Here is a 57,671-nt window from a genome sequence, read left to right as displayed (position 1 = left end):
ATCGGCGGCATTTATCCGACCTGACGGACGGAGCTGTCCGCGAATGACCGCTGCCTGTGGCGCATTCATGGACAGTCGGGCCGCGCGACGCTTGCCATTCCGTCATGGCCCGGGGTGTCCGCATAGGCGCTGACTTAGGCGACCGGACGCGGCGCACCGCTCCGTCGTCATGGCGGCCGCAGGGCCGCCATCCACGCCTTGCGGTGCTGGTATCGGCAAAAGGCGCGGATGGTGGGCCTTCGCCCACCATGACGTTGAGGCAATGGCCGTGCCGCTGGCCGCCTAAGTTGGCGCCGATGCGGCATGTCCGGGTCATGACGAAGAGTCAACGGCCAGCCCTGATTTAACGCCAATGGGGCCTGCGCCGGCCATGACGCGGAGGGGCCGGCGTGCCCGCTCCGGCGTTCTTCCCAGGCCCAATGGCCGCGCGGGGTGCCCCCCGGGACAGGGCGCCTCGGCGGCGGCACTGGGATACTATGCCGCGCATTTGCGGATTTTGCTGGATTATTTCATGTGTCACGTCATATTTGACCTGCGCTTCAATTATTGAGCAGTTGACAATCTCAGTCGCCGGCCCCACAGGACAGCTTTCCCGACTGGCTTCGGACGACCGGATCTTGGCCCGACACACCATATGACCCATATTCATTGTAAATGTGCAAATTTTCCGGATGATCATCGTCTGGTTGATCGAGCCATGCGTGACCGGCGCTCCGTCCACGGTGCCGGCTCCCGCACGCCGGTCCGAGCCATCCGACGGCATGGCAGCCGCCGGGCCGCGAAAGTTGTTGCATTACCAATCATACCCCCGGATGATCGCTCGCCATGATGTCCTCGATCGGCAGCACGACTGACGCCCTGGCAACGAGGGCCGATGATCCCGCCATCATGGACCTGTATCGCGGCATCGTCGAGACGCTGCCGGCCCATCTGGCGGTGATCGACCGCACAGGGCGCATCATCCTGGTCAACAAGGCTTGGCGCGACTATGCCGCCGGCAACGGCGGACCGGCCGATGCCGCTATCATGGTCGGGGCGAACTACCTGGCGGTCTGCCGCGCCGCCACCGATACCGATATCCATGCCGCCCAGGCGCTGGCCGGGATCGAAACGGTGCTGGCCGGAGACCCGCCGCAGTTCTCCATGGAATATCCCTGCCACAGCCCGCGGGAGCAAAGCTGGTTTCTGATGACTGTCTCGCCGATCGGCCTGGGCAGCGGCACCGGCGCGGTGATCGCGCACGTGAACATCACCCTGGGCAAGGAGGCGGAGCAGGCGCTGCGGGCGAGCGAGATACGCTTCCGCGCCATGTTCGAGAACGCCGCCGTCGGCATCGCCGAAATCGCCCCCGACGGGCGCTGGCTGCGGGTGAACGATCGGCTGAAGCGGATCATCGGCTATCCGGTCGAGGATCTGCTGGCGACGACCTATCGCGGCATCACCCATCCCGACGACGTCGATGCCGACGCGACGCAGATGGAAATCATGCGCAGCGGCGCGGTCGACTCGTTCTGCGTCGAGAAGCGCTTCCTGCGCAAGGACGGATCCGCAGTCTGGGTCAACGTGACCCTGAGCAGCGTGCGCGCGGCCGACGGCACGGTCGCTTATTTCGTGGCGGTGATCGAGGATATCACCGAACGCAAGCAGGCCGAGGAACGGCAGCGGACCCTCCTGCAGGAGCTTGCGCATCGCGGCAAGATCCTGCTTGCGGTCATCCAGTCGATCGCCAGCCGCAGCCTGTCCGGCAACCAGACGCTGGCCGAGGGTCGGGACGCATTCAACGGAAGATTGCAGTCGCTGGCTCAGACCTATGGCGCCCTGACCCACGAGGCGTTCGAAGGCGCGCTGCTCGAGGGGCTGCTGCGGACCGAACTGGCGGCCTTCGGCGGACGGGTGCACATCAGCGGCCCCGGCCTGATGCTGACCGTCAAGGCGGCGCAGACGTTTGCGCTGGTCGTCCATGAACTGGCGACCAATGCGGCGAAATACGGCGCCCTGTCGAATCCCGCCGGCCATCTGACGGTGACATGGCACATCGGCGGACCGCCCGCGGAGCCGCGCCTGGTGTTTGACTGGATCGAGCAGGGCGGCCCCCCGGCCGAGCCGCCGAGACGGCGGGGCTTCGGAACCACGCTGGTCTCGACAGTGGCCGGTGGTGATTTCGGCTGCGAGCCGGAATTGATCTACGGGCCCGACGGGTTCCGCTACCGGTTGGACGCGCCGCTGTCCCGCCTGGGTTCGGTGCAAGTGGAATCGCCCGTCCGCCGCCGGCTGAAAAGCGCCCCGCTGTGCTCGCTGTACGACGCCTGGGCACGGCAGCGCGGCGCCGCGGAATTCCTGCCGCAACTCGGCGACTTCGACTGGAGCCGTTTCGCCGCCACCGGGGCGCTGACCGTCGCCGTGGTCGAAGCCGGCGCCTCGTCCGTGCGTTTTGTCCAGGTCGGGCGGGCGCTGGTCAACGAACTCGGTCGTCCGCTGCACGACAAGGACGTGGGGGCGGAAGACGAGACAGGTCTCGCCGAGGCCTATTGGCGCTGCGCCCGGCAGGGTGAGCCGACGCATGAACTGCTGCGCTTCGACTTTGGCGACGGCGACCCTTTGACGTTCGAGCGGTTGCTGGTGCCGTTTTCAGCGACCGGCAGCCGGAGCGTGACGCACGTGGTTGGCATGGCCGTTTACCAGGGCCATACACGCCCGCCGGTTATGTAACAATATAGCAACGATAAGTCTCGCTGCCGGTTGGCATCAAGCTTCCGGCAAGGCCTGGCGATCCGGGCTCCGCCGATCGGCTTGCGGCTGCCCGTTGGCGTCGACGACCAGGATGCAGCCGGTTTTCGCTTCGGCAGCGTGCGTGCGGATGAATCCGATTTCCAGGCAATACCCGTTGGCGCGGGCATAGTTCTGCACGGTTTGCATGCTGGGGCTCAGCCGCCCGCTTTCCAGGCGCGCGATCGCGGTCTGCGTGGTTGACATGCGCACGGCGACGTGAGCCTGTGTCAGCCCGGATTGCGCTCTCAGCCGGATGAGCGCCTTGGCCAAGCTTGCCACGGTTTGATGCGATTGGCGTGTTTGTGGCATCAATCTTCTTCCCAGGGCTGCTTGACAGAGGCTTTCATAGCAATTACGCTATTTTATGCTATTGGAAACGGTTGCGCAAGGTTGTTGCGAGACGCGGCTTTGATCAATCGGGAAAGGTTCCATGCTGCCGGATTTTGAAACCCTCGATCTTGCCGGGGCTGTCGAGGCTCTGTCCCGGGAAGACATCGATCGCCTGCCATTCGGCGTCATCGGCCTGGACCCCGACGGATTGGTGCGAGTTTACAATAAAACCGAGGCGCAGCAGTCCGGCTACCAGGACCGGCCGTCGCATGGGCGCCTGTTTTTCGTCGATGTCGCGCCGTGCATGAACAACGGCTACTTCAAAGGACGCATCGACAAGGCGCTGAAGGCCGGCACGCTCGACATTTCGTTTTCCTTTGTCGGCGACTTCGACGACCGTGACCGGGAACTGTTTGTCCGTGCCCAGTCCGCCAGCAACGGCGGCTACTGGATCTTTATTCACCGCGAACCCGTCAGGCTTGCCGCATGAGCGCGAAACGTATCCTGCTGGTTGAGGATGAGGCGCTCATCGCGCTTTATACCGAAGAAACACTGATCGACGCCGGCTACCAGGTCGTCGGCCCCGCCAGCCGGCTTGAAGCGGCGCTGAGGCTGGCGGCGGACGAGACGCTGGATGCCGCGGTGCTGGACGTGAACCTGGACGGCGTCGCCGTCTGGCCGGTCGCGGCCCTGTTGCAGGAGCGCGGCATCCCCTTCCTTTTCCTCTCCGGCTTCGGCGGCAGTCTGTCGGCGCCGGCAAACTGCCGCGACGTCCCGTGCGTCAGCAAGCCCTTCAAGGAGGACGTGCTACTTGACACCCTTGCCGGTGTCTGCGGCAGCATGTGCGCCTGACACCAGGCGCCCGAATTTCTGACTGTTTGGCACGGACAGCTCCACCCGTCATGGCGGCCGTAGGGCCGCCATCCACGCCTTGCGGTCCTGATATACAGTTAAAGGCATGGACGCCGGGCCTTCGCCCGGCATGACGATGAGAGACCAGTGCCAACGTGTCAGAATGTCGGGCGCCTGGTATGATATCCGGCCGCGTGTTATCTCTTGATGCAGATCGTGGTCAGGTCGTCGGTCAGCAACGTCTCGGGCTGATCGAGGAACGGCGCGCAGATCCGCTCGACCACGGCCTCCGCGGAGGCTTCATCCATGGCGCCCGGGATCAGTTCGAGAACGGCCGCATCGCCGGCGCGGTGGCCCCGGGCATTCCGGACCTCGGTCAACAGATCACTGTAAAGCAACAGAACGCCACCCGGGCCAAACCGGGCGGCACGGTTTTCGTAGTTTGCATCGGGGGTAACCCCTAGCGGCAAGCCGGAGCTGTCGAGCAACGACCAGCAACAACCGCTGCCGCTGCGTATGATCGGCGCCGGCGAGCCTGCGCAGGCATAGGTGATCGCATCGCGGTCCGGATCGATGACGCCATAAAACATCGTTGCGAAATTGCCGATCGGCAAGAGGGCCACAAGGCGGGCGTTCAATTCGACCAAAAGATGCGCGGGGTCGAGCGAAAGGGATCGCAGCTCGTGCATCAGCGTGTGCAACCGAAACGTGTTCAGTGCCGCGGTAACACCGTGCCCACTGAAATCAACGATATAGACACCAACCTGCCGATCGTCGAGCGCGCTCAGCCCCCACAGGTCGCCCCCGAGTTCGGAACTGCTGGCGCAGCAGCCTGCGATGTCGAGGCCGGCCTGCGCGCCGACCTGCCGCTGCAGAAGCCGGGACGGCAGCAGGGCGCCTTGCATCGAGCGGGCCGCTTTCAGTTCGGCGGTATTTCGTTCCCGCTCCCGTTCGAGCAGCGCCCGCTGGCGCGCTTCGGTGACGTCGACACGGATGCCCACCGTGCCGCCGTCGCTGGTGCGGCGTTCGTTGATCTGGATCCAGCGGCCGTCAACCAGGTGCTCCTCCGTCCGGTCGCCGGTTGCCATCCGGTGGCTGCGCATGCGGGCGGCCACCCACTGTTCAGCGGTCAGCCCGCTGGATTGCAGATCGGTCAGCACCGCCCGCCGCCGCAGCAGATCCTCGAACGGCGCGCCTGGCACGGTCAGTTCGGCCGGCAGCCGATACATGTCGCGAAAGGTGCTGTTGCAGAGGACCAGCCGATCGGCGGCGTCGACCAGAACGAAACCTTCCGGCACGGCCTCGATGCCGTCGGCAAGCCGCGCGGTCGCCTGGCGCGCCTCGTGCTCGGCCTGTTCCGCCCGCAGCAAAGCGGCCTCGAGCGCCGCCTGGCGATCGATCCGCGCGGTCACATCCGTTCCGAATCCGCGATAACCGGCGAATGCGCCGGTCCCGGGATCGAAGAACGGCACGCCGCTCAGTTGCCAGTAGCGCGTCTGCCCGTTGCCGAGCAGCACGCGATGGACCGCGGCGTGGAAGATGTTGCGCTCTCGAATGGTTTGCTGCAATTCCTCCATGCCCGCCGGATCGAAGCCCAGCGCCACCAGGCCGTCCAATCCGCCGCCTTGCAGCGCCTCCCACGGAACGCCGGAGGTGTCGCCAAAGCGCTTCGACACGAACGTCCAACGCAGCTGGGTGTCGGTTTCCCAGATCCAATCGTTTGTCTCGTGTGCCGTGCCCCGCCGCTCAAGGCCGCCGGGCGCCAGTTGCCCGGCCAGCTCGCGGCCGATACTTTCGCCTTTCGATATCATCCATGATCCGCTGTCGTCGGCCGCCCATCCGCCGGTTCGACACTGCGTGCCCGCGGAACCGGGCGCCCCGCCGCCGCCGGGTCTGCGCCACCATCGCCAGGATGGCCCGCGCGACGCCAGGCGATGCCACCAGAATTTCACAGCACGAAGGCCAGCATCACGCCCGTGCCGCTGGCGAAATGACGGACCCGGTCGCACAACGCGTGCAGAATGAACAGGCCCCGGCCGCTGCAGCTTGTCTCGCCGGACGGGCGCTGGTCGTGCGTGGGCTGGAATCCACGGCCGCTGTCGCGGACAGCAATGGTGAGGAAGGTGGCGGTCCAGCCGGCATCCAGCCGGATGCCGCTCAATCCCAGGCAGTCGGAGGCAAGGCGGCTGTCGATCATGTGCCGCATGGCCGCCAGTCCCGCCGGACTGTCGAACGGATCGGAGCCGACGCCCAGGTTGCCATGCAGCACGGCGTTTCCCACCGCCTCATGCAGGGCGATATGGATCTGATCCTTCTGCCCGGGACAAAGCGGAAGCCGTTGCGCCAGCGCAGCGACGAACACCTTGGCGATCGGATACATGAAAGCCGACCTGGCCGTGACCACAAGGCCAAGCGAATGGCCGGCGTTCCGGCGAGGGGCAGGGACCTTTCCGCCTGCCCCGGCTTCCGCGCAGAACACGGCTGGCGGGCGCAATGCTTCCGCCAGCGACAACTCGGACATCCCGTCCCAGCGCGCGCATCCGGCCTGCTCCGCGCGGGCAACCGGCATCTATGCCTCGACCGGGAACAGCGCGTCGAATTTCGTCACCGCAAGGATCCGCTTCACCTGTCCCCGCGGACCGCGCAGCCGGATCGTCGATCCCAGCTTCCGAGCCTCCTCGCGCGCCAGGATCAGCATTCCCAGGCCGGCGGAATCGATGAACGACAGGCCGGATACGTCGAACACGATCGACCGGTCCCGTCCGTCGCCGATCTGCGTCAGGACGCCCTGGAAAATCGGGTGATCGGCGAAGGTGAACTCTCCGGTCATGGCAAAGCAGCCTGAACCGGCGTCATAGTCAAAGCGCATGCCGCGCGTCCTCAAAACAGTTCCATCGAGCCGCCATCGTCGGCCTCCGCCGTGCCGCTGTCCTCGGGCCATTCCACGGGCTCGCCATCCAGGACGTGGGCAACGAAACGTTCCCGCATTTCGCTCATGGTGAAGCGGGACAGCAAATTCTTCACCCACGTAACGTCCGGTTCCCGCGCGGCGGCGAGTTCCGGCGCGGCGGCGCGGGTGCTGCCCATGACGTCCCGGAACGCCTCGCACACCACATTGAGCGTGTCGACGACATGTTCCAGCCGCTGCTTGGTCCGGTCCTGGAACTGGATGCCGGTGATCATGCCGCTGACGTCGGCGGATATGCTGCCGGCCCCGCCCGCGGCCTCGGCGATGACCGACCTGATGTCGTCATTGCGGCGGACCAGGGCGGGCAGCAGCGTGTCGAGCCGTTCCCTGACCATGATGTTCGACGACATGTCGACGGTCGCGACCTGCTTCAGGGTGACATGGCCCCGCTCGATGGAGCCGCAGATCGCCATCAGTTCGTCCCGCATTGACATGGCGACAGAACGGATCGATTTCGAGAGCTGGTTCATTTCGTCGGCCACGACCCGGAACGTCGCGCCGGCCTGACCGGCCCGTTCCGCCTCGATGCGCGCGTTGATCGCCACCATCTGGGTGACGCGATTGATCGTGTCGATCTGCTCCAGGCACGCCTCGACCCGCCGGACGTTGCCGTTCAGCGCGTCCAGGGCGTACACCATGGACATCGATTCCTTCGACAGCAGCAGGATCTTCGCCACCACGTCGTCAAGAGTGTCCTCCAGCAGCCGGGCGATCTCGTCGACCGTGACGACCTTGCCGTCGACGTCGATGCCGACGGCGAGCGAGGTCAGCGTGTCGACCCGGTCCGTCTGCTCCTGCGCCCCGTCGGCAAGCGCGCGGAAGCGCTGGCTGAGCGAATCCGCCTCGGTCTCCACGAAAGCCGAGGTGTGCGCCACTTCCGCGGCCAGGGTATGGATGACCCGTTGCTGCAGCTCGGCCAGGGACATCCATTGCCGCAACAGGTCGACCTGCGGCGCGGACGGCGCCTCCACTGGCGGCGGCGACAATGCCGCGGGCGCTGCCGTCGCCGGCAGCATCGGCTCGGGCGGCGGGGCGTCGTTTTTCTTTCTGAACCAGAACATGTCACACCCGGATCGCGCGCCGCACCGTTGCCTGGCAACAGTGCAGGACATGGGACGGCATCCTTTCGACCGGCATTTCGATTTCGGTCGCGCCGCACTCGAACGCGGCCTTCGGCATGCCGTAGATGACGCAGGACGCCTCCTCCTGGCCGACGGTCGAGGCGCCCGCGCGCCGCATTTCCAGCAAACCCGCGGCGCCGTCGTTGCCCATGCCGGTCAGGATGATGCCCACCGCGTTGGCGCCCGCGGCCCGGGCGACCGAGCGGAACAGCACGTCGACCGAGGGCCGGTGGCCGGAAACCAGCGCCGCATCGGTCAGGCGGCAGACATAGTTTGCGCCGGACCGCGCCAGCTCCAGATGCCGCGCGCCGGGCGCGATATAGACGTGTCCCGGCAGCACCCGCTCGCCGTCCTCGGCCTGGGTGACGGTGACGGCGCACAGGTCGTTCAGGCGGCTGGCGAAACGTTCGGTGAACACCGGCGGCATGTGCTGGGTGATCAGGATGGCGGGCGCGTCGGGCGGGAAGGGGATCAGGAAGCGCTGCAGCGTCTCGACGCCGCCGGTCGACGCGCCCACCGCGATCAGCCGTTCCGAGGAGGCGAACGTGCCGGTGATCCGCACCTGCTGCGTGGGTTGGCCCGACAGCGGCCGGACATGGGCGCGCGCGGCCTGCTTCACCTTGGCAACTATTTCTCCGCTCATGGCGGAAAGCCCGTCCTCAATGCCGATCGTTGGCTTGGCGACGTAATCGACCGCACCCATCTCAAGCGCCCGCAGCGCCACGTCGGCGCCCTTCTGCGTCAGCGACGATACCATCACCACCGGCATCGGGTGCAGCGTCATGATCTTTTCCAGGAACGCCAGGCCGTCCATGCGCGGCATCTCGACGTCCAGGGTGACGACGTCCGGGTTCAGCGTCTTGATCATGTCGCGTGCGACATAGGGATCCGGCGCCGCGCCGACGACCTCGATCGACGGGTCCGAGCCGAGCACGTGACTCAGCATCCGCCGCGCCAGGGCGGAGTCGTCGACAATAAGAACGCGGGTTTGCGGCATCGGATGTCCTCAAAACAATTCGACCGAGCCGGACACCGGTTCGGATACGAGCCTCGACTTGTAGCGGGTTTCCTCGGCGATCAGCGCGCGGTCGGCGGTGCGCTGGAGTTCGAGCAGCATCACTTCGCCAGTTACCGCAAAGTAATGGATACGCCGCGGCAGATAGCCGCGCAAATGCGACGCCGCGATCGGCAATCCCTCGGCGGCCAGGTAGGCTTCGACGAAATCGGCATTGCGGTGGCCGATGTTGGCGCTGCCCGGCAGGACGTTGCCGCCGCCGAACACCTTGATCTCCAGGCGTCGCCGCCGGCCGCCGTGCGCCAGGATGTCGTTGATCAGGCGCTCCATGGCGACGTTGCCATAGCGCAGGCTGGCCGAGGTGGTATTCCACCCGTCCGTCCGGCCTTCCGGCAGCATAAAATGGTTCATTCCGCCGACGCGGACCAGCGGGTCCCGGATGCAGGCCGCAACGCACGACCCGAGGACGGTGACGAGCATCTCGTCCGGGTTCGCCGTGACGTAGTGTTCGCCGGGAAAGATCTTGACCGCAACGGCGTCGAAGTCGGGGTCGCGGTAGGTCCGGGCGCGCTCGGCGGGCAGGGTCTGGAGGCTCACCGGATCCTCCGGTACACGGTTCGCCCGACCAGGTGGAAACGGTCCGTCAGGTTCAGCAGGCTTTCGGAATGACCGACGAACAGCCAGCCGTCGGGCCGCAGGATGCGCGCGAACCGGTCGAGCAGCGTCCGCTGGGTAGGCTTGTCGAAGTAGATGGTCACGTTGCGGCAGAAAATCACGTCGAACGGCCCTTTCATCGGCCAGTCCCCCAGCAGGTTGAGCTGCTTGAAGGTGACCAGCGAACGCGGCAGATCGCGGATGGCGATCTGGCCGTCATCCGCGGACGTCACGTAGTGCCGCTGCAGATCCGACGGGATCGACGGCGTGCGCTCGGCGTCGTAAATCCCGGCCCCGGCGTGGGCCAGGACGTTCGTGTCCAGGTCGGTCGCCAGGATGCGGCAGTCCCAGTCGCGGAATTTCTGCCGGTGCTCGCACAGGACCATCGCCAGAGAATAGGGCTCCTCGCCGGTGGAGCAGCCGGCGGACCAGATGCGCAGCCGGTGGTTCCGTTCCCTGGCCCCCGCCAGGATCGCCGGCAGGACGGCCGTCGCCAGGTAGTCGAAATGGTACGGCTCGCGGAAGAAGCTGGTGAAATTGGTGGTGACCGCGTTGGCCAGCATGGCCTGCTCGGCCTCGCCGGCCTGCGGGTCGTCCAGCACCTGGCAATAGGCGGTGAAATCGTCCAGGCCAAGCACGCGCAGGCGGCGGCCGAGGCGGCTTTGCACGAAGGCGCGCTTCCGCTCGTCGACGACAATGCCGGTCTTGTCCCGCACCAGTTGGGCGATCTTGCGGAAGTCGCGGTCGTCGAGTTGGTATTTTATCGCCATCCGCGCCTCCGCGCGTCAACCGGACGCATGCCGAACCGTTACGGCAACGGCATCCGCCTGGTCCTGGCCCGAACGTTCCCACCCAGGGTGGGAACGCGCGGGCTCATGTTTCGCGAGCAACTGCATCAGCCCGGGATCGTTGCGCTAACCGGTCAGGCCGATCGTGTTCCATGACAAACCACACGAAGGTTGAGACGGAGCCTCCATCGTCACGCCGGGCGCAGGCCCGGCATCCACGCCTTTGCCGATATCAGCATCGCCAGGCGTGGATGGCGGCCCTTCGGCCGCCATGACGACAGGGCAACGACCGCGCATCCCAACCTTCCTGCACCTTGCCCTAGAAGTGCTTCCAGTCGGCGTCGCCGCTGCCGTTCAGGCTGCCGTTGGCGCGGCGCGCCGGCTCAGCCGTGGCGGGGCGCCGCGTGCGGGCCGCATCCGCGCCGGCGGCCGGTTTTGCCGTCACCGTTGCGGTCGGCTTGACGGCCCGGGCCGCCGGCTCCGGACGTGGCCGGGCTGTGGCCACCGGCTGCGGCTGGGCCGACTGGAAAGCCTCCGACAGCTTGAACTGGCCAACCATCATGGCCATCGCGTCGGTCTGGTCTTCCATCGACTTGGCGGCGGCGGCCGCCTCCTCGACCAGGGCGGCGTTCTGCTGGGTCACCTTGTCCATCTGCGTAACGGCGCCGTTCACCTGCTCGATGCCGCCGCGCTGTTCCTGCGACGCCGCGGAGATCTCGGCCATGATGTCGGTCACGCGCCGCACCGACTGCACGATCTCCTCCATGGTCTTGCCGGCGGTATCGACCAGGCGCGACCCGGATTCCACCTTCGCCACGGAGTCGGAGATCAGCGCCTTGATTTCCTTCGCCGCGTTGGCGCTGCGCTGTGCGAGGTTGCGGACTTCCGCCGCAACGACCGCGAAGCCGCGTCCCTGGTCGCCGGCCCGCGCCGCCTCGACCGCCGCGTTCAGCGCCAGGATGTTGGTCTGGAACGCGATCTCGTCGATGACGCCGATGATGTCGGCGATTTTCCGGCTGGCGTGGGTGATCCCGTCCATCGTCTGGACCACCTCGGCCACGACGCTGCCGCCCTTGATCGCGACCTCGGACGCCGAGGACGTCAGCTTGTTGGCCTGCTGGGCGTTTTCCGCGTTCTGCCGCACCGTGTTGGTCAGCTCTTCCATGCTGGCCGCGGTTTCCTCCAGGCTGGCGGCCTGTTCTTCCGTGCGCTGCGACAGGTCGGTGTTGCCTTGCGCGATTTCGCGCGCGGCGTTGCGCAGGGTCGAGGCCGACTCGGAAATTTCCCCAACCATCGCGGACATGGTGTCGAGCAGGCCGTTGACGCCTTCGCACAGGTGCGCCACGTCTCCGGTCTTGCCCTCCAGCGGGATGCGCTGGCGCAGGTCGTTGTCCTTCGCCGCGCCGACGGCTTCCTGCGTCTGCTGCACGGCGCTCTGCATCATCGCGGTGGCGTTCACCTGCGCGGTGACGTCGGTGGCATACTTCACCACCTTGAACGGCCGGCGGTCCGGGCCGAGGATCGGGTTGTAGCTGGCCTGGATCCAGACTTCCTTGCCGCCCTTGCCGATGCGCTTGTATTGCCCGGCGTCGTACTGGCCGTTGCCCAGCTTGTCCCAGAACTGGCGGTACTCGTGGCTCTGGCGATAGGCCGGATCGACGAACATGCTGTGGTGCTGGCCGACGATTTCGTTCGCCGTGAAACCGAGCGTGTTCAGGAAGTTATCGTTGGCGCGCAGGACCTTGCCGTCCATGCTGAACTCGATGACCGCCTGCGCCTTGTTGATCGCCTCGATCTGGCCGCTGAAGTCGGCGTTCTTCATCACCGCCTCGGTGATGTCGGTCGCGTACTTCGCCACTTTGAACGGCTTGCCGTTCAGGTCCATGATCGGGTTGTAACTGGCCTGGATCCAGACTTCCTTGCCGCCGCGGCCGATCCGCTTGTACTGGCCGGCGTCGTATTCGCCGCGCGCCAGCTTTTCCCAGAACAGGCGGTAGTCGGTGCTCTGGCGATAGATCGGATCGACGAACATGCTGTGGTGCTGGCCGCGCACCTCCTCCAGGCTGTAGCCCAGCAGGTTCAGGAAGTTCGCGTTGGCGTTCAGCACCTTGCCGTCCATCGTGAACTCGATGGTGCCCTGCGACTTGCCGATGGCCGCAAGCTGGCCTTCGAAGTCGGCATTGCGCAGTTTCACGGCCGTTACGTCGGTGGCGAACTTCACCACCTTGACCGGCTTGCCATTGTTGTCGAGGATCGGATTGTAGCTGGCCTGGATCCAGACTTCCTTGCCGCCCTTGCCGATCCGCTTGTATTCGGCGGCCTGGAACTCGCCACGGTTCAGCGCCGCCCAGAACTGCCGGTAGTCGTCGCTGTCGCGATAGGCCGGTTCCAAGAACATGCTGTGGTGGCGGCCCTGGATCTCGGGCAGCGTGTAGCCCAGCACGTCGAGGAAATTCTTGTTCGCCGTCAGGATCGCGCCGTCCATGGCGAACTCGATGATCGCCTGCGAGCGATGGATCGCCGCGACCTGCGCGGCGGCATCGTCATACGCCGGACGCCGTTCGGCCGCCTTCGCGGCGGCGGGGGCGCTTTTGGCGGCAACGGGGGCCGCGCCGTTCGCCCGCTTCCCGCGGGCCGGGGCCTTCGCGGCGGGGACCGGCTTCTCTTGCACCTTGGCGTCGGCACCTGGCATGTCGCTATATCCTTCTGAATTCGCAATACAGTGTGGGTTTGCCGCTCAGGCGGCCTTTTGCGCGTCGGAACCGTCGCCGTCCGGGGCGTGTCCGCCCGCCGGCGCTGCCTGCTGGCCGAACAGGCCGGACAGGGCAACCAGCGTCACCATGCGGTCGTCCAGCGCCACCAGGCCTTCCAGGAAATGATCGTTGGCGGGCAGGCCCATCTCCGGCACCGGCCGGATGGCGCTCGGGCTGACCGAAATGATGTCCGACACGGCGTCCACCAGCAGCCCGACGATCCGCTTCCCGGTCGCAACGATAATGACCACGTGCATCCGCGTCGTCTCGGTCAGTCCCATCCCGAAACGCGCGCGCAGATCGAAGATCGGCACCACGACGCCACGCAGGTTGATGACGCCGCGCACGTGCGAGGGCGCGTTCGGGATCATGGTGGTTTCCGCCCAGCCCTTGATCTCGCGCACCACCATGATGTCGATGCCGTATTCCTCGTCGCCGATGCGGAAGGTGATGAACTGCTGCGTGTCGCCGCCGTCCATCTGCCGCCGCAGGTCGTCCTGCGCGCTGGCCGCGGCCGCCGCATCCTTGGTCAGTTGCATTGATCCTGTCCCGTTGAAATCATGACTAAGCCGTCACCAGCGCGTCCGCGTCGAACCACTCGTTGGCCGGAGCCGATCGGCTGCCGTTCGCCGATTCGTTCAGCCGGGCGACATCCAGGATCAACGCCACGCGGCCGTTGCCCAGGATGGTGGCGCCGCTGATGCCCTCGACCCGCTCGTAGTTCGCTTCCAGGCTTTTCACGACGACCTGCTGCTGGCCCAGCAACTGGTCGATGACGAGGCCGACGCGGCCGGCGCCTTCGCTCTGTACGATCGTGACGATGCCGCGGCAGGGGTCGGTGATGGCCTGGTCGATGGCGAAGCAGCGGTGCAGGTAGGTCAGCGGCACGTATTCCCCGCGTAGCGCCAGCACGTCGCCGCGGCCGACCACGCGGTGGATGTCGGCGGCTTTGGGCCGCAGGCTCTCGATGATCGCGGTCAGCGGAACGATATAGGTCTGCCGGCCGACGGATACGACCATGCCGTCCAGCACCGCCAGCGTCAGCGGCAGCGACATGACGAAGCGCGAGCCGCTGCCGAATTTCGACGTCACGTCGATGCGGCCGCCGAGCGACTGGACGTTGCGCTTGACGACATCCATGCCGACGCCGCGGCCGGAGATGTTGGAAATCGTTTCCGCCGTGGAAAACGCCGGCAGGAAGATCAGGTTGTCGATCTCGTCGTCGCCCGGCTGCGTTCCCGGCGCGACCAGCCCGCGCTCGCGCGCCTTGGCCAGCACCTTGTCCCGGTCGATGCCGCGGCCGTCGTCGGACACCTCGATGATGATCCGGCCGCTGCGCTGCGCGGCGGCGAGGTGGATGGTGCCGACGCGCAGCTTGCCGGCCTTGACACGCTCCTCGGGCGGCTCGATGCCGTGGTCGAGCGCGTTGCGGATCATGTGGGTCAGCGGGTCGTTCAACTGCTCGATGACGGTCTTGTCGATCTCGGTGGTTTCGCCCGTCATGACGATGCGGGCTTCCTTGCCCAGGCTGGCGGCAAGGTCGCGCACCACGCGCGGCATGCGGGCGAACACCGACTTCACCGGCTGGGCGCGGATCGCCATCACGCTGTCCTGCAGTTCACGGGCGTTCTGCGCCAGCGCCTCGATGCCCTTGATCAGCGACGGATAGCGGTCCGTCGGCAGCGTCTGGCTTTCCTCGGTCAGCATGGCCTGCGTGATCACCATCTCGCCGACGAGATTGACCAGGCGGTCCAGCTTCTCGACATCGACCCGGATCGACTGGGCCAGCACGGTGTGGGCGATCGGGGCTTCGCCGGTGCCCTTCGGCGGCGGCGCGGCTTCCACGGCGACGGCCGCATCGGTCGAGGCCGGCGCGACCCGTTCGATGGTGAGGTCGCAGTCGTCCTCGACGAACTCGAACACGTCGCGGATGCTGCCTTCCGCTGCGCCGGTGTCCAGGGTGAAGATCCACTTCAGATAAGCCGCTTCCGGCTCCATGACGTCGAGCCGGGGCAGGCGGGAAGTGTCCGCCGCCACTGCCAGGTCGCCCAGGCGCTGCAACTGGCGGATCAGAAGCAGAGGTTCGTTCGCCCGCTCCAGCAGTTCGGTGCGGGGCGTGAAGACGATGCGGTAGCGGTGCCGCTCGCCCGGCTGCGACGCTTCGGTGGGGTGTGGTGTGTGTGGCGCCGGCGTGGCGGCGCTCGTGCCTTCCAGCAGCGCGCGCAGCGACTGGGTCACGTCGGCGGCGAAGTCCTCCGGCAGCGTGGCGTCGTCGCGCGCGGCCGCGACGATGTCCGCCAGCGCATCGCCGGCGTGCAGCAGGACCTGCAGCACGTCGCGGTTCGGCGGCACCCGGTGGTCGCGCAGCTGGTCGAGCAGGCTTTCGAACAGGTGGGAGAACGCGACCAGGGCGTCGAAGCCGAACACCCCGGCGCCGCCCTTGATGGAATGGACGCAGCGGAACACGGCATGCAGGGTTTCGTCATCCCCTGCGCCGTCGGCCAGCGCTTCCAGGCCGGCCTGCATCTCCTCGAGCAGGCCGGCGCATTCCTCGAAATAGGTCTGGCGGAATTGTGCCAACGGGTTCACTGGCATGGCTCCTTACGGGCAGACCCGCTGCACGACGTCGACGAGCTTGTCCGGGCTGAAGGGCTTGACCAGCCAGCCGGTCGCGCCGGCGGCCTTGCCCTCGGCCTTTTTCACGCCGTCAGCCTCGGTGGTCAGGATCAGGATCGGCACGCCGCGGTGCTGCGATCCGGCGCGGACGTTGCGGATCAGGGTGATGCCGTCCATGACCGGCATGTTGAGGTCGGTGATGACGAGGTCGAACCGGCCGCCGGCGAGCACGGCGAGGGCCTTCTTGCCGTCTTCCGCCTCGTTCACCTCGAATCCCGCTTTTCGCAAGGTGTAGGAGACCATGTCGCGCATGGTCTTGGAGTCGTCCACGGTCAGGATTCGCTTGGCCATGTCAGTTCATCCATTGGCGGAGTTCGCCGTCGAGCCCGAGGTCGGACACGGCCTGGCGGAATGCCTCGGAGGGTCCGACGATGCGGAAATGCGCCTCGGCGGCCCGTGCGGTGGCCAGCAGCACCTGCGCGCAGGGTGTCGAAAGCCACTCGACGGCCGTGGCGTCGAGGACGAGATCGTTGACAGCCAGGCGTGCCAGCACCAGCTCGCGGAGTGTTTTCGCATAGGGTAGGTCGAGCCTTGGCGGCAGGGGCAGCGCACCGCGCCCTCCGCCGGGGGCTGCTTCGCCGGCTTCGGCATTCGCGGGCACGTGCATCTCATCAGTCATACGAAGTAGCCCTGGTGCTGTGAATTTTCGCAACTAGGTGACATCGCGAGGCCGCCACGGAGGGTCCCGGACCAGGCGTGGTTCGGCGGACGGGATGATCTCCTTCTCGACGTCCGGCAGAATATTTATATCGCCGCAACAAGATGGGTCCAGGTTTTTCGCAAAAGACTGCGAAACAAAATTCTTCCGTGACGGTGTGTCCCGCCGGGTGGCTGTTGCTTCCGGCTGTGTCGTCCGGCAAGGCGTTGACCGCCAGGGAAACCCGCGACCGGCCGAGAAGGCGCAGAGCCGTGCGCCGCTGGCGTACATCGGGCCGGGACACCGGGGGAGCAACGGGACCGGCGCCAGATCTTTTCCGGTCCATCCCCCGCTGTCCTTATACATAGGGGATACATAGGGGGCTCCCGGCAGCGGTACCTTTTGCATCACCCCGCCGCCAATCCGCCGGAACCGTCATCGGAGCCGTCGCCGCGTCTTGCGATAGCGCAACCGTTTCGGCATGTAACACACGGGCGCTGCGCGCAACGCGCGGACAACCCCGACAGAATCGAACCCATCCGCCAGGCGGGAGGATGAATCCACATGCGTACAGCAATTCAGCGCGGCGTCCTGGGCGCCGCCACCGCCGGCGCCATGACGGCGTTGCTCATCGCCGGGACCCAGCCGGCCCAGGCCGGCGGCTTCGCCCTGCGCGAAGGCAGCGCCGACTGGATGGCCAACGCCTTCGCCGGCGACACCGCGAAGGGCTATGATGCGTCCACCGTCTGGAGCAACCCGGCCGGGATGGTACGGCTCAACCAGAATGAAATCGACGGCTCGCTCAACGGCATCTTCCCCAGCATCAACTTCTCCGGCTCCGCTGTGGACAGATTCGGTGCGCCGGTCGCCGGCACCACCGGCGGCAACCTGATCCAGTCGGCGGCCACCGGCGGCGTCTATGCGGTCTGGAACCTCTCCCCCGACTTCAAGCTCGGCTTCGGCGCCGACGCGCCGTTCGGCCAGCGTGTCGCCAACCCGGGCAATTTCGTCGGCCGCTACCAGAGCCTGGTTTCCTCGATCACCGACGAGGCTTTCACGATCTCCGCCGCGTACAAGATCAACCAGCAGTGGTCCATCGGCGGCGGCCCGGTGATCGACGTCTTCAGTGCCCGGCTGACCCAGGCGGTGCAGCCGTTTCTACCAGGCCTCAACGCCCTCGGCGACCCGGTGGCGGACCTGCACGGCCAGGATGTCGGCGCCGGATTCAACCTCGGCGTGATGTACCAGGCGACGCCCGACCTGCGCTTCGGCCTGGACTACCGCAGCCGCATCCAGCACAACATCTCCGGCACTCAGTCGGTGTTCGTGCCGCCGGCGCTGGGCTTTCTGTCACCGTTGCTGGCGGCCCAGAACTCGCCGGCCAGCACCAAGATCACCTTGCCGGACAGCGCCTCCCTGGGCGCCTACTGGCAGGCGACGCCGCAACTGGCACTGCTGGCCGACATCGTCTGGACCAACTGGTCGCTGCTGAAGAACATCGTCATCGTGCCGACCAGTCCCCTCGCCAGTGGTTCGACCATCGCAGAGAACTGGCGCGACACCGTCGGCATCTTCACCGGCGCCAACTACCAGGCGACCAGGACGCTGATGCTGCAGGGCGGCGCCGGCTTCGACCAAAGCCCGGTGACCGACAACAACCGCACCTCGCGCATTCCGGACGCCAACCACTTCGTCATCGGCCTCGGCGCCCAGTACGAGGTGACGCCGGCCATTACCTTGCAGATGGCCTACGCCCACGTCTTCGTCCCGTCGGCGCCGATCCAGAGTGGTGGCATCACCGGCACCTACAGCGACGCCGCCAACACCGGCAGCCTTGGGGTGAAGATCCGCTTCTGACCACAACCGGCCAAATATGGACGCTGCATCGCAGCAATAGCGTCCGTATGCTTGCATACGCCCCAGCGCAACTGGTACAGCACCGCCTCCGGTCCGGAGTGGGCGATGCTGTCCGACCCTGACAGTCTGCTGATCGAGTCCGAACGGCTGCAGTCGGTGTTCCAGCAACTGCCGCTGACCGTCTCGGTCACGGTGATCAACGCCATCCTGACCGCCGCCGTCCTGGCGCCGGCGACCGCGTCCGGCGTGCTGATGGGCTGGGTGGCCGTGGTGCTCGTGCTTGCGGCGGTGCGCCTGTGGCTGCGGCGGGTCTTCTTCCGCCGCGCCCCCGCCGGCGCCGCGATCCGCCGCTGGAGCCGGGTCAGCGTGCTGGGCGCGCTGGCCACCGGCCTGCTGTGGGGCGTCGGGCTGGTGGCAATGTTCCCGGCCGCCGAGACCACGCAGCTGTTCGTCGCCTTCGTCATTGGCGGCATGTGCGCCGGCGCCACCACCGTCAACGCCGCGCATTTCCCCACCGCGGCGGCCTTCATCCTACCCGCCAGCCTGCCGCTGACCGTCGGCCTGCTGACCGAGCGCAGCCCCTCGCACTTCGTCTCGGCGCTGATGGTGGTGATCTTCGCCGTCTCGCTGTGCCTGACCTGCCTGCGCTCGCACCGCGCGTTCGGCCAGTGCCTGCGGCTGCACCAGGCGCTGAAGCGGCAGCGGCTGAAGCTGAGCCAGGCCAACCAGCAGCTGCGCGCCGAGATGGCGGAGCGCCGCACCATTGAGGCGACGCTGCACCAGGCGCAGAAGATGGAGGCCATCGGCCACCTGACCGGCGGCCTGGCGCATGATTTCAACAACCTGCTGCAGGTCATCGTCGGCAACCTGAACCTGATCCGGCGGCTGTCTGGCGACAACGGCAAGGTGGTGCGCTATGCCGAGGCCGCCGAGCAGGCGGCGCAGCGCGGGGCGGAGCTGACCGGCAGCCTGCTGGCCTACGCGCGGCGGCAGTCGCTGCGCACCGAGCGGGTGGACGTCAACCAGTTGCTGGCCGAGTTCGAGCCGCTGCTGCACCGCACCCTGGGCGCCACCGTCGGGTTCCGCATCCGGCGCGACACGCCGGTGCCGGCCTGCATGGCCGATCCGGCGCATTTCCAGTCGGCGATCCTGAACCTGGCGATCAATGCCCGCGACGCCATGCCGGACGGCGGCACGCTGACCATCACCACCGGCGCCGCCACCCTGGCGGCCGAGGACCTGATCGGCAATCCGGACGCCAGCCCCGGGTGGTTCGTCAGCGTCGCGGTCAGCGACACCGGCACCGGCATGACGCCGGAGGTGCTGGCGCAGGTGTTCGAGCCGTTCTTCACCACCAAGGAAGCCGGCAAGGGCAGCGGCCTGGGCCTGTCGCAGGTCTATGGCTTCGCCCGCCAGTCGGGCGGCCACCTGCGCCTGGCCAGCGTGCCGGGGGAAGGCACGACGGCGACGATCTTCCTGCCGGTTGTGGCGGCCCCGGATGCGCCGCCCGAGGCTGAAGCGGCCGGGGACGGCAGCGCCGTGGCTTGAGGGTAATCGTGTCCCTTGCCCCTCCGTCATGGCCGGGGGTGCCCCGATGGGTGCCAACTTGATGGAAGGGCGGCACGGCCGTTGCTACCACGTCATGGTAGAAGGCCCACCGTTCACGCCTTTAGTCGATATCGGCGCCGCCAAGCATGGATGGCGGCCTTTCGGCCGCCATGACGATGGGACACCCGATCAGCGCCTCTGCAGACACGCCCGGTCATGACGATGGAAAAGTAACCCTCCTCCGCGCGACTCTTGTCGCCGGCATCCACCTCTCGCCCACATTCCGTCCAGGCGAGGTGCTGGGACCGGTTGCCCCGGGACGCGTTACCCCGGACCATCGAACCGCCGCGGATTGGCTACGCCGGAAGCGCGGACTTCAGCGCGTCGGCCTGTGGATTGCGGACTTGGCCCGCCAGTATTTCCCTGGCGTTCACCGGCTTGCCGTAGAATGCCTTGTCTTCAGCCGTGTTCTGGGTGATGACGGCGCCATTGACGTCCGCCCCGGCAAAAACACCGCGCTGTTCGGACCAGGCCACGATATCGCTCTTTCCGGCAGACACCTGTCCCTGCGCCGAATAGTTGATGATCGTCAGGCCGGCACCGGCCCCCAGGGAAAACCTGTTCGCCCGGGTAAGGTCGTTGACGGCCTTGTCGGTCATCAGGATCAGGGCCGCCGGTCCGGCCTTGCCGCCGGCCTGCGCGCCCACGGACACCGAGCCGAGGCTCACGAACGCCGGGTCACTCCAGGTGCCATTGCTGTCACGCTTCAGCAGGACCCCCTGGCCGCCCTGGCCGCCGACCAGGAAGGCGCCCTTCACCAGGTTCGGCATGATGACGATGCCCTTGGCCTGCTTCAGCAGCCGGTCATAGCGGTGATCGGCCTCGATCTTCCGGACCACCGGGGTGGCGTCGTTGACCAGTTGCCGGGCCGATGACTGGCCGCTGGCATTGGTTGCCATCATGCCTGTCGCGTGGCCGGTGCCATTGGCCCCGTTATCGGTGCCGGACTGCGCAACAGCCGGCCCGGCGGACGCAAACGCACCGAACGCCAGCGCGGCCGTGGCAGCAAGCATCATCCTGTTCATGGTTGTCCTCCATGGTTGATGCATCCTGGAACGATCCGATGCAGGTTGCGTCACATGGACCCGACATGAGATTTTGTTTCCCTTTCGCCAACGCCGGTCAACCGCCGCCGCGTTGCAGCACCGGGCCGGACAGGCCAAGCCCGGTGGTGACCAGCGCCAGGTGGCTCAGCGCCTGGGGGAAATTCCCGGACAGGTGACGGCCGCGCAGGTTGTACTCCTCCGACAGCAGGCCGACGTCGTTGCGCACCGCCAGCAGCCGCTCGAACGCCTCCCGCGCGGCGGCGTCGCGTCCCTGCAGGCTGCGGCAGTCGGCCAGCCAGCAGGAGCAGGCGAGGAACGCGCCCTCCGGCTCGCCGCCCGAGGGGCTTTTGCGCCAGACCAGGCCGTCGTGCATCAGCTCGCGCTCGATGGCCGCGATGGTGCCCGCCATCCTGGGGTCGTCCACCGGCAGGAATCCCACCAGCGGCATCAGCAGCAGGCTGCCGTCCAGCGTCTGGCCGCCGTAATGCTGCACGAAGGTGCCAAGGCCGGCATGATAGCCTTCGGCGCAGACCTCCTGGTGGATGCGGTTGCGCAGGGCCTCCAGCCGGCGCAGCACATCCGGTTCGGCTGCGTCGTGCAGCGCCTTGTTGCGGATGAAACGGTCAACCCCCGCCCAGGCCATGACCTTCGAGTAGGTGTACTGCCGCGCCTCGCCGCGTGATTCCCACACGCCCTGTCCCGGTTCCTGCCAGATCGCCTCGATCCGCTCGGCGATGGCGCGGGCGACGTGCTGCAGTTGCGTCGACGGCGCCAGCCCGGCCCGGGCGGACAGGTCCATGGTGTCGATCACCTCGCCCAGCACGTCGATCTGCCGCTGCGCCGCCGCGGCGTTGCCGATGCGCACCGGCCGCGCCCAGCGGTAGCCGGGCAGCCAGTCCAGGTTCGATTCGTACATGTGGCGTGAGCCGTCCACGCGGTACATGATCCGCAGCTCGGACGGCGTGCCCGCCAGCGCCCGCAGGATCCAGTCGCGCCATTGCCGCGCTTCCTGGTGGTAGCCGGCGTTCAGCAGGGCGCTGATGGTGAACGTGGCGTCGCGCAGCCAGCAGAAGCGGTAGTCCCAGTTGCTGGTGCCGCCGGGCTTTTCCGGCAGCGAGGTGGTCGGCGCGGCGACCAGGCCGCCGCTGGGCGCGTAGATCAGCGCCCGCAGCGTCAGCAGCGAGCGCCGCACCGCGTCCGGCCAGTGCGTCGGCTTGTCGAACCGGGCGATCCAGTCGCGCCAGTCGCTTTGCGTGTCGCGCAAGGCGGCGTCCGCGTCGATGGCGCCCGGCGCCTCGGCGCAGGAATCGCCATACTGCAAAGCGAAGGCAACGTGTTCGCCTTCCGATACGACGAAGCCGGCGGCGGCCCCGCCGGTGCGCAATTCCACCGGCACCGTGCCGCGGAACACGGCGAGGTCGGGGCCGATGCGCGCGACGAAGCCGCCGTCGCACGGCTCGATCCAGGGCGGCACCCGGCCGTAGTCGAAGCGCAGGTCGACATCCAGTTGCATCGCGGTTTGTCCGCGCAGGCCGACGACCAGCCGCACCAGGGCGGACGGGCCGGTGTGCGGCGGCGGCATGAAGTCGATGACGCGGACCGCCGCGGTGGCGGTCTCGAAATCCGTCTCCAGGACCAGCGTGTCGGGCTGGTAGCGCCTTGTGACGCGCCCGGGCTGGGTCGGCGCGAGCCGCCAGCGGCCGTTGCTTTCGTTGCCCAGCAGCGCGGCGAAGCAGGCGTTGCTGTCGAACCGCGGCCAGCACAGCCAGTCGATCGAGCCGTTGCGGCAGACCAGCGCCGCGGTCCGCCGATCGGCGATCAGCGCGTAGTCCTCGAGCAGCGCGGTCATCGGACCGGCTCCGGCAAGACGATGATGGGCATGGTTCCGATGGGTATGGCGCCGGTCATCCAGCCTCCTGGCAGCAACAATATCGCGACAGATGAACCGGATGGCGGCCTGTCCGTTCATCGGCTGTACATCGAATTGATCGGGGCGCACCGCGGTCGCGGGGTCAGCCCGCGGCGGGCCTGCCGGTTTTGGAACGAACGTGCTGGATGGTTCCCATATCCTTCCCCACCTTGCCGCGCTGGCGGCGGCCTACGGGATGGCGCTGCCGATTGGCTGGGACCGTGAACGCTCGGAGCGCAGCGCCGGCCTGCGCACGTTCCCGCTGGTCGCAATTGCGGCGTGCGGGTTCGTGCAGGCAACCGAGCAATTGGTGCATTCCTCGCCCGCCGAGCAGACCCGCGTGGTGGCCGGCGTGATCACCGGCATGGGCTTCATCGGCGGCGGCGCGATCCTGAAGCAGGGCGACTCCGTGCATGGGACGGCGACCGCGGCCAGCCTGTGGGCAACGGGCGCCATCGGCGTGGCCGTCGGGCTTGGCAGCTATGACGTCGCGCTGGTGATCGCGCTGTTCACCGCCGCCACGCTGCGGCTGCTGGCGCCCTTCAAGCCGTCGAACAAGAACGAGCCGGTGGCCGACGACTGAGGCCCCGCGGCGCCTGCCATGACGCGGCGCGGCGACGGTCGGCTGCGGTGGCGATGCGGCGCGACGTTCCCGCCGCGAACACGCCGGACACATCGGCCCATGATCGTCCGCGGCAGGCACGATCACAAAACCGGCGGACCGGGCGGAACCATTTTCACCGGCGGCGCTTGATGGAACGGTTATCCACGATCCTGGCACGCAGCTTCCCCATGAACCCTGATGCCCCATCGAAACCAGGCGGCAGCGACCGCCCGCAATGGCGAGGCGACGGCGTCATGGCGATGCGCGGCACGGCCTGGCGGGTGATCCTGGCCGGCGCCGCCGCCGTGCTGATCTGGCAATTGTCCGACGTCCTGCTGCTGCTGTTCCTCGCCTGCCTGATCGCCACCGCCATCCGCGGCGCGGCCGATCGGCTGGCGGCATGGCTGCATGCGCCGCCGGGGCTGATGCTGGGCATCGTCATCGTGCTGCTGACACTTGCCAGCCTGGCCACTGCCTACTGGGTCGGCCCGGCGGTGGTTGGACAACTCGGCGATCTCGTCACGCGGCTGTCCGGCACGCTGCAGGCGTTGCATGAGCATTACAGCCACACGGCGGCCGGGCGGGCGGTGACCGGCCATCTTCCCAGCGTGCCGGGCATCGCGCGGAAGCTGTTCGGCAATCTCTTCACCTTCGCCAGCCTGACGCTGGGCGTGCTGGGAAGCATTTTCGTGGTCGTCGTCGTCAGCCTGTACCTGGCGATCGCGCCGGCGCTGTATGTGAACGGCGTGGTGCGGCTGGTGCCGTTCCGGCACCGCGCGCTGGCGCGCTCGGTCATGGACGAGCTTGGCCATGACCTGCGGTTCTGGCTGCTCGGGCAATTGGTCGACATGCTGGCGGTCGGCATCCTGTCCGCCATCGGGCTGTATTTCCTGGGCGTGCCGGCGCCGTTCGCGCTGGCGGTGCTGGCCGGCCTGCTGACCATCGTGCCGTATTTCGGTGCGCTCGCCGCCGCGGTGCCGGCGGTGCTCGTCGCGCTGGCGAACGGGTGGATGGCGGTGGTCTGGGTGATCGTCATCTTCACAGGCTGCCACGTCATCGAAGGCTATGTGATAGCGCCCCTGGTGCAGCGGCACATGGTGCACCTGCCGCCGGCGCTGACGATCATCGCGATGACGGTCGCGGCCGCGCTGTTTGGCGTGCTCGGCATCGTTCTCGGCACGCCGCTTGCGGTTGCCGCGATGGTGATCGTCCGGCGTGTCTACCTGGAGCATGTCCTGGGCGACCGGGTCGCCTGATCCGGTCGGGATGGACAGGCGACGCAGGGGCGCGGTCGTGGCGCACGGAAACAGGATGCCGAGGGCAGGGGGCAGGCTGGTGCCAGGATCCAGGCAGCGAGCCTCGTCATGCCGCAGGGGTCACGGCTTGCACCAGCGGACCGCGCCGCTGGCGGGGCCGATCGGCGATGTCGTGCTGGCGGATAATCCGCCAATGGGGCCGCCTGTGCGGCAGGGGCGGCACGACCGCCGTGGGCGGGTCGAAGGCGGCGGCGGAGCCTGGCTCGCCGGCTGATTTTCAACACGGAGGACGACGGAGGACCGCCAAAGGCCACGAAGGGGTGTGAACGGGTCGGAGCCTGACAATCGATCGACTCCTGGCCGGAGTCCAAGTTGCTGCAGCGTAGCGCGGGACGGTTGGGACTCCGCTTGCGGGAATACAGCGGTGGCATCGCTCTTTTCAGGCTGTGGCCGGAGCGCCTGTCCGGACCACATGACGGTGCGGCCAGTAGGACTGCTTCGAAAATATGGTTCCGCAGGGTCATCACCTCACCGTCATGGCCCGGGCGCGCGCTACGCAATGCACACATCTTGGAAACGGTCCGCCGCTGCGTTTCCCTTTCGTCATGGCCCGGCTCGTCCGGGCCACCTGTCGCGGCACACGTGCTGGAATAGGTGGCCCGGACGAGCCGGGCCATGACGATCGGGGAACGCTCTCGGCCGTGAGGCAAGCACTTGATTTTGCGGTCATTTCCGACTCGTTTCCGGGATGTGTGCATCCCGTAGGGGCGCGCGCGGCCACCTGTCATGCCTTTGGTTGCGGCAGCGACAGCAGACCGCAGGTCAGTTGGGGACGGGACGACGGCGTTCCTTCATCGTCATGACGGGCCCGCGGCCCGCCATGACGATGGGGGCAGAGCACCCCACCCGAAGTCGTGTCCCAACCGACCTGCGGTCTGCTGTAGCAGGTTGGCGGCCATGAACTTGGCGTCTTGGCATTTTATCGACGCTCTCCACCGCACGGACCACCGATGTAGCGCGCCCATCCCGGCCGGTACGGCAGCATGGTTCCTGTTCAACGCCCGGACGCCAAGACGCCAAGATACCGGGGTACAAGGCGCCGTCCAGGCGGGCGGATGATTGTACTAGGGCCCCGCTCGCCGCAGGTGGCGCATCGTTTCCGAGATCTGTGCATGCGGTCGGGACACGCCCGGCCATGACGGAAGGGCAACGGCGGCTGCCATTTTCATCCATCGTGGTGGCCGCACGCGGCCAGGGGGACTGCGGTGAAATCCGCGGATTTTCCGCCAGCACGACATCGCCGGTTGGCCCCGACGCCGTAGCCCGTTGCCGCATGGGTGCAAACCCTGCCCGCCCGGGCGACGGCACCCGTGCCTCCACGGGCTGTCGCTGCCGATCCGGCTCGGTCTCTCAACCGGCTTGCGGTTTGCTGTAACCTCCTGTGACATATGCCGTTAGTCCTTCGAATCGAGCAGTAAGCCGAGTGATTTTCAGGCCCTTCGAGGACGAAGCAGCGCAGCCCCTCTCCATCATGCGGCCTGTACGCTTCCGGGCAGGCCTGTGCCGATGCTGCCATGCGTCTGCCCGATTGCGGGCCGCTGGTATAACGGATCGCTCGACGCGGTTTCCGGTTACAGGCCGGCATGCACACGGGCGCACTTTGGCCGGAGGGCGGCACGGACGGCGCGCCGAACGCCTCAGTCCAGCAGGAATCCGGCCACTTCAAGCCTGGCGGGGTCCGGCCGGTCGCGAACATGATCGCGCAGTTAATATGGCCGGACAGGGAACCTCCGGTCGGAGATTGCCGTTTCGGCGGCATGGCAAATCCCCGGACTCTACGGCGTCTCGCCTGGTTTGGCGTCCCGATCGTTCTGCTGGGAATCCTGGTGGCGGTCTGGAACTGGGACTGGTTCATTCCCATCGTGCAATCCCGCGCCTCGGCTGCCATCGGGCGGCCGGTGACGATCGGCCATCTGCATGTGCGCTTTGATCCGTTCATCCAGGTCGTCGCCGATGACATCGTGGTGGCGAACCCGCCGGACTGGCCCGACAAGGGCGATCCGCCGCTGGCGTCGATCAAGAGCCTGACGATCCAGGCGGATGTGTTCCGCTACCTGCATGGCGGCGGCCTGGTGGTGCCGCTGGTCGCCATCGACACCCCGAAGCTCTTTGTCGCGGAAACCAAGGACGGCGAGGCGAATTTCCGCCTGGCGACCAGTTCGGGTGGCAGCAAGAGCAGTAGCAACGTGAAAATCGGCAACCTGCGCATCAGCGACGGCACTGTGCATGCCGTGGTGCCCAAGCTGAAATCCAACTTCACCGTGCAGGTCGATACCCGGGGCGAAGGCCGTGACGCGAAGCTCGTCGCCGAGGCCAAGGGCACCTATGCGAACCAGCCGATCACCGGGACGATGGTCGGCGGCGCGCTGCTGTCGCTGCGGGACAAGTCGAATCCCTGGCCGATCGACCTGAAGATGGCAAACGGCCCGACCCATGTGGAGGTGAAGGGCACGGTGGAGGAACCGGTGGCGTTCAAGGGCGCCGACGTCCGGGTGCGGTTTTATGGCCCGGACATGGGGCTGCTGGAGCCTTTGGCAGGAATCCCGATCCCGGCGACTCCGCCGTACGACATGACCGGCAAGGTTGACCTGGAAGGCTGGGATACCATTCGCCTGAATGATTTCCGGGGGCGCGTGGGCAACTCCGACATGCATGGCACGATCGTGATGAAGCCCGGCGCCAAGGAGGAAAACGGCAAGTACAAGCCCGAGGTGACGATGGACCTGCGGTCCAACCGCGTGGACCTGACGGATTTCGCCGGCTTCCTGGGCGCGACGCCGCATGACACGGCGCATGCCACGCCGGAACAGAGGCGGGAGATCGCGAAAGCCAACGCCAGCCCCAGGCTGCTGCCGGACAAGCGGATCAGCGTGCCGCGCCTGAAGTGGGCCGACATCCATGTGAAGTTCCACGGCGACCACATCGTCGGACGCAGCATGCCGCTGGACGACGTGACGGTGGTGGCGGACGTGGTGAACGGCGCGATCAACGTGCATCCGGCCAGCTTCGGCGTCGGCAAGGGGCGGCTGATCACCGACCTGGACCTGGTGCCGGTGTCCGATAGGAACGTGCACGCCCGTGCCGATATCCGGATGCAGAACCTGAGCGTCTCGCGGCTGATGCAGGCGACGCACACGTTCCAGGGCGCCGGGACGATCAGCGGCGTCGGCGCGATCGATGGCACTGGGGACTCGGTGGCGTCGCTGCTGGGCAACGGCAACGGCGAGATGAAGATGGCGATGGCCGGCGGCGACCTGTCGGCGCTGCTGGTGGACCTGACAGGGCTGGAGTTCGGCAAGGCACTGCTGTCGGCGCTGGGGATGCCGCAGAAGACGGCGGTGCAGTGCTTCGTCAGCGATCTGTTGCTGAAGCGGGGGATCCTGGATTTCAGGGTGATGACGCTGGATACCGGCGAGGCGATCACCAACGTCGGCGGCGACGTCAATCTGCGCGACGAGGCGATCGACCTGTCGTTCAAGACCGATTCCAAGCATTTCAGCATCGGCTCGCTGCCGACGCGCATCCACATCGGCGGCACGTTCAAGGACCCGTCGATCCGGCCGGGCGCCGAAGTCGCCGCGCGGGCCGGGGCGGCGGCCGGGCTGGCGGTGCTGTTCGCGCCGCTGGCGATCCTGCCGACGATCCAGTTCGGCACGTCCGCGGCCCAGGATGCGCGCTGCGGCGAATTGCTGCACCAGGCGCGGGAGTCGGCGGGCGGCAAGGCGCTGCCAAAGCCCAGGCCGAGCGCCACGTCCGAGCGCTGAGTTGCGCCGGGACGGCTGGCGTGGCTTCCTGGCGGTGGACAACAACCGATCAGGAGGGAACCGATGGCATTCTACGAACTGCGCCAGTACAAGGTGCTGCCGGGCAAGATGGACGAGTGGGTGACGGTGATGGAACAGGAGATCATTCCGTTCCAGGTGTCGAAAGGCATGGTGATCACCGGCAGTTTCCGCGGCGAGACGGATTCGTCGGTCTATGTCTGGCTGCGCCGCTTCGAAAGCGAGGCGGAGCGGGAGGCACTCTACAAGGCGGTGTATGAATCGGACTACTGGAAGAAGGAAATGGCGCCGCGGATTCCGGAGTATCTGGACCGCTCGGCGATCGTGGTGACGCGGATCGTGCCGACGCAGAAGTCGACGGTGCAGTAGTTCGGAAGTGGTGGCGCGGGACGCAGTAGGGCGGCTGCCTGGCTGACCGCCTGAAAGGGACTATTGGGAATCTGGATCAACTTGGGCTATACGTCCCGCGCCACCAATGCCAAACACTTTTCATGAACCTGACCCCGAAGATGGATCCTGAGGGCGCCATCGTGCGGCCTGACCGGATTACGTATCTGAGAGTTGAGAACTACCGGGCTCTTCGCAGTGTCGAGTTCAGGAATCTCACGCCGTTGACTGTCTTGCTCGGACCGAACGGCAGCGGAAAGTCCACAGTCTTCGATGTCTTTGCCTTCCTCTCGGAGTGCTTCGAATCCGGCCTGCGGCGCGCATGGGACCGGCGCGGGCGCGCCAGGGAGCTAAAATCCCGCGGATCCGACGGGCCGCTGGTTATCGAGATCAAGTACAAGGAACCTGAATACCCGACCATAACCTATCATCTGGCGGTCGATGAGCGAAACGGTTCGCCGGTCGTCGTGGAGGAATGGTTGCAATGGAGGCGGGCCAGTCACGGCAGGCCGTTTCGGTTCCTTGAGTACCACGAAGGCAAGGGGCGGGCCGCGAGCGGTGAGCGGCCGGATATCGAGGACACACGGCACAACATTCCGCTGAAGTCACCGGATCTGATCGCGGTGAATGCACTCGGCCAGTTTGCCGAACATCCACGTGTCGCTGCCCTGCGCGATTTCATCACCGGGTGGTATGTCTCGTATCTCTCCGTCGACAACACCCGAGCTCAGCCGGAAGCCGGTCCACAGTATCGGCTTTCGCGCACCGGCGACAATCTTGCGAACGTCATCGAGTATCTGAAGGAACAACATCCAGACCGTCTTGATCGCATCTTCGCGGCGCTTCGCTCACGCGTTCCGCGCATCGAGAAGGTCCTGGCCGAGCCGATGCCGGATGGCCGGCTGCTGCTGACGATCAAGGATGTACCGTTTCAAAATCCTATCCTGGCCCGGTTTGCCTCCGACGGCACATTGAAAATGCTTGCCTATCTGGTCCTGCTGTACGATCCGGCACCACCGCCCTTCATTGGCATCGAGGAGCCGGAAAATTTCTTGCACCCCAGGCTGCTCTACGGCCTGGCGGAAGAATGCCGGGGCGCGGCGGCACGGGGGCAGTTGCTGGTAACGACACACTCGCCATTTTTTCTCAATGCGCTGAGGCCGGAGGAAGTCCGGGTTCTGTATCGCGATACGGATGGCTATGCCAAAGTGGCGCTTGTCTCGGAAGCCCAGGGCATCAACGACTTCATCAAGGAAGGTGCCCTGCTGGGCGATCTCTGGATCGAAGGACATTTCGGCGTTGGCGATCCCTTGGTCAAAGAGGGAGCGCCGAGCCGATAGCGCCTGGATCGATGATGCCTGCGACACATCTGGAACTCCTCGTGGAGGAGCCGTCGATGGAAGCATTTCTTGGGGAAATGCTGCCGAAAATGCTTCAGGGCCGCGCAACGTTCGCCATTCGCGCCTTCCAGGGCAAGCACGACCTTCTCCGCAAGCTGGAGCAGCGCCTGCGCGGTTACGCACACTGGCTGCCGGAGTCCAGCCGCATCATTGTTCTGCTCGACCGCGATGACGACGACTGCCATCGGCTGAAGCAAGCCATGGAACAGGCGGCAAGCCTGTCCGGACTCAGCACCCGCAGCATGGCCGGCCGGTCCGGGTGGCGGGTGGCCAATCGCATCGCCGTCGAGGAACTGGAGGCATGGTTCTTCGGCGACTGGGCTGCTGTTCACGCGGCCTATCCGCGCGTATCGGCGACCGTTCCTGCCCAGGCCGCCTATCGAAACCCCGATGCCATCAAGGGAGGAACCTGGGAAGCCTTCGAACGGGTGCTCAAGGCAGCGGGATACTTCAATCTCGGCCTGAGGAAGGTGGAGGCCGCCCGTGCCATCGGCGGGGCAATGCGCCCGGATGCAAATACCTCCCGAAGCTTTGCGGCGTTTCGGGCTGCTGTCCTGGAAGCGGTCGGTTCCTGATCACCGCTGCCCTGTTCGTCTGCGGCATGGCGATGATCGTGCAGAGCCTGGAACTTCCGGGCATCGGCATGATCGCGCCGGCGGTCTTCCACAATCTGCCGCACGCGCTGCAGCCGCTGCTGGCCGCCGTGGCCCCTGGTCGGTGCCGCCCGGCTCCCACCGCCGCGCTTGATCACCGCCCCGCCTCGCGCGTAATACCGCCGGAAACCCGGGGACTACCGTGCAATCACCCAAAACACTCAGCGAAGGCCAGCGCGCCTACGAGGAACGGCGCGCCGCCAAGGCCGGCATGAGCCTGGACAAGTGGCTCGCCAGCAAGCAGCGCCAGCAGGAAGCCGAGGCCAAGGCGAAGCAGAAGGCCGCCGATGCCGCCAGGCCGGCGAAACCGGCCAAGCCGCCCGGCTTCTGGGGCCGCCTGCTGGAGCGTGCGCAACGCCCGCTTGGCAGCTGACCTCGCCGCCCACGCGGACTGGAGCGTCGATCCGCGCAAGCGCTGGGTCACGGTCGCCCGCCGCCGCGGCGCCGGCTGGCTGCTGACGGCTCCGCGCCCAGTCGGCGACGTCGCCACCTTCCTGTCCCGCCTGACGCAGCAGGCCGACGGCGGCACCGCCGCCCTGGGCGTCGATCTGCCCGTCGGCCTGCCACGCGCCTACGCCGCAAGCCGGACCGAGGCGGACTTCCCGGCCTTCCTGCGCGGTATCCGGGCGATGCCGGACTTTTTCTCGGTCTGCCCCACCCTGGACGACATCAGGCCCGGCCGGCCGTTCTACCCCGCCCACGGCATCGCCGGGATGACGCGGCTGTCGCACGCCCGGGCGCTCGGCCTGCCGGACGCGGCGGCGCTGTGCCGGGCCTGCGACCGCGCGACCGCCGAGCGGCCGGCCGGCGCGCCGCTGTTCTGGACGCTGGGCGCCAACCAGTCCGGCAAGGCCGCCATCGCCGCCTGGCAGTCGCTGCTGCTGCCGGCGCTGGAGGCCGGCGCGCCGCTGCGCCTCTGGCCGTTCGAGGGGCCGTTCCACGCGTTGCTCACCCCCGGCGCCGTCGCCCTGGCCGAGACCTACCCGGCCGAGGCGCTGCGCCACCTCAACCTGCGGCTGCGCGGCAGCAAGCGGCGGCAGGCGGATCGCCGCGCCATCGCGGACGATCTGCTGGCGGCGATCGAGGGGCAGGCGGCGGCGCCGGACGACGAACTGCGCCGCGCCATCCGCGACGGCTTCGGCGCCGACGCCGCCGGCGAGGACCGGTTCGACAGCCTGCTGGGCGTGCTGTGCTTGCTGAACGTGCTGGCGGGCAACCGGCCGGACACTGCGCCCGACGATCCCTGGATCCGGCGGTGGGAGGGGTGGGTACTGGGGCAGACGGCCCTGCCGGTGCAGCAGGCCGGCGAGCAACCCGTTTCCTCCTCGTCAGGGAATTACCGCGTCATTGAGCGTGGGCCACCATCCTCTCCCCGTCATGGTCCGCGAAGGCGGACCATCCACGCCTTGCGGTGCTGATCGCGGCAAAGGCGTGGATGGCGGGCCTGCGCCCGCCATGACGGGGTGAGCCGCGGCCACGGCGGGTCGTTTCCGAGATGTGTGCATCCGGTAGGGACACGCCCGGCCACGACGGAGAGAGAACGGCCGCGGCGCCAAATCTTTCTCCGGCCACCACCCTATCCTGATACGCATGGGGACACGCCCGGCCACGACGGAGAGGCTTCAGCCCAGGCCAGCCACCCTACGGCCAGCGCACCTCCGGCGGCAGGCTCATCAGGATCGCCTCGACGTTGCCGCCGGTTTGCAACCCGAAGATCGTCCCACGGTCGTGCAGCAGGTTGAATTCGACGTAGCGGCCCCGCCGGACAAGCTGGTGGTCGCGGTCCTCCTGCGTCCAGGGCGCGGCCATGCGCCGGCGGATGATCCGGGGATAGGCCGCCAGGAACGCCGCCCCAACGTCCCGCACGAAGGCGAAGTCCGCCTCGGCGTCGCCGGAGGCGTGCTGGTCGAAGAAGATGCCGCCGGCGCCGCGCGGCTCCTGCCGGTGCGGCAGGTAGAAATAGCGGTCGCACCAGGCCTTGAAGGTCTCATAATAAGAAGAGTCATGCCGATCGCACGCGGCGCGGAAAGCGGCGTGGAAGTCCGCGGCGTCTTCCCGGGCTTCCGGAGTCTCCGGCCGCATCGGCGTCAGGTCGCCGCCGCCGCCGAACCAGCCCTTGGTGGTGACCAGCATCCGTGTGTTGAAATGCGCCGCCGGCACCTTCGGGCTCTGCATGTGCGCCACCAGGCTGATGCCGCTGGCCCAGAACCGCGGGTCCTCGGCCGCGCCGGGGATCTGCGCGCGGAAGCCGGGGCTGAATTCGCCCGTCACGGTGGAGACGTTGACGCCGACCTTCTCGAACACCCGGCCGCGCAGCACGCTCATGACGCCGCCGCCGCCGTCCGAGCCGTCCTCGGTCGGGCGGCTCCAGGCCGAGCGCTCGAACCGGCCAGCGGGGCGGCTGGTGGTACATTCGTCCTCGATGGCTTCGAATTCTGCACAAATTCTGTCCCGCAAGGTTTCGAACCAGGCACGTGCAGCTTGTTTCATCGCCTCATGCGGCGGCAGGCTAAAATTTTCGGGCATCAGGGCTTGTTCCTGGGCTGTAGTCGCGATAACCCCACATCCTTCCTGTTGCGTTGCAGGGGGCTGGGCCGCTCTCTAGACTGCCCAGGTTCCAAGCCCGGGGCAACCCGGTCAGTAACAGATTGGTGTTCGAGCCGGTCGCAGGGCGGGCTCGCGGCCGGACGTGCGTGCGCCCTGGCTGAAACGGTAACCTGAGGGAAAGAATGGCCGACTCCGCCGCTGTTTCAATCCGTTCCGGCCCGCCCGGAAAATTATCAAAGCGCAATTTGCTGCAACTGGTCGCCCCCGCTGGCACCGCCGTCGGCATGGGCGCCTTGCTCAACAACAACCAGATCAAGATCGGCTGATCCGATCAAACGTCCGCCCGTGACAGGGAAACAAATATGGCCGGCCTCCATCAAAGCGAGTTCGACAATCCGGTGATACGCTGGATTGACACCCGTCTGCCCGTCTTCACGATGATGCAGAAGGAGTACGGGGTCTTCCCGACCCCGAAAAACTTCAACTATTTCTGGAACTTCGGTGCCTTGGCGATGGTCGTGCTGATCATCATGATCGTCACCGGCATCTTCCTGGCGATGAACTACCAGCCGAATGCGGATCTGGCGTTCGCCTCGGTCCAGCACATCATGCGCGACGTCAACTACGGCTGGCTGCTGCGCTACACGCACCAGAACGGCGCGTCGATGTTCTTCATCGTCACCTACATCCACATTTTCCGCGGCCTGTACTACGGCTCGTACAAGAGCCCGCGTGAGCTGCTGTGGATGCTGGGCGTGGTGATCCTGATCATCATGATGGCGACCGCGTTCATGGGCTACGTGCTGCCCTGGGGCCAGATGTCGTACTGGGGTGCGACCGTCATCACCAACCTGTTCTCGGCCTTCCCGGTTGTCGGCTCGAAGATCGTCACCCTGCTGTGGGGCGGCTTCAGCGTTGACAACCCGACTCTGAACCGGTTCTTCGCGCTGCACTACCTGCTGCCGTTCGTGCTGGTGGGCGTGATCTTCCTGCACGTTGCCGCGCTGCACATCACCGGGTCGAACAACCCGCTGGGCATCGACGTGAAGTCACCGCAGGACACGCTGCCGTTCCACCCGTACTACACGATCAAGGACAGCGTCGGCATCGGCGTGTTCCTGACGATCTTCGCGATCTTCATCTTCTTCGCGCCGAACTACCTGGGCGATCCGAACAACTTCATCCAGGCCAACCCGATGCAGACGCCGGCGGACATCGTGCCGGAGTGGTATTTCCTGCCGTTCTACGCGATCCTGCGCTCGGTGCCGGACAAGCTGCTGGGCGTCTGCCTGATGTTCGGCTCGCTGATCATCATGTTCTTCCTGCCCTGGCTGGACACCTCCAAGGTGCGCAGCTGCCGGTTCCGGCCGCTGTACCGCCCGACGCTGTTCGTCTGGGTGCTGGCCTGCCTCGTGCTGGGCGCCTGCGGCGCGCACAAGCCGGAAGGCATCTGGGTGACGCTCAGCCGCATCGGCACGCTGTACTACTTCGCCCAGTTCCTGGTGATCATGCCGATTCTCGGCAAGCTGGAGCGGCCGCTGCCGTTGCCCGAGAGCATCAGTCATCCCGTTGTCGGCCCTCGCGGCGGTGGCCCCCTGCCGACCGGCGCCGCGGCCAAGCCGATGGAGAAAGCGTAATGGCCAAGCTGCGTACCCTCCTGGCAGGCGCGTTCGCCGCGACCCTGCTGGCAGCCCCCCTGGCAGTTCCCCTGGCAGCCCCTGCCTTCGCGCAGGATGAAGCCACGATGCCGAATGAGTCCTGGAGCTTCGAGAACCCGTTCGGGACGTTCGACCTGGCGGCCGCGCAACGCGGCCTGCAGATCTACGGCCAGGTCTGCTCGAACTGCCACTCGCTGAAGTTCCTGCACTACCGCGACCTGGCCGGCATCGGCCTGACGCCGGAGCAGATCAAGGCGTTCGCGGCACAGTTCACCGTGCCGTTGGGGCTGGATGACCAGGGCAATCCGAAGGAAGGCCCGGCGCTGCCGGCCAGTGAGTTCCGCTCACCCTACCCGAACGCCACGGCGGCGGCGGCGGTGTTCAATGGCGCCGTGCCACCCGACCTGTCGGTGATGGTCAATGCGCGGGAAGGCGGGCCGAACTATGTCTACGGCATCCTCACCGGCTTCGTGAATGCGCCCGCCGGGTTCAAGCTGCAGCCCGGGCAGTACTACAACACGATGTACCCGGGCCATCGGATCGCCATGCCGCCGCCGCTGCAGGACGGCACGGTGCAGTACACCGACGGCACCAAGGCCACCCTGCACCAGGAAGCGCATGACGTCGTCACGTTCCTGGCCTGGGCGGCCAATCCGGAAATGGTCGAGCGCAAGCAGATGGGCGTGCGCATCGTGCTGTTCCTGATCTTCATGACCGGCCTGACCTACGCGGTGAAGCGCAAGGTCTGGGCCAACGTCGAGCATTGACCATGGGGAGCGCGCCGATGATCCAGCCTGTCATCGGGATCATCGGCGGCTCCGGCCTGTACGATATCGACGGGCTGGAGGACAAAACCTGGCGGCGGGTCGAAACCCCCTGGGGCGACCCGTCGGACGAACTGATGTTCGGCCGGCTGGCAGGGATTCAGTGCGTGTTCCTGCCGCGCCACGGGCGAGGCCATCCGACCTCTCCCACCCACCTGAACTACCGCGCCAACATCGATGCGCTGAAGCGCTGCGGCGTCACCGACGTGCTGTCGCTGTCGGCGGTCGGCAGCCTGAAGGCGGAGCTGCCGCCCGGGCATTTCGTCGTGGTGGACCAGTTCATCGACCGCAGCTTCGCGCGGGAGAAGACCTTCTTCGGCGACGGCATCGTGGCGCATGTCTCGATGGCGCATCCGGTGTGCAACCGCCTGGGCGACGCGCTGCACGGCGCGGCTTCCGGACTGTCGCTGCCGGTGACCCGCGGCGGCACCTACCTGGTGATGGAAGGCCCGCAGTTCTCCACCAAGGCGGAGAGCGAGCTGTACCGCAGCTGGGGCTGCAGCGTCATCGGCATGACCAACATGCCGGAGGCGAAACTGGCGCGTGAGGCGGAGCTTTGCTACGCCACCGTGGCCATGGTCACCGACTTCGACTGCTGGCACCCCGACCACGACCACGTGACGGTCGAGGCCGTGGTGCAGGTGCTGCTGGGCAATGCCGACAAGGCACGCGGCCTGGTTCAGGCGGCCGTGCCGGAACTTGGCAAGCCGCGCGCGTTGTGCCCCTGCGGCTGCGACCGGGCGCTGGACAATGCGGTGATCACCGCGCCGTCGATGCGCGATCCGGCGCTTGCTGCCAAGCTGTCGGTGGTTGCCGGGCGGGTGCTGGGGTAGCTACTTCGCGGCCGTCTCGGTGTCGGCGGAGCCGGTCAGCTCCCTGGTCATCGTGACGGCCCGCTGGATTTCCTGTGGCGTGGCATCGGCGGCACCGGCGCCGAGTTTCACGCCGCCGTCCGGTTGCGGCACGGTGACAGGCTTCACTTCCACCGGCACGGTGCCTTTCTCCTTCATATGCAGCTTGCTCGCGACCTTGGGCGCGACGTCCATGACGCGCCCTTTGACGTAGGGGCCGCGGTCCTCGACCTTCACTGTTGCGGTCTTACCATTGTCCAGGTTGGTGACCTTGGCGACGCTGCCCAGCGGCAGGCTCTTGCTGGCGGCGATGTTGGAATTCGGGTTCATCCGGTTGCCGTCGGCCATCTTCCGGTTGTCGAAGTACCGGGCGTAGTACGAGCCGCGTCCTTCCTCCTTGCGGCCCGAGTGATCGATGCGCACGGCGTTGGGTGGCCGCACCGGCGGCAGGCTGTTCAGGCGCTCGGCCTCCTGCCGCGCCGCGGCAGAATCGGGGGGTGGTGCGGCGATGGCAGCGATTGGGGTTCCAGTAACCAAGCTCATAACGACGAACGCTCGATACAGCCTCAACTCGACCCTCCTGTCCATGGACTTGCATAAGCGAACACCGTTGGGCAGCGAAAGTTTCGGGATTGGGTGCTGCTTGGAGTCAAAAGTCAGTAGGTCTCGATAACGGTATGGACTGCGGGCCGTTCATTGGGCGGCGGCAGAATTGTGTTGGACAGCGCAGTCTATTACGGAATTATTGCCAAATCGGCGTGGTGACGGAATACCTTTGCAACGATGTAGCCGAACTCCGGGCCATGAGGTTGCCAAGCGTCTGCGGGCCGCCGTCGAGCGTTCCGCCGGTCACAAGGATTGGGAAGGCCGATCCGACGGTGCAGCGCCGCGCCGGCCCGCTCTCGCTGCAAAATCAGTGCCCCGACATCCAATGCGCCAGCGCCGCGCGCCACGTCGCCAGTAAGAATGATGATTGCCTGCGGTGGATTGCCGATATTGGACGACGTCGGCAAATCCGATTCAAGTGTCACGAGCAACAACCCCGATACGGCCGGCAGGCTCAGCAGCAGCAGGCCGCCAATGCCTGTTGCCAGCAAAGCCGATGCAATCCGGCTACAACGGTTCCGTAGAAAACCGGCCATTGCTGTCAGGAGCAACTGTCCCGTCAGGACGCCGAGACCTTCCTCATGACGTGGTACTTCTCGACCCACAGCCGCCTTCAGCCGGTGATCGATGCCGCCAGCACCATCAAGCGGCAATGGGACGGCATGCTGGAAGGCATCAACAGCCTTGCTCAGGCTGCCAAGGCCCGCGGATACCGCTCTTCCCGCAACCTGAAGGCGATGATCTACCTCAACGCTGGCAAGATCGAGATATTTCCTTCCACTTGAGATAGCGAGGAGCCCATTGAAGCCGAAAGCTGCCTGCGGTTCACCGGAAATGGCAGCAGCAGAAACCCTGCCACGTGGAAGGTTATTGGCAGAAACCGGTTCTGCACCGGTCGTACGGCGCGAATGATATCGTTGTGGTCCAGGACGACAATCAGGATAAGACGCCAGGGATGATATTGCGGTCAAACGAGCCATACCGCATGTGCTGGGCCATAAGGCTCATGTCGATCACTCCATTCCTGGGAACCGCTCTGTACCCTGGCTGTTCCAACGTGCCGGTCTGGCAGGCATCCGATCGGACCATCGCGGCGGCTTGGATGGCGTGGCTTTTGCCGGCGTTCGCCATGGCGGGTCAGTCCGATTTGGGATCAAACTGAGTTCATCCGGTGCCTGCGCTTCCAGTGCAAGTGCGACGGTGCGGCGGCAACGGGACACTATCGCAATCAAGATGTAACCGAATTCGAAATATGCCATGCTCAATGCCGCACCGGTCACCATGTAGACAACGATGCTGACCTGAAGCAACCGCGCGAGATCGGCGGCCCAGGTGAGGGATGGGTGCCCCTTGCTCATGCGGTAAATTCGGCGGCAACTCAACAACGTGGCAACGAGGACCGCCAGGAACAAGGCAAGGCCGGTGAATCCCAGGTCCCCCAGCACCTCGAAGTATATGCTGTGCGCGGCATGGGGATGGACATCCGGAGGTGGGGTCTCCACGAAATTCACGCGCGGCAGGAGCGGTGCATAATGAGTCCATACGGGCCCATGTTGAACAGCATGCATGCCCCCGCCGAAGAATGGGTGGTCCAACGCTATCAGCAGGCTCATTTTCCAGGCGACGACGCGACCCATGAAGGAACCGTCGTTGTCCGCAGTTTGAATGGTATCAAGCCGGTGGAACCAGGACGACGGCGCCAGGGTCAAAATCAAAATTCCGGCAAGCGCAACACGAAAAACAGCCAGGAATTTTTTACGTGAGTTCTTGACCAGATATGCGGCCAGCACCAACAGCCCGAGGAATCCGCCTCGGGAAAACGTCATCACGATAGTAACAACGCAGAGTCCCAGCACGACCCACAGACCGATGCGGATGACAGCCAGTTCAGAGCGTAAGACAAGGTAATAAACAAGTGGCGCCACCATAAGGAGTGCCGTTGCCAACTGGTTGTTATCACCAATGCTGGCTTCGCCCAGAATCTTATGCCCGCCGCCGGATGCGATTGAGAAAAGTCCTTCCGCCACTCCGAAATATCCGAGCGCTACTGCGCAAACGAGGACCGCAAGCTCTATACGATGCCGGGTCGTCATGACAGCCGTTATCGTGAAGGCCAGCACAACAATTTTAATCACCTTCATGTACAGGTCATCGCCGGCGGCGCTGGGGTCAAGGCTGCCAAGCCAGGAAATCGTGACCGCCACTGAAAACAGGAGCAGAAAAACCAGCGCCTTGTCCAGATACAGATCCTTCTTTTCCCGCCCCAGGAACACGGCAAGAAGTGTCACGATGGCAATGATCTTGTTGAATGGAACGCCGGACATGAAGCCGTACAGGAGAGTGTTCGGCGCCAGAAGGGCGGTCCAGATCCATGCTAATATGCCGGTGTACGCAGATACCAGGCCCAGCGGCACAAGCAGCATCACGACAGCCGCGAACATAAGGTCTCTCATCGGCCGAGGCCCCGGCCAAAGCCATCAGCCCGCGTCCGTCCGGCAGCGGGGCTGCCGGTCACGATAGCATCACGATTGCTGCTGTCCCGGGTTCGAAAAAGACTTTTCGCCGGCTCGCCGGGTTTCCGGCGGTCATCAATGAGAGCCATCACTACGATCAGAATGAATATCACGCAGTCAAGTAGGAACAGAAGCGATTCCACCGAGCGAGCCTCGCGCAGAAACACCGGGCGCCGAAGGACGGCCGGACCGAAGAGGAAATAATTGCACCCCGGCTTAGCGTAGTATCAGGTGCCATGTAAAGAGGAAAGCGCCTCTCGGTCCGGGGAATCCGGCCACCTCGACCCGTCCACTCCCGTAGCCGCCCCGAAATTCCTGCGATGGCCAGCAAAAAAGCCTGACGTCACACGCCCCGGGCGTTTCATCCTACCCGGGGCGCTGCCGCTCAGCAATGTCGGGTTACAGGCCGCAATCGGCGCATCGCGGCCTGTTGGGGATTGTCACCCCAGATGCTTCGCAAAGAACGTCAGCGTCCGCTGCTGCGCCTGCTCATAATCCGGCTTGCTGAAGCTGGCCCGCTCGTTGCACCCGAACCCATGCTGCGCGCCGGGATAGACATACACCTCCACCTTCGGCTGCGCCGCCCGCACCGCGTCCACATCATGCATCGGGATCGAGGCGTCTTTCTCGCCGAAATGCATCTGCACCGGGCAGTTCGGCCGCTCGTCCCTGGTGCCCGGAATGCCGCCGCCATACCAGCAGGACGCCGCGGCGAACCGGTTCGTCCTTGTCGCCCCCCACCAGGCGACCGTGCCGCCGAAACAGTAGCCGACGATGCCCAGCTTCTTGCCCGACAGGTGCCCGGCCGTAGCCTCGACGTCCTTGATCAGGTCCGCGTCCGACAGCTTCATCCGGTATTCGCGACCCTTGTCGATGTCAGCCTGCGTGTAGCCCAGTTCCACCCCCTTCTCCACGCGATCGTACAGCGCCGGCGCCACCACCGCGTAGCCCTGCGCGGCGAACCGATCCGCCATGTCGCGGATGTGGTGATTGACGCCGAAGATCTCCTGCACCACCACGACGCCTTTGGTCGCATTGGCCGGACCGGCGACGTAGGCCGAGAAGCTGAAGCCGTCGGCCGACTTCAACTGGATCGTCTCACCCATCTTGTTCCTCCCGCGGACGCTGAAATCCCGGGCCTCAGCATGGCGAGAAAGGCCGCTCCGTCAACCGCGCCGCGATGACAGCCTGGTTATGAGCCGACTGAAACGACGTCGCTGAACGGCAGGGTCAGCCCGCCCATCTGCAGGTCGACTGTGCCGCTGTTGTTCTGCACCGCGGTTGCCGTGCCGGTCACCGTGAACGGCACCGCCGTTGTCGTGCCGCTGGTTCCCACGGTGTTGACGCTAACGGTATAGGCGCCGTCGGACATGGTGTTGCCGCTGGCGTCCTTACCGTCCCACGTCCAGGTGTTGGCCCCGGCGCTGCTGGTCAGCGTCGCGCTTTGGATCTCCGTGCCCGCGGCGCTATAGATGCCGATGGCGACCGGCTCGGCCGCCGTCGTGTTGAAGTTGATCGTCGCCGAGCCGTTCTGCAACGTCAGTTGCGAGCTGTTCACCGTCACCGCCTTGCCGAGCATCCCCGCCGACTGCTCGACCTGGCTCGCCTGGGTCAGCTGGATCAGCTGCGTCAGGTTGCTGTTCGTATTGATCTGCTGCTCGACCTGGCTGAACTGGACCAGTTCGCTGGTGAACTGGTTCGTGTCCATCGGCGAGCTGGGGTCCTGGTTCTGCAGCTGGGTCATCAGCAGCGTCAGGAAGTCCGAGAAATTGCTGCTCAGGCTGTCCAGGGCCACGTTGCTGGTCTGTGCCGCGACGCTGCTGCTGGTCGCGGACGACGTGGTGCCGGTCGAGGACGTTACGCTTCCAGACATGACGCATGCTCCGCCTGTTGATTACGCCAAAATATCGAGGCCGACGCGGTACGACGTCGCGCCGCCGGGGCCGTCCTGTCCGCCGGCCGGGCGGCCCTGCCGGCGGCTGCCGCCATCGTTGCCCGCCTCGGCGCCGCCCTGGCCGTTCCTGCCGCCGCCGGGCGAGCCGGTGCCCGCGGCGGGCCCGCCGGAGGCATGGCCCTGGCCCGGCGCGGCAAAGGCGCCGTCGCCGGCTGTCCCGGACCCCGTCGCAGGATGGAAGGTGATCGTGCGGCCGGCCGCGGGCACGCCGGCCTGGTCCAGGACATGGTGGAGCTGCGGCTGGTCGCGCAGCAGGGCCTGCAGCGTGTCGGCCTTCTCGGCCGTGATCTCGACATGCGCCGCTCCGGCCGCGCTGTGGCCGATCTGGATCTGGACGATGCCCAGTTCGGCCGGGTGCAGACGCAGCGTCATCTGCCGGGTGCCGTCCGCGGCCTGTCCAAGCGTCAGCAGCGCGGGCGCGACCTGGGCAGCCACCGGCGCGGACACCACCGGCGCGGCGGGCGCCGGCGCGGATGCGGCGGCGTCGGCGGTTCCGGCCGAGGTCGTGGTGCTCGCGGCCGCCGCCGGCAGCGGCGTCGCCGCCGGAGTCAATGCCAGGCCCGGCGGCGATACCGTCCCGCTCGCCGGTTGGTCCGCCGGCGGCCCGGCAGCCTGGGGTGGCGCCTGCCGCGCGGCGGTGGATGCCGTGACCGCCGATTGCCGGACGGCAGCGTCCGCCGGCACCGGAGCAAGCGGAAGCGGCGATGCGTGGCCGCGTGATGCCGGGCCCGCGACGCCGCCGCGTGACGCCGCCGCGGACGGCAGCGCTGCCGGGGCTTGCGGCGCGGCACTTGTCCCGGCCGCCGGGTTCTGGAGAGACACCGCGGCGGCTGCCGCGGCCTGGGATGCGGTCCCGGCCAGGTCGGTCACCGTGGCCGGTGATGCCGCCTGGCCGGCTTGCCTGTCGCGCGTGCCCGATCCGGCTGCCTTGCCGGTGCCATGGGCGTTCCGCGTGGCGGGCGCACCGCTGCCGGCCGCGGCACGGACTGGCGCCGCATGCGTCGCCTCTGCCGCCACGGCGTCCCGTGGGAGGGCGTCCTGTGCGAAGGCGTCAGAAACCGCCGGGCCCGCCGCCGGTGCCGACGCTGGCGCGTCGGCGGCCGGGATCGCGGCGGAGGGGGCAACGCTGTCCTCGCCGACCGGCGTTGCGCCACTCGTTGTGGCGGATGGCGCCGCGTCCTGCGCGGCGGGGCTCGGCTGCGGCCGGCGCAACCCGGTAGCCGGGCGGGCGGCGGCGGTTGCCGGACCCGTCCCGCCAGCCAAGCCTGACGGTGCGGACGGCCGGGTGCCGCCCGCCGCTTGCGCCGCGTTCGCCACCAGCGCCGCGTTGCCGATGAGATCGGCTGCCGGATTACCCGCCGCCGCGGCCGGCGGAGTGGTCACGGTCGCCGGCTGCTGGCCATTGCCTGCCACCGGCAGTGCCTGCGCGGCGCCCGTGGCCGATGATTGCGCGCTGTCGGCGGGTGGCTCCGGCCGGGTGCTGCTCGCCAGGGGATCCGTTTGCGCGTCGCCACCGGAGGCGGACGGTTCCGTTGCGTCCGCCGCGGCCGCGGGCGTGGTTTCCGCCTCGCCCGGCGCGGCGTTCAGCGTCTGCAGCACCTGGAGGAAGCCTGGCCCGGCGTGGGCCGGGGGCGACTGCGCAGGCGAAATGGCGGCGGCCGGGCCATTCGATGGCATGGTCGCGATGGCGGCTGGCAATACCGGATCTCCTGCCACGCGGATTTTCCTGCGCCGACGCAAGCTTCGGGCCAAGGCAAAATATCCGGGCGGCCGCGATTTCCGCGCGTGAAGCGGCATTTATTGCCGGGCTTTTTCTGCCGGCAGGTCGTCACCTGCCGTTGCCGCCGGGCTCCAGGTCAAGGAAATGCCGATACTTCAGTCTGGCACGGATTGTGCTGACGGACGGCGCAGCAAACCAGGAGGGTTTTGGCAATGTCGTTGTTTGGGGCGCTCAGCACCGCGATCAGCGGCCTCAACGCGCAGTCCGCGGCGTTCGGCAATATCAGCGACAACGTCGCCAACAGCCAGACGACCGGCTACAAGCGCGTCGACACCAGCTTCCAGGACTACCTCACCACCAGCACCGCGACCGTCAACGAATCCGGCGCAGTCGTGGCACAGCCGGATTATGTCAACAACGTCCAGGGCACCGTCTCCCAGTCGGACAACCCGCTGGCCCTGGCCATCACCGGGCAGGGCTTCTTCGCCGTCTCCCAGGCCACCGGCATCGTCAACAACGTTCCCACCTTCGATCCCGAGCAGTACTACACCCGCAACGGCAACTTCTCGATGAATGCCGAGGGCTACCTGGTGAACACTGCCGGGCAGTACCTGAACGGCTGGACGGCGGATATCTCGAAAGGCGCGATCAACCAGAATGCCCTGGTGCCGATCCAGGTCACCCAGACCAGCTACAATCCGCAGGCGACGACCAAGGTGACGCTGTCGGCCAACCTGCCGGCCACGCCGGCGTCCGGAACCGCCACCACAACCTCGCCACTGTCGTCGCAGATCACAGTGTACGATTCCCTAGGCACCGCGCAAACGATCGACCTGAACTGGTCGCAGACCTCGTCGAACGACTGGACGCTCGACATCAAGGCGGTGAGCAACACTGGCACCACGACCGATTGCGGCTCCGCCGATATCGTGTTCGGCTCAACGACCGGAATCACGGTTCCCGACGGCACGATCGGAAGTGTTGTGTCGGACCCGAGCAGTAGTTTGGCGCTCACCACCTCCGACGCCACCTCCCCCACCGCCGGCTCGGCGGCGTGGCTGCGATTCAATGCCCCTTTCGGCTCCAGCGGCTCCCAGCCCATCATGCTCAATCTCGGCACCTATGGCGGCACCAGCGGCCTCACCCAGTATGCCGGAACCACCTACAATCTGGAGGGCCTGACCCAGGACGGCGTGCCGCCCGGCAGCTACTCGAGCGTCACCATGCAGGAAAACGGCGACGTCGTGGTGAATTACAACAACGGCCAGTCGCGCACGATCGCGCAGATCCCGCTGGTCACCTTCAACGACCCCAACCAGTTGCAGCGTCAGAACGGCCAGGCCTTCAGCGCCACCACGACCAGCGGCCAGCCGCTGGCGAACGCCGTCAACACCAACGGCGCCGGCAGCCTGGTGACCAGCTCGGTCGAGAACTCCAACGTCGACATCGCCACTGAATTCTCGCAACTGATCGTCGCGCAGGAGGCCTACTCGGCGAACGCCAAGGTGGTCACCAGTTCCGACCAGATGCTGCAGGTCACCATCAACATGAAGACCTGAGGGCGCCGCTGACCGATGAGCCTCGATTCCGCGCTTTCGATTGCCACCAGCGGCCTGGCGAACATCCACGCCGGGTTCGCGGTCATTTCGCAGAACGTCGCAAACGCCAACACGCCCGGCTATGCGGCCGAGGTCAGCAACCAGGAGGCGCTGACCGCCAACGGCCAGGGCCTGGGCGTGTGGACCGGCCCGGCAACCGTGCGGGTCGACCAGGCGCTGCAATCGTCGGCGCTGGAGCAGAACGCCACGGTCACCGGCCTGACCACGACGCAGACCGCGCTGCAGGCGATCGACAGCGTGCTGGGCACCCCCGGCTCGGGAACTGATATCGGCAGCCTGCTGGGCAAGCTGCAGGACAGCTTCTCCACCCTGCTGACCGACCCGAGCAGCCAGACCCAGCAGAATGCGGTGGTATCGGCGGCAACCACCCTGGCGCAGGGGATCAACAGCCTGAGCACGGCCTACACGACGCAGCGCCAGGGCGCCGAGGACGACCTGGTCTCGGCAGTCGGCACGCTGAACAGCACGCTGGGGACGATCGGCCAGCTCAACACCCAGATCGTCACCCTGAAGCAGGAAGGCCAGAGCACCGCGGATCTGGAGAACCAGCGGAATGCGGCGGTGCAGACCCTGTCGGGCCTGATCAACGTCAAGACGGCGGCACAGCCGGACGGCTCGCTGTCGGTGTTCACCCCGTCCGGCCTGGTCCTGCCGACGGACCGCGGCCAGAACGGCAGCGGACCGTTCTCGATTCGTGCCGAGACTGCCGCGCCGGCTTCCTACTATCCGAAGATCCTATCCGGGATCATGTTGAACACCATCGACGTCACCAGCCAGTTGCAGGGCGGGCAGATCGGCGCCGACATCACCCTGCGCGACACCACCCTGCCGACGGCGCAGGCGGAACTGGATGAGTTCGCCTATGGCCTGTCCACAAGGTTCGACGCGCAGGGGCTGACCCTGTTCACCGACGGAAGCGGCAAACTGCCGACCGGCAGCGGCAGTCCGACGCAGAGCGGATACGTCGGCTACGCGGCGACGATCCAGGTCAATTCCAGTGTGACGAAGACCGCCTCGTTGGTGCGCGATGGCACCAGTGTCGATAGCACTGGCGCGTCCACGCTAAACCCAAACGACTTGGCCGGCTTCACCGGCGTGATCAGCAATGTGCTGGACTACACGTTCGGCAGCGATGAGGCGAGCGGGGCCACCTGGTCGTCACTAAATCAATACAAATTCAACACCAGCGGCCTCGGCCCCGGCGGCACGCTGTCCGCGCCGTTCAGTGCCCCGGCGACACTGGCCGACTACGCCACCGACTTGGTCGCCTCGCAGTCGCAGGCCAGCGCCACCACGACCAGCGACCTGACCACCCAGCAGGCGCTGCAGACCAGCCTGAACACGAAGATATCGTCGGTCAGCGGGGTGAACATGGATACCGAGATGTCGCAGATGATCGCCCTGCAGAACGCCTACGGCGTCAACGCCCGCATCATCGCCGCGGTGCAGAGCATGTTCAATCAATTGTTACAGGCGGTACAATGAGCGGCGTCGGATCGGTCGGCTCCGGCTACAGCTTCCTGAACACCCTGGTCGCCAACGCCCTTGACGTGCACCAGCAGCTCAATACGCTGACCGAGCAGGCCAGCACCGGCCTGGTGGCGCAGACCTATGCCGAGCTGGGCAGCGGCGCCAGCGTGGCGCTGGACCTCAATCCGCAACTGGCCACGCTGCAGACCTACCAGAACAACATCAGCCAGGCGACCGGGCGGATGCAGGTGACGCAGACGGCGATGACCCAGTTGCAGCAGATCGCCGCCACCTTCGTCGCCGCCATGCCCAACCTGAACAGCACGTCGTCGCAGGAGGTGGACACCATCGCGGCCCAGGCCCGCGACGCGCTGGTGCAGGTCGCCAACCTGCTGGACACGCAGGATGGCGGCGTCTACGTCTTCGGTGGCCAGGACACTGCCAACCCACCGGTGCCGAACCCGGATTCGATCCTGACCTCGACCTCCCCGGACTTCTACGGCACGATCAATCAAACGGTGTCGGACTACCTCAACAACGTTTCTGGCGTCACGCTCAGCACGACGGTGACGGATGCCATCGCGAACGCGCCGTTTTCCGCCAACATGCAATCGGGCACCGTCGGCCAGCAGGTGGTGCAGACCCAGGACGGCAGCTCGGTACGCATCGGGCTGCTGGCGAACCAGAACGCCAGCGCCGCCACCACCAGCACGCCCACCGGATCCTACATGCTCGACCTGATGCGCTCGCTCGCGATCGTCGGCTCGCTGTCGAGCACCCAGACCGGCGATTCGAATTTCATGCCGCTGGTGCAGGACACGATGACCACCCTGAACGGCGTGGTCAGCGCGATGGCGACCGACGTCGGCGTGCTGGGCAACCGCCAGTCGGCGCTGACCGCGACGCAGACCCAACTTTCGGATACCGCCACGGCGCTGACCGGGCAGGTTTCCGCGGTGCAGGACGCGGACATGACGACGACCTTGTCCAAGCTCACTGCGGTGCAGACGCAGCTGCAGATGTCGTACCGCATGATCGTCAGCGAAGGCACGCTGTCATTGTCCACCTATTTGCCGGTCGCGTAAAAAACTTCGTTTGATTCATCAGCTGTTAACCTTTCTCCGGCATGGTTCAACATGAGCTCGCAAGAGGCGGGCATGTGATTTCCACCCAAAGGGTCAGACGCCATGTCCTTGAACTCTATCAACACCAACATGGGCGCTATGGTCGCGCTGCAGTCGCTGAACGCCACGGAGCAGCAGCTCGCCGCCACCCAGAAGCAGATCTCCACCGGCTATCGCGTTGCCGACTCCACCGATGACGGCGCCGCCTATGCCATCGCGCAGGGCATCCGCTCCACCGTCGGGGCGCTGACCAGCGCCAACCAGCAGCTTGGCGGCGCGCAGGGCCTGCTGAGCGTCACGCAGTCCGGCCTGAACAATATCTCCAACATGATGGGCAGCATGCGCCAGCTGCTGGTGAAGCTGTCAGACAGCAGCGTGCAGGGGTCTGACCGGACGAACTACATCACGCAATACAATGCTGAGCTTGCCAACGTGAAAGGCTACATCCAGGACGCGAGCTACAACGGCAAGACACTAATCGGCAATATTACCGGCAGCAGCGGCACATTCGGCAGAACCTCGCTCATCAGGAACGAGGTCGGAGCAACCTACGGCGTCGCCACATTCGGCGGCTCAGCGCTCTATGGCTCGATCGCCTTCAATGCCACCGCACTGGCAGCGACCGCCGTGGGGGGCACATTCGCAACCGAGGTGCAGAAAATCGCGGGGTATATCACGGCGAACGGTGTGTTCGCGAAAATGGCGAATAAAGTCGGCACAGAACTCAACACCATTGGCTCCGCGATCAACTACGTCAACAACCAGGTCACCTACAACAACGACAAGATCGACGCGCTGAACAGCGGGATGGGCTCGCTGATCGACGCCGACCTGGCGAAGGAATCGGCCCAGCTCACCGCGCTGCAGATCCGCCAGCAGCTTGGCACGCAGGCCCTGTCGCTGGCGAACCAGGCGCCGCAGACACTGCTGAGCCTGTTCAAGTAACGATGCAGGAGCGCCGGCGGGTCCCGCGCGGGCTCCGCCGGCGAACGTGCTCGCAACCAGGGCCGCGTCATCCCTGCGCGCCGCGGAAGGTACACGATGTCGAATCTCGTTCTGGAGCTGCGTCAGGGCGAAGTCATGATCGTCAATGGCGCGCCGATACGCTTCCGTACCAGGTCGCGCATCGAGCTGACCGCGAAGGCGCGGTTCCTGTTCGGCAAGCAGATCATGCCGCCCGACCAGGCCGACAGCCCGGCGCGGCGGATCTACTTCGCGCTACAATCCGCCTATATCGGCAACGAAACCGAACGCGAGGCCGGGCTGGAAGCGGCCCGGCACTTCATCGCCGAGTTCCAGGCGGCAACCACCTCGGAGGCCGTCCGCCTGGTGCTGGAGCAGGCGCTGATCGCCGCCGAGGAAGACAACTGCTACCAGGCCCTGAAGCTGGTCCGGCGGATCATCCAGTACGAGGACTCGGTCCTGGGCCGCACCACGAACGCCGCCATTCCGAAAGAAGCAGGACAGCCATGCTGAGCACGACCCACGCCCTCGAAGCCTACCAGGCCACGTCGCGGCTGCGCTCGCAGCGCGAGCAGGAGGCCGACGTCTTCCGCGAGGCCACCGCCGGCCTGAAGGCCGCCCGCGGCGGATCGGTGATTCAGCAGGTCCGCGCCCTGGCCGACAACCGCCGGCTATGGATCATGGTCAGTGACCTGATGCGCGATCCCGCCAACGCCCTGCCGCCGCCGCTGCGCGGCGCGATCCTGTCGGTCGGGCTGACCGTGCACCGGGAAATGGACCAGGAGTCGCCGGATTTCGACTTCCTGATCAGCATCAACGAGTCGATCACCGCCGGCCTGGCGGGACAGCCCTGAGGCGGATGCCGCCATGAGCGACTATCCCAGCTACCTGACCACGCTGTACGGCACCGCGTCCGGCAGCGGCAACAGCCTGCTGGACACAATCTACGGCACCGGCACGCAATCGGCCGGCGCGTCGGGACAATCGCCTGCCCAGGCGCTGCAGCAGGCCGAGCAGAACCAGACGCAGGACGTCAAGGCTACCGCCGCGCAGCCGGACGTCAAGACCGCCATCGCCGCCTTCACCAACGCGGTGAACTCCGCCAAGAGCGTGACGCAACTGCTCAGCGATCCCGCGGTGATGAACGTGCTGCTCACCGCCAACGGCATGAGCGACCAGATCGGCTACACTGCCCTCGCAACCCAGGCGCTGACCTCGAACCTCAGCGATTCCAGTTCCCTGGCCAACACGCTCAGCGACACCCGCTGGAAGACGCTGGCGCAGACCTACAACTTCGCCGCCAACGGGCTGACATCCATCCAGAACGCCTCCGCCATCGCGAGCATCGCCAACGCCTATGCGACCGCCGTCTGGCAGAAGAACGAAGATTCGGTGACGCCCGGCCTGTCGAACGCGCTGGCATTCAGGTCGCAGGCCTCGTCGATCACCTCGGTGGACCAGATCCTCGGCAACATGACGCTGCGCACGGTCGTGACCACCGCGCTCGGCATTCCGCAGGAGATCGCCTTCCAGCCGCTGGAAGCCCAGGAGAAGGCAATCAGCAGCCAGCTGGACGTCACCCGGTTCCAGGACCCCAAATTCGTCGAGAGCTTCCTCCAGCGCTACCTGCTCGCCGCCGGTTCCAACGCATCCTCGTCCACCGCCACGACGACCGACATGACGTCGCTGTCGGTGCAGGCGCAGGGCATCCTGGTCTGATTGTTTCTTCAACGGCTCAAAAGGAGCTCTGCCTTATGGACACGATCGAGGTTACCACCGACGCCGGCACGCTGTGCGCCCGCGCCGCCACGCTGCTCCGGGCCGGCCGCATCGGCGCGGCAAGGCCATTGGTTGCGGCAGCGCGCCGCATGGCGCCGCCATCGCCGCAACTGACCATCCTGGCCGCGCAACTGGCGATCAACGAGGGCGCCCTGGACCGGGCGCGGGCGGACCTGGACAGCGCGATCGACGCGGAACCGGCGCAGCCCGCACTACGCATCTGCCGCGCCGACGTGCGCAGCCGGCTGGACGATCCGGAAGGAGCGGCGCGGGACGCGGCGGAAGCCGTCATCCTCGCCCCGGACGACGCGCAGGCCAAGGCGGTGCTGGGCGGGGCGCTGCTCAATCTCGGCCATGCCGCCGACGCGGTGGCCTGCCTGTCGGAAGCACTGGCGGCGCGGCCGCAAGAGCCGTTCTGGCGGGAAATCCTGGCGGTCGCCCTGCAAGCCGCCGGCGACGCCGACGCCGCGCTTCGGGTCCTGACCGACGGCATTGCCCTGTTGCCGGCCAACGTCGCCCTGCGCAACGCCGCGATCCTGCTGTGCCTGCGCCGCCGCGACTTCACCGGGGCCGAGAAGCTGGCCGAACAGGCACGCCGGCAGGGCATTGCCGATGCCTGCACCTTCGGCATGAAGGGCCACGCGCTGTCCAGCCTCGGCCGTCATCAGGACGCCGCCGTGGCCTATCAGGAAGCCTACAAGCTCGGCCCGGACGATCCCTATGTGCGGCACCTGGTGATGGCGTCCGGCGCCTTGCCCATGGCAAGCCGCGCGCCCGAGAGCTACGTCCGGGCGGTGTTCGACGGCTATGCCAGCCGGTTCGAAGCGAACCTGCTTTCGCTCGGCTACAGTATCCCCGGCGCAATCCGCCAAGCGTTGCTGGCGCATCCGAAGATCGCCGCCGGGCAGCCGGTCGGCCCGGTCCTCGACCTCGGCTGTGGGACCGGGCTGGCAGCTGTCGCCATCAACGACCTGCCGATGGGGCCTTTCACCGGCGTCGATCTGTCGCGTTGCATGCTCGATTATGCCCGCGCCAAGAAGATCTACGACGAGCTGCGCGAGGCCGACGTCATCGCCGATCTGACGGCGCACCCGCAGCGCTGGCCGCTGATCCTGGCCGCCGACATGTTATGCTACTTTGGCGCGCTGGAGGAGATCCTGGCGCTGGTGCAGGCGCGGCTGCTGCCGGGCGGCTGGTTCGTGTTCTCGGTCGAGGAACTGCTGCCGGATCGCGACGGCGGGGTGCCCGGCGACGGAAACTGGGCGCTGCAACAGCTGGGCCGCTACGCCCATGCCGCGACCTACGTGCACGAGGCCGCCATCGCCGCCGGGTTCCGCGTCGTGCGCTCCGCTCGCTTGGCGGCACGGCAGGAATCGGGGGTCCCTGTCCCCGGAATCGTGGTGACACTGGAGACCATCCGCCATGACGATTGACGTCCTGCCCCACGGCGGCGCGGCGCACGCGGCCGCCGGCGTCGCGCTGCTGGCGGATGGCCGGTTTCAGGAAGCCCTGGCGCCGCTGCGCCTGGCGCTGGCATGCGGCGAGGCGCCCCCGGCAACGCTGCTGAACCTGGCGATCGCCGAGGACCGCGCCGGCGACCGCGGCTACGCCCGCACCTTGATGCGCAACGTGGCGGTCCGGCTGCCGGACTGGGACGAACCGCTGCTGCGCCTGGCGGAAAGCTACCGCGCCGTCGATGACATGGAGCAGGCCGAGGACGCCTATCGCCAGGTGCTGGCGCTGAACCCGGTCCGGCGGGAGGCGCTGGTCGCGCTCGGCGCCATGCTGCTGCAGCGTGGCCAGGCGGAGGAGGCGCGCGACCTGCTGCTGCGCGGCTGCGGCGTCGCGCCCGACGATGCCGAGGCCTGGAACGCGCTCGGCCTGGCCTTCCTGGCTGGCGGCGATCCGAAGCGGGCACTGACCGCCTTCGTCCGGGCGCAGACGCTGAAGCCGACAACGCCTGAGTACGTGCTGAACAACGTGGAGGTTGCCGTCAAGGCTGGTGAGGCCGAGGCGGAACTGGCACGCTTGACAGTGGCGGGAGAGCAGGACCCGCTCAATCTGGCAGCCCAGCTTGGCCGCGGCTTGTTGCTGGAGCGGCTGGGACGGCGGCCAGAGGCGATCGACGCACTGGAAGCCGCCGTCGCGCTGGCGCCCGATGCGGTGCTGCCACTGTCGTTGCTGGCGTCGCTGCTGTGCCGAACTACCCGCTTGCGGGAGTCCGAGGCGACGCTGCGCCGGCTGATGGACCTGGCGCCAGACAATGCCTGGATGCGCAACGACCTGGGCGCGGTGCTGCTGCGCAGCCAGCGTTATGTCGAGGCCCACGAGCTGCTCCAGGAAGCGGCCGATACGATCGGGCCGGACAGCGCGGTGCTGAGCAACCTCGCTAATGCCACCGTCTATCTCGGCCTTCAGGAAGAGGCGGTGGCGATATCCCGGCGCGCCATCGATCTCGGCCCCGAATCGGTGATGCCGCGGCGTTCCCTGTGCAACACCTTGCCGTACCGCGATGCCACTACCGGCACGGAACTTTTGGCGGCGGCGCGGGCCTGCGCCACGCGCCTGCCGCGGACGACCGTTCCGCCTTTCGCCAACACGCCCGAACCGGAGCGCCCGCTGACAGTGGGGCTGTTGTCCGGCTCGCTGCGGTCGCATCCGGTTGGCTGGCTGACCGTGGCCGGGATCGAGACGCTCGATCCGCGGGCCTTCAGCGTGGTGTGCCTGTCGCAGAACACGACGGCCACGGACCCGATCGCCCGCCGGTTCCGCGCGGTGGCGCAGGCGTGGGTGGACATCGACGCCCTGAGCGATACCGCCCTGGCCGAGGCGGCGCGGGAGCGGGGGATCGACATCCTGCTCGACCTGGGCGGCTACGGCGAGGCTGGCCGCATGACCGCCTGCGCCAACCGCCTGGCCCCGGTGCAGATCAAGTGGGTCGGCATGCAGGCGCACAGCACCGGCCTGCCGGAGATGGACTGGTTCCTGACCGACCGGTGGGAGACGCCGGGCGGGTTCGAGCCGCTGTACAGCGAGCGGCTGCTGCGCCTGGCCGACGGCTATGTCTGCTATAGCCCGCCGCCGCACGCGCCGGACGTGGTGCCGCTGCCGGCGCTGGCCAACGGCCACGTCACCTTCGGCTGCTTCAACAACCTGGCGAAAATCACGCCACGGGTGATCGACACCTGGGCGGCGATCCTGCGGCGCATTCCCGACGCCCGGCTGGTGCTGAAGACCCAGCAACTCAGCGAAACCACCACCGCCGATCGGCTGCGCGCCGCCTTCGCGGACCACGGGATCGCCGCGCACCGGCTGGACCTGCGGGGACCGTCCGGGCACCGGACGTTCCTGGGCGAATATGGCGACATCGACATCGTGCTCGACCCGTTCCCCTATTCCGGCGGCCTGACCACCTGCGAGGCGCTGTGGATGGGCGTGCCGACGATCACGCTGCCAGGCGAGTTCTTCGCCGCGCGGCACTCCCTCAGCCACATGAGCAACGCCGGGCTGGCCGACTGGGTGACGGACTCGGTCGAGGCATACATCGAAATGGCGGCCGCCCGCGCCGCGGACCTGCCGGCGCTGGCCAGCCTGCGGGCGGCCCTGCGGGAGCAGGTGCGGCGCAGCCCGCTGTGCGACGCGCCGCGGTTCGGCAAGAACCTGGGGGCAGCGCTGCGACATGCCTGGCGGACGTGGTGCGCGGAGGGCAACGGCAGCATGCCCGGATCGACGGACGATGCATCGGCGGAGGCTCGTGCCTGACCCGGCGCAGACATTGAACAGTGGGACACCAAATCCGGGCAGCCCACGTTTCGATTGGAACAAATGTCACACGTGGTGCGCGGCATCGGCGCGGAGATAATTCATTGACCGTACGGTTCGGCGGCAACTAAAGTGACGCCGATGGTTCCCCGGCAGGGGATGAAAAGGGAACATGGTGCAAGGCCATGGCTGCCCCCGCAACTGTAGGCGGAGAGTTGGTCACCAGGACGCCACTGGAGTACCCGGGAAGGCGGTGACCAGCGCGGACCCGCAAGCCAGGAGACCTGCCATCGCAGGCGTCAATGCCGCCGCATCGGACGGGGTGCTCCGATGGATTCGTGCCGCGCCTGCGGGGCGAACCAGGGTGGCAGCGACAGAGACGTCACGCGTGGTTCCGCTTTATGTTCAGGCACGTTCTTCATACCTTCGACGATCGCTCCGCTGACTTGCGCGGGCGGCTGATCGGCCTCTATGCCCTGCTGATCGCCGCCAACGTTGGCGTCTGGGCCTGGGCGCTTTCCATTTTTCGCGAACAGCCGATCCTGTTGGGCTCGGCCCTGCTCGCCTACAGCTTTGGGCTGCGGCATGCGGTCGACGCAGACCATATCGCCGCGATCGACAATGTCACCCGCAAGCTGATGCAGGACGGCAAGCGTCCCATGGGCATCGGGTTCTGGTTCTCGATGGGGCATTCGGCTGTCGTCGTGCTGGTGGCCGCGGCCATTGCGCTGACGACGGCGGCCATGTCGTCGCGGTTCCAGGCCTGGAAGGGCGTTGGCGGGATTGTCAGCACGTCGGTCTCCACGCTGTTCCTGTTCGCCGTCGCCGCGATGAACGTGGTGATCCTGATCGAGGTGTGGCGCACCTTCCACGCCGTGCGGCGTGGCGGCGCGTTCGCCAACCAGGATTTTGACACGCTGCTGAACAGCCGCGGCTTCCTGGCACGGCTGTTCCGCCCGCTGTTTCGCCTGGTCACCCGCAGTTGGCACATGTTGCCGCTCGGCTTCCTGTTCGGCCTGGGCTTCGATACCGCGACCGAGGTCGCTCTGCTGGGCATGTCCGCGACACAGGCGGGCAAGGGCATGTCGATCTGGTCGATCATGGTTTTCCCGGCCCTGTTCGCGGCCGGCATGTCTTTGATCGATACGACCGATGGCGTCCTGATGCTCGGCGCCTACAACTGGGCGTTCATCAAGCCGATGCGCAAGCTGTACTATAACCTGGTGATCACGGCGGTTTCCGTCGTGGTGGCAGTACTGATCGGCGGCATCGAAGGACTTGGCCTCATCAGTGGGCAACTTGGGCTTCAAGGCCGGTTCTGGAATGGCATCGGCCTGCTGAACGACAACTTCAACAACCTGGGCTTTGCGATCATCGGCGTCTTCATCGGCGCCTGGGTTTTGTCGTTGCTGATCTATCGCTACACGGGCCTTGACGATATCGAAGTGGTCCCAGCCAAGCCGCGGTAAGGGGCGACGCCTGGCCGCCGGCAAATCGAATGGTTGGCGTCGTTTCCGCGGCAACGGACGCGACGCCGGCCGATCACCCCCGCCGCTGAACGTCCGGTTTCCATGCATCACGCGCGGGAGCGGACGGCGCGCTTGCGATCCAAGCCGGTCGTTGGACGAAACCGCTGGCGTGCTATCGGCTTCGTCGTCCGCCGACGATACCTGACGCCGGTTGGCCGGCTTGCAACGGCAGTGGCTGCCGCGGCACGGCGCTGCTGCCCGCAGGTTCCAGGGCGGCACACGGAAGGCACCGCATGGAACCGACGCCGGCGGCGGCATCAAAAGCCGGCGGGACGGACGACAGCGCCGTCCGGCCAATTTGGGGCTTGCCCGGACTGCAATGCTGGGCTAAGGCAAATGCAAATGCGAATGAGTCGCATCTCACCTTCTGTCGTCGAGGCCCTATGCGCCACCTGTCCTCCGCTCTCCGCCCGGCCAGCTGCCTTGGCGGCCTTGTCCTGGCCACCGTGCTGTGCGCACCTGGCGCCGCCCTGGCGCAGACCTCCGGTCCGACGCCACAACCGGAACCCGTTCCGGTCACGCCGGAACAGGCCGCGCAGGTGACCACGGAACAATGGGCGATCCACGGCCAGACCACCTACACCCAGCAGCTGCAGCCGGGGTTTCGCTCCCCTTTCGAGGGACCGCAGAGCCTGCCGGCGGACGCCAACGGGCGCGAAACTTTCGACGCCACCCTCTATCTCGGCTTCCGTCCCTGGCAGGGCGCCGAGATCTGGCTCAATCCCGAGGTCGACCAGGGCTTCGGGCTGGGCAACAGCTTCGGCGTCGCCGGCTACCTCAGCGGCGAGGCCTACAAGCTGGGCCAGACCGATCCGTATTACCGCATGTCCCGCGCCTTTTTCCGCCAGACCATCAACCTCGGCGGCGGGATCGAGAAGATCGATGCCGACCTCAACCAGCTTGCCGGCACCCAGACCGCGAACCGGCTCGTGTTCACCGTCGGCAAGTTCTCGGTGGTGGACATCTTCGACACCAACAAATACGCCCATGATCCGCGCAACGACTTCCTGAACTGGGCGATCCTCGACATTGGCGCCTTCGACTACGCGGCGGATGCCTGGGGCGTGACCTACGGCGCGGCGGCGGAGTGGTATGAGGGCCGCTACGCCGCCAGGGTCGGCCTGTTCGACATGCCGGCCGAGCCGAACAGCATCCACCTCAGCCTGCCGCTGTTGCAGCAGACCCAGTTCGTCACCGAGCTGGAAGAACGGCACACGCTGTGGGACCAGCCGGGCAAGATCAAGCTGCTGTACTGGCTGTCGCGCGGCAACCTCGGCACTTACTCGGATGCGCTGGCGCTGGGCTATGCCACCGGGACCGTCCCCTCGACCGGCGCGGTCCGCAACTACCGCAGCAAGTACGGGGTGGGCTTCAACCTGGAACAGCAGATCGTCCCCGACCTCGGCATGTTCGTGAAGGGCGGCTGGTCGCAGGGCGGGGTGGAGGAGGACGCGTTCACCGACATCAACGCCTCGGTCACCGTCGGCCTGTCGTTGGCCGGCACACGCTGGGGGCGTCCCAACGACACCGTCGGGCTGGCGACCGCCATCAACGAGATCTCGGCGATCGGCAGCCGGTATCTGGCGGCGGGCGGCCTGGGCGGCATCGTCGGCGATGGGGCGCTGTT

The 57,671-nt window shown here is 66.6% G+C and carries 52 protein-coding genes and 1 riboswitch (1 of these 53 only partly in view); of the genes, 30 read left to right on the top strand and 22 right to left on the bottom strand.

Annotated features, from left to right (window positions below; all coding sequences use genetic code 11):
* Positions 1-825: 825 nt before the first annotated feature.
* Positions 826-2,709, top strand: a complete 1,884-nt coding sequence (locus CCS01_RS31280) for a PAS domain-containing sensor histidine kinase (protein WP_104523007.1) — start codon at positions 826-828, stop codon at positions 2,707-2,709.
* 36 nt (positions 2,710-2,745) lie between these two features.
* Here the strand turns inward: CCS01_RS31280 and CCS01_RS31275 are convergent, their stop codons facing one another.
* Positions 2,746-3,039: a helix-turn-helix domain-containing protein gene (locus tag CCS01_RS31275; protein ID WP_239992470.1), complete on the bottom strand. Its 294-nt coding sequence runs from the start codon at positions 3,037-3,039 to the stop codon at positions 2,746-2,748.
* Positions 3,040-3,199: 160 nt separating this feature from the next.
* Here CCS01_RS31275 and CCS01_RS31270 point away from each other — a divergent pair, with 160 nt between their 5' ends.
* Entirely contained in the window at positions 3,200-3,589 is a 390-nt protein-coding gene (locus CCS01_RS31270) for a hypothetical protein (RefSeq protein ID WP_104523003.1), read from the top strand.
* Complete coding sequence (locus CCS01_RS31265; RefSeq protein WP_104523001.1) at positions 3,586-3,951, top strand: response regulator; 366 nt, start codon at positions 3,586-3,588, stop codon at positions 3,949-3,951. Before CCS01_RS31270 ends, CCS01_RS31265 begins: the two co-directional genes overlap by 4 nt.
* Positions 3,952-4,148: 197 nt before the next feature.
* Here the strand turns inward: CCS01_RS31265 and CCS01_RS31260 are convergent, their stop codons facing one another.
* From CCS01_RS31260 to CCS01_RS31205, 12 genes are all read right to left on the bottom strand, one after another.
* Complete coding sequence (locus tag CCS01_RS31260) at positions 4,149-5,762, bottom strand: SpoIIE family protein phosphatase (RefSeq protein WP_104522999.1); 1,614 nt, start codon at positions 5,760-5,762, stop codon at positions 4,149-4,151.
* Between the two features lie 137 nt (positions 5,763-5,899).
* Entirely contained in the window at positions 5,900-6,472 is a 573-nt protein-coding gene (locus tag CCS01_RS31255) for an ATP-binding protein (protein ID WP_275112988.1), read from the bottom strand.
* Positions 6,473-6,520: 48 nt separating this feature from the next.
* Complete coding sequence (locus CCS01_RS31250; RefSeq protein WP_104522995.1) at positions 6,521-6,820, bottom strand: STAS domain-containing protein; 300 nt, start codon at positions 6,818-6,820, stop codon at positions 6,521-6,523.
* Positions 6,821-6,831: 11 nt separating this feature from the next.
* Positions 6,832-7,980: a methyl-accepting chemotaxis protein gene (locus CCS01_RS31245; protein ID WP_204848486.1), complete on the bottom strand. Its 1,149-nt coding sequence runs from the start codon at positions 7,978-7,980 to the stop codon at positions 6,832-6,834.
* A 1-nt stretch (position 7,981) separates the two neighbouring features.
* On the bottom strand, positions 7,982-9,037 hold the full coding sequence (locus CCS01_RS31240; RefSeq protein WP_104522993.1) for a protein-glutamate methylesterase/protein-glutamine glutaminase: 1,056 nt from the start codon (positions 9,035-9,037) through the stop codon (positions 7,982-7,984).
* A 9-nt stretch (positions 9,038-9,046) separates the two neighbouring features.
* Positions 9,047-9,652: a chemoreceptor glutamine deamidase CheD gene (gene cheD, locus CCS01_RS31235; RefSeq protein WP_104522991.1), complete on the bottom strand. Its 606-nt coding sequence runs from the start codon at positions 9,650-9,652 to the stop codon at positions 9,047-9,049.
* Entirely contained in the window at positions 9,649-10,479 is an 831-nt protein-coding gene (locus CCS01_RS31230) for a CheR family methyltransferase (RefSeq protein ID WP_104522989.1), read from the bottom strand. The genes cheD and CCS01_RS31230 overlap by 4 nt, the downstream gene beginning before the upstream one ends.
* A gap of 337 nt (positions 10,480-10,816) precedes the next feature.
* The gene (locus tag CCS01_RS35840) at positions 10,817-13,189 is read right to left on the bottom strand and encodes a methyl-accepting chemotaxis protein (protein WP_104522987.1); all 2,373 of its coding nucleotides are present in this window, start codon (positions 13,187-13,189) and stop codon (positions 10,817-10,819) included.
* Positions 13,190-13,234: 45 nt separating this feature from the next.
* Positions 13,235-13,789 (bottom strand): chemotaxis protein CheW, encoded by a 555-nt coding sequence (locus tag CCS01_RS31220; RefSeq protein ID WP_239992469.1) that lies wholly within the window; start codon positions 13,787-13,789, stop codon positions 13,235-13,237.
* Positions 13,790-13,814: 25 nt separating this feature from the next.
* Positions 13,815-15,839, bottom strand: coding sequence for a chemotaxis protein CheA (locus CCS01_RS31215; protein WP_204848485.1), 2,025 nt, complete (start codon positions 15,837-15,839; stop codon positions 13,815-13,817).
* A gap of 12 nt (positions 15,840-15,851) precedes the next feature.
* Positions 15,852-16,217, bottom strand: a complete 366-nt coding sequence (locus tag CCS01_RS31210) for a response regulator (RefSeq protein ID WP_104522983.1) — start codon at positions 16,215-16,217, stop codon at positions 15,852-15,854.
* 1 nt (position 16,218) lies between these two features.
* Entirely contained in the window at positions 16,219-16,545 is a 327-nt protein-coding gene (locus tag CCS01_RS31205) for an STAS domain-containing protein (protein ID WP_204848484.1), read from the bottom strand.
* 582 nt (positions 16,546-17,127) lie between these two features.
* On the opposite strand from CCS01_RS31205, the gene CCS01_RS31200 reads away from it, so the two are divergent.
* On the top strand, positions 17,128-18,420 hold the full coding sequence (locus CCS01_RS31200) for an OmpP1/FadL family transporter (RefSeq protein ID WP_104522979.1): 1,293 nt from the start codon (positions 17,128-17,130) through the stop codon (positions 18,418-18,420).
* A 105-nt stretch (positions 18,421-18,525) separates the two neighbouring features.
* Positions 18,526-19,968 carry an ATP-binding protein gene (locus CCS01_RS31195; RefSeq protein ID WP_104522977.1) on the top strand — a complete coding sequence of 481 codons (1,443 nt, stop codon included), beginning with the start codon at positions 18,526-18,528 and terminating at the stop codon, positions 19,966-19,968.
* Between the two features lie 356 nt (positions 19,969-20,324).
* Here the strand turns inward: CCS01_RS31195 and CCS01_RS31190 are convergent, their stop codons facing one another.
* Together CCS01_RS31190 and CCS01_RS31185 are read right to left on the bottom strand one after the other, a co-directional pair.
* On the bottom strand, positions 20,325-21,191 hold the full coding sequence (locus CCS01_RS31190) for a lipid-binding SYLF domain-containing protein (RefSeq protein ID WP_146102059.1): 867 nt from the start codon (positions 21,189-21,191) through the stop codon (positions 20,325-20,327).
* Complete coding sequence (locus tag CCS01_RS31185; RefSeq protein WP_104522973.1) at positions 21,151-22,923, bottom strand: glycoside hydrolase family 15 protein; 1,773 nt, start codon at positions 22,921-22,923, stop codon at positions 21,151-21,153. The genes CCS01_RS31190 and CCS01_RS31185 overlap by 41 nt, the downstream gene beginning before the upstream one ends.
* A 199-nt stretch (positions 22,924-23,122) precedes the next feature.
* Here CCS01_RS31185 and CCS01_RS31180 point away from each other — a divergent pair, with 199 nt between their 5' ends.
* The 9 genes from CCS01_RS31180 to CCS01_RS31145 all read left to right on the top strand — a co-directional run bounded on the left by CCS01_RS31180 (position 23,123) and on the right by CCS01_RS31145 (position 32,543).
* Positions 23,123-23,566, top strand: coding sequence for an MgtC/SapB family protein (locus CCS01_RS31180; protein WP_204848483.1), 444 nt, complete (start codon positions 23,123-23,125; stop codon positions 23,564-23,566).
* A gap of 209 nt (positions 23,567-23,775) precedes the next feature.
* Positions 23,776-24,843, top strand: coding sequence for an AI-2E family transporter (locus CCS01_RS31175; protein WP_158258711.1), 1,068 nt, complete (start codon positions 23,776-23,778; stop codon positions 24,841-24,843).
* Between the two features lie 127 nt (positions 24,844-24,970).
* Positions 24,971-25,117, top strand: a complete 147-nt coding sequence (locus CCS01_RS34090) for a hypothetical protein (RefSeq protein ID WP_158258710.1) — start codon at positions 24,971-24,973, stop codon at positions 25,115-25,117.
* Positions 25,118-26,660: 1,543 nt separating this feature from the next.
* On the top strand, positions 26,661-28,667 hold the full coding sequence (locus CCS01_RS31170; protein ID WP_158258709.1) for an AsmA family protein: 2,007 nt from the start codon (positions 26,661-26,663) through the stop codon (positions 28,665-28,667).
* A 63-nt stretch (positions 28,668-28,730) separates the two neighbouring features.
* Complete coding sequence (locus CCS01_RS31165) at positions 28,731-29,054, top strand: NIPSNAP family protein (protein ID WP_104522967.1); 324 nt, start codon at positions 28,731-28,733, stop codon at positions 29,052-29,054.
* Positions 29,055-29,176: 122 nt separating this feature from the next.
* Positions 29,177-30,412 (top strand): AAA family ATPase, encoded by a 1,236-nt coding sequence (locus CCS01_RS31160; protein WP_104522965.1) that lies wholly within the window; start codon positions 29,177-29,179, stop codon positions 30,410-30,412.
* Positions 30,413-30,423: 11 nt separating this feature from the next.
* The gene (locus tag CCS01_RS31155; RefSeq protein WP_338050019.1) at positions 30,424-31,047 is read left to right on the top strand and encodes a DUF4276 family protein; all 624 of its coding nucleotides are present in this window, start codon (positions 30,424-30,426) and stop codon (positions 31,045-31,047) included.
* Positions 31,048-31,267: 220 nt separating this feature from the next.
* The gene (locus tag CCS01_RS31150; protein WP_104522963.1) at positions 31,268-31,498 is read left to right on the top strand and encodes a hypothetical protein; all 231 of its coding nucleotides are present in this window, start codon (positions 31,268-31,270) and stop codon (positions 31,496-31,498) included.
* The gene (locus CCS01_RS31145) at positions 31,488-32,543 is read left to right on the top strand and encodes a hypothetical protein (RefSeq protein ID WP_193540184.1); all 1,056 of its coding nucleotides are present in this window, start codon (positions 31,488-31,490) and stop codon (positions 32,541-32,543) included. The genes CCS01_RS31150 and CCS01_RS31145 overlap by 11 nt, the downstream gene beginning before the upstream one ends.
* 223 nt (positions 32,544-32,766) lie before the next feature.
* Here CCS01_RS31145 and hemF read toward each other — a convergent pair whose 3' ends face one another.
* Positions 32,767-33,651: an oxygen-dependent coproporphyrinogen oxidase gene (gene hemF / locus CCS01_RS31140; protein ID WP_104522961.1), complete on the bottom strand. Its 885-nt coding sequence runs from the start codon at positions 33,649-33,651 to the stop codon at positions 32,767-32,769.
* A gap of 203 nt (positions 33,652-33,854) precedes the next feature.
* Here hemF and CCS01_RS34085 point away from each other — a divergent pair, with 203 nt between their 5' ends.
* From CCS01_RS34085 to CCS01_RS31125, 4 genes are read left to right on the top strand one after another with little or no spacing between them, the layout of a single operon-like run.
* Complete coding sequence (locus CCS01_RS34085; RefSeq protein WP_158258708.1) at positions 33,855-33,998, top strand: hypothetical protein; 144 nt, start codon at positions 33,855-33,857, stop codon at positions 33,996-33,998.
* A gap of 36 nt (positions 33,999-34,034) precedes the next feature.
* The gene (locus CCS01_RS31135) at positions 34,035-35,309 is read left to right on the top strand and encodes a cytochrome b (RefSeq protein ID WP_104522959.1); all 1,275 of its coding nucleotides are present in this window, start codon (positions 34,035-34,037) and stop codon (positions 35,307-35,309) included.
* A complete protein-coding gene (locus CCS01_RS31130; RefSeq protein ID WP_104522957.1) occupies positions 35,309-36,097 on the top strand; it encodes a cytochrome c1 in 789 nt (262 codons plus the stop codon). The genes CCS01_RS31135 and CCS01_RS31130 overlap by 1 nt, the downstream gene beginning before the upstream one ends.
* Before the next feature lie 17 nt (positions 36,098-36,114).
* Entirely contained in the window at positions 36,115-36,987 is an 873-nt protein-coding gene (locus tag CCS01_RS31125) for an S-methyl-5'-thioadenosine phosphorylase (RefSeq protein WP_104523041.1), read from the top strand.
* On the opposite strand, the gene CCS01_RS31120 is transcribed toward CCS01_RS31125, so the two are convergent.
* Positions 36,988-37,575 (bottom strand): septal ring lytic transglycosylase RlpA family protein, encoded by a 588-nt coding sequence (locus CCS01_RS31120; RefSeq protein WP_239992468.1) that lies wholly within the window; start codon positions 37,573-37,575, stop codon positions 36,988-36,990. It lies immediately after the preceding gene.
* A gap of 164 nt (positions 37,576-37,739) precedes the next feature.
* Positions 37,740-38,102: a hypothetical protein gene (locus CCS01_RS33365; protein ID WP_146102058.1), complete on the bottom strand. Its 363-nt coding sequence runs from the start codon at positions 38,100-38,102 to the stop codon at positions 37,740-37,742.
* Between the two features lie 90 nt (positions 38,103-38,192).
* Here CCS01_RS33365 and CCS01_RS31115 point away from each other — a divergent pair, with 90 nt between their 5' ends.
* Complete coding sequence (locus tag CCS01_RS31115; RefSeq protein ID WP_104522953.1) at positions 38,193-38,396, top strand: hypothetical protein; 204 nt, start codon at positions 38,193-38,195, stop codon at positions 38,394-38,396.
* A gap of 228 nt (positions 38,397-38,624) precedes the next feature.
* Here the strand turns inward: CCS01_RS31115 and CCS01_RS31110 are convergent, their stop codons facing one another.
* The 4 genes from CCS01_RS31110 to CCS01_RS31095 all read right to left on the bottom strand — a co-directional run bounded on the left by CCS01_RS31110 (position 38,625) and on the right by CCS01_RS31095 (position 43,776).
* Positions 38,625-40,052 (bottom strand): putative O-glycosylation ligase, exosortase A system-associated, encoded by a 1,428-nt coding sequence (locus tag CCS01_RS31110; RefSeq protein WP_158258707.1) that lies wholly within the window; start codon positions 40,050-40,052, stop codon positions 38,625-38,627.
* Between the two features lie 512 nt (positions 40,053-40,564).
* Positions 40,565-41,230 carry a dienelactone hydrolase family protein gene (locus CCS01_RS31105; protein ID WP_104522949.1) on the bottom strand — a complete coding sequence of 222 codons (666 nt, stop codon included), beginning with the start codon at positions 41,228-41,230 and terminating at the stop codon, positions 40,565-40,567.
* 86 nt (positions 41,231-41,316) lie between these two features.
* Positions 41,317-41,997, bottom strand: coding sequence for a flagellar hook assembly protein FlgD (locus tag CCS01_RS31100; protein ID WP_104522947.1), 681 nt, complete (start codon positions 41,995-41,997; stop codon positions 41,317-41,319).
* 21 nt (positions 41,998-42,018) lie between these two features.
* On the bottom strand, positions 42,019-43,776 hold the full coding sequence (locus CCS01_RS31095; RefSeq protein WP_104522945.1) for a flagellar hook-length control protein FliK: 1,758 nt from the start codon (positions 43,774-43,776) through the stop codon (positions 42,019-42,021).
* Positions 43,777-44,010: 234 nt separating this feature from the next.
* Here CCS01_RS31095 and flgE point away from each other — a divergent pair, with 234 nt between their 5' ends.
* The 11 genes from flgE to CCS01_RS31040 form a co-directional block, all read left to right on the top strand.
* The gene (flgE, locus tag CCS01_RS31090) at positions 44,011-45,357 is read left to right on the top strand and encodes a flagellar hook protein FlgE (RefSeq protein ID WP_104522943.1); all 1,347 of its coding nucleotides are present in this window, start codon (positions 44,011-44,013) and stop codon (positions 45,355-45,357) included.
* Between the two features lie 15 nt (positions 45,358-45,372).
* Positions 45,373-46,902, top strand: a complete 1,530-nt coding sequence (gene flgK, locus CCS01_RS31085) for a flagellar hook-associated protein FlgK (RefSeq protein ID WP_104522941.1) — start codon at positions 45,373-45,375, stop codon at positions 46,900-46,902.
* On the top strand, positions 46,899-47,972 hold the full coding sequence (locus CCS01_RS31080; protein WP_104522939.1) for a flagellin N-terminal helical domain-containing protein: 1,074 nt from the start codon (positions 46,899-46,901) through the stop codon (positions 47,970-47,972). Before flgK ends, CCS01_RS31080 begins: the two co-directional genes overlap by 4 nt.
* 102 nt (positions 47,973-48,074) lie before the next feature.
* Positions 48,075-48,956 carry a flagellin gene (locus tag CCS01_RS31075; protein ID WP_104522937.1) on the top strand — a complete coding sequence of 294 codons (882 nt, stop codon included), beginning with the start codon at positions 48,075-48,077 and terminating at the stop codon, positions 48,954-48,956.
* Between the two features lie 96 nt (positions 48,957-49,052).
* Positions 49,053-49,487, top strand: coding sequence for a flagellar biosynthesis repressor FlbT (locus tag CCS01_RS31070; protein ID WP_104522935.1), 435 nt, complete (start codon positions 49,053-49,055; stop codon positions 49,485-49,487).
* Positions 49,481-49,828: a flagellar biosynthesis regulator FlaF gene (locus tag CCS01_RS31065; protein WP_104522933.1), complete on the top strand. Its 348-nt coding sequence runs from the start codon at positions 49,481-49,483 to the stop codon at positions 49,826-49,828. The genes CCS01_RS31070 and CCS01_RS31065 overlap by 7 nt, the downstream gene beginning before the upstream one ends.
* A gap of 13 nt (positions 49,829-49,841) precedes the next feature.
* Positions 49,842-50,693 (top strand): DUF1217 domain-containing protein, encoded by an 852-nt coding sequence (locus tag CCS01_RS31060; protein WP_104522931.1) that lies wholly within the window; start codon positions 49,842-49,844, stop codon positions 50,691-50,693.
* A gap of 35 nt (positions 50,694-50,728) precedes the next feature.
* Complete coding sequence (locus CCS01_RS31055; protein WP_104522929.1) at positions 50,729-52,186, top strand: methyltransferase domain-containing protein; 1,458 nt, start codon at positions 50,729-50,731, stop codon at positions 52,184-52,186.
* Positions 52,176-54,515 (top strand): tetratricopeptide repeat protein, encoded by a 2,340-nt coding sequence (locus tag CCS01_RS31050; RefSeq protein ID WP_104522927.1) that lies wholly within the window; start codon positions 52,176-52,178, stop codon positions 54,513-54,515. Before CCS01_RS31055 ends, CCS01_RS31050 begins: the two co-directional genes overlap by 11 nt.
* Positions 54,516-54,640: 125 nt before the next feature.
* Positions 54,641-54,821: riboswitch (cobalamin riboswitch) on the top strand.
* Positions 54,822-54,916: 95 nt separating this feature from the next.
* Positions 54,917-55,984, top strand: coding sequence for a HoxN/HupN/NixA family nickel/cobalt transporter (locus tag CCS01_RS31045; RefSeq protein WP_104522925.1), 1,068 nt, complete (start codon positions 54,917-54,919; stop codon positions 55,982-55,984).
* Positions 55,985-56,427: 443 nt separating this feature from the next.
* On the top strand, positions 56,428-57,671 hold the 5' portion of the coding sequence (locus tag CCS01_RS31040; RefSeq protein WP_158258705.1) for a carbohydrate porin. Its footprint extends 160 nt past the window's final position; 1,244 of the gene's 1,404 nt are visible here — the first part of the coding sequence; it begins with the start codon at positions 56,428-56,430; the stop codon falls past the right edge of the window.

The sequence above is a fragment of the Rhodopila globiformis genome (assembly GCF_002937115.1).
Classification (GTDB): Bacteria; Pseudomonadota; Alphaproteobacteria; order Acetobacterales; family Acetobacteraceae; genus Rhodopila; species Rhodopila globiformis.
This window is presented reverse-complemented; position numbering and strand designations above follow the sequence as displayed.

Bases quoted from the DNA above. Each gene is read 5' to 3' on its own strand.
- CCS01_RS31130 (WP_104522957.1), top strand. From the start codon at position 35,309: ATGGCCAAGCTGCGTACCCTCCTGGCAGGCGCGTTCGCCGCGACCCTG.
- CCS01_RS31205 (WP_204848484.1), bottom strand. From the start codon at position 16,545: ATGACTGATGAGATGCACGTGCCCGCGAATGCCGAAGCCGGCGAAGCA.
- CCS01_RS31135 (WP_104522959.1), top strand. From the start codon at position 34,035: ATGGCCGGCCTCCATCAAAGCGAGTTCGACAATCCGGTGATACGCTGG.
- CCS01_RS31245 (WP_204848486.1), bottom strand. From the start codon at position 7,980: ATGTTCTGGTTCAGAAAGAAAAACGACGCCCCGCCGCCCGAGCCGATG.
- CCS01_RS31070 (WP_104522935.1), top strand. From the start codon at position 49,053: ATGTCGAATCTCGTTCTGGAGCTGCGTCAGGGCGAAGTCATGATCGTC.
- CCS01_RS31240 (WP_104522993.1), bottom strand. From the start codon at position 9,037: ATGCCGCAAACCCGCGTTCTTATTGTCGACGACTCCGCCCTGGCGCGG.
- CCS01_RS31185 (WP_104522973.1), bottom strand. From the start codon at position 22,923: ATGACCGCGCTGCTCGAGGACTACGCGCTGATCGCCGATCGGCGGACC.
- CCS01_RS31060 (WP_104522931.1), top strand. From the start codon at position 49,842: ATGAGCGACTATCCCAGCTACCTGACCACGCTGTACGGCACCGCGTCC.
- CCS01_RS31170 (WP_158258709.1), top strand. From the start codon at position 26,661: ATGGCAAATCCCCGGACTCTACGGCGTCTCGCCTGGTTTGGCGTCCCG.
- CCS01_RS31045 (WP_104522925.1), top strand. From the start codon at position 54,917: ATGTTCAGGCACGTTCTTCATACCTTCGACGATCGCTCCGCTGACTTG.
- CCS01_RS31100 (WP_104522947.1), bottom strand. From the start codon at position 41,997: ATGTCTGGAAGCGTAACGTCCTCGACCGGCACCACGTCGTCCGCGACC.
- CCS01_RS31160 (WP_104522965.1), top strand. From the start codon at position 29,177: ATGAACCTGACCCCGAAGATGGATCCTGAGGGCGCCATCGTGCGGCCT.
- CCS01_RS31055 (WP_104522929.1), top strand. From the start codon at position 50,729: ATGGACACGATCGAGGTTACCACCGACGCCGGCACGCTGTGCGCCCGC.
- CCS01_RS31255 (WP_275112988.1), bottom strand. From the start codon at position 6,472: ATGTCCGAGTTGTCGCTGGCGGAAGCATTGCGCCCGCCAGCCGTGTTC.
- CCS01_RS34085 (WP_158258708.1), top strand. From the start codon at position 33,855: ATGGCCGACTCCGCCGCTGTTTCAATCCGTTCCGGCCCGCCCGGAAAA.
- CCS01_RS31200 (WP_104522979.1), top strand. From the start codon at position 17,128: ATGCGTACAGCAATTCAGCGCGGCGTCCTGGGCGCCGCCACCGCCGGC.
- CCS01_RS31270 (WP_104523003.1), top strand. From the start codon at position 3,200: ATGCTGCCGGATTTTGAAACCCTCGATCTTGCCGGGGCTGTCGAGGCT.
- CCS01_RS31105 (WP_104522949.1), bottom strand. From the start codon at position 41,230: ATGGGTGAGACGATCCAGTTGAAGTCGGCCGACGGCTTCAGCTTCTCG.
- CCS01_RS31155 (WP_338050019.1), top strand. From the start codon at position 30,424: ATGATGCCTGCGACACATCTGGAACTCCTCGTGGAGGAGCCGTCGATG.
- CCS01_RS31280 (WP_104523007.1), top strand. From the start codon at position 826: ATGATGTCCTCGATCGGCAGCACGACTGACGCCCTGGCAACGAGGGCC.
- CCS01_RS31110 (WP_158258707.1), bottom strand. From the start codon at position 40,052: ATGTTCGCGGCTGTCGTGATGCTGCTTGTGCCGCTGGGCCTGGTATCT.
- CCS01_RS31250 (WP_104522995.1), bottom strand. From the start codon at position 6,820: ATGCGCTTTGACTATGACGCCGGTTCAGGCTGCTTTGCCATGACCGGA.
- CCS01_RS31195 (WP_104522977.1), top strand. From the start codon at position 18,526: ATGCTGTCCGACCCTGACAGTCTGCTGATCGAGTCCGAACGGCTGCAG.
- CCS01_RS31065 (WP_104522933.1), top strand. From the start codon at position 49,481: ATGCTGAGCACGACCCACGCCCTCGAAGCCTACCAGGCCACGTCGCGG.
- hemF (WP_104522961.1), bottom strand. From the start codon at position 33,651: ATGCCCGAAAATTTTAGCCTGCCGCCGCATGAGGCGATGAAACAAGCT.
- CCS01_RS31265 (WP_104523001.1), top strand. From the start codon at position 3,586: ATGAGCGCGAAACGTATCCTGCTGGTTGAGGATGAGGCGCTCATCGCG.
- CCS01_RS31260 (WP_104522999.1), bottom strand. From the start codon at position 5,762: ATGATATCGAAAGGCGAAAGTATCGGCCGCGAGCTGGCCGGGCAACTG.
- CCS01_RS31165 (WP_104522967.1), top strand. From the start codon at position 28,731: ATGGCATTCTACGAACTGCGCCAGTACAAGGTGCTGCCGGGCAAGATG.
- CCS01_RS31080 (WP_104522939.1), top strand. From the start codon at position 46,899: ATGAGCGGCGTCGGATCGGTCGGCTCCGGCTACAGCTTCCTGAACACC.
- CCS01_RS31175 (WP_158258711.1), top strand. From the start codon at position 23,776: ATGAACCCTGATGCCCCATCGAAACCAGGCGGCAGCGACCGCCCGCAA.
- flgE (WP_104522943.1), top strand. From the start codon at position 44,011: ATGTCGTTGTTTGGGGCGCTCAGCACCGCGATCAGCGGCCTCAACGCG.
- CCS01_RS31220 (WP_239992469.1), bottom strand. From the start codon at position 13,789: ATGCAACTGACCAAGGATGCGGCGGCCGCGGCCAGCGCGCAGGACGAC.
- CCS01_RS31230 (WP_104522989.1), bottom strand. From the start codon at position 10,479: ATGGCGATAAAATACCAACTCGACGACCGCGACTTCCGCAAGATCGCC.
- CCS01_RS31050 (WP_104522927.1), top strand. From the start codon at position 52,176: ATGACGATTGACGTCCTGCCCCACGGCGGCGCGGCGCACGCGGCCGCC.
- CCS01_RS31210 (WP_104522983.1), bottom strand. From the start codon at position 16,217: ATGGCCAAGCGAATCCTGACCGTGGACGACTCCAAGACCATGCGCGAC.
- CCS01_RS31115 (WP_104522953.1), top strand. From the start codon at position 38,193: ATGACGTGGTACTTCTCGACCCACAGCCGCCTTCAGCCGGTGATCGAT.
- CCS01_RS31125 (WP_104523041.1), top strand. From the start codon at position 36,115: ATGATCCAGCCTGTCATCGGGATCATCGGCGGCTCCGGCCTGTACGAT.
- CCS01_RS31075 (WP_104522937.1), top strand. From the start codon at position 48,075: ATGTCCTTGAACTCTATCAACACCAACATGGGCGCTATGGTCGCGCTG.
- flgK (WP_104522941.1), top strand. From the start codon at position 45,373: ATGAGCCTCGATTCCGCGCTTTCGATTGCCACCAGCGGCCTGGCGAAC.
- CCS01_RS35840 (WP_104522987.1), bottom strand. From the start codon at position 13,189: ATGCCAGGTGCCGACGCCAAGGTGCAAGAGAAGCCGGTCCCCGCCGCG.